The sequence below is a fragment of the Deferribacter abyssi genome (assembly GCF_049472655.1).
In the GTDB taxonomy this organism is placed as follows: domain Bacteria; phylum Chrysiogenota; class Deferribacteres; order Deferribacterales; family Deferribacteraceae; genus Deferribacter; species Deferribacter abyssi.
In genome coordinates this window covers 1-57,671 of record NZ_JAQNCS010000013.1, presented here as the reverse complement: position 1 = coordinate 57,671, position 57,671 = coordinate 1, and the positions used below count along the sequence as shown (strand labels likewise).

General features: G+C 32.4%; 53 protein-coding genes, 1 other RNA gene and 1 riboswitch (1 of these 55 running past the window's edge). Of the genes, 48 read left to right on the top strand and 6 right to left on the bottom strand.

Annotated features, from left to right (window positions below; all coding sequences use genetic code 11):
* The 7 genes from ligA to OWK30_RS08355 form a co-directional block, all read left to right on the top strand.
* Positions 1–331 carry the 3' portion of an NAD-dependent DNA ligase LigA gene (gene ligA, locus OWK30_RS08385; RefSeq protein WP_423325477.1) on the top strand. It extends 1,643 nt beyond the left edge of the window, so only the last 331 of its 1,974 coding nucleotides appear in the window; its start codon lies beyond the left edge, outside the window; its stop codon occupies positions 329–331.
* 1 nt (position 332) lies between these two features.
* Positions 333–1,184: a pyruvate, water dikinase regulatory protein gene (locus OWK30_RS08380; RefSeq protein ID WP_423325475.1), complete on the top strand. Its 852-nt coding sequence runs from the start codon at positions 333–335 to the stop codon at positions 1,182–1,184.
* A 65-nt stretch (positions 1,185–1,249) separates the two neighbouring features.
* Positions 1,250–2,029, top strand: coding sequence for a helical backbone metal receptor (locus OWK30_RS08375; RefSeq protein WP_423325473.1), 780 nt, complete (start codon positions 1,250–1,252; stop codon positions 2,027–2,029).
* Complete coding sequence (locus OWK30_RS08370) at positions 1,990–2,985, top strand: FecCD family ABC transporter permease (protein ID WP_423325471.1); 996 nt, start codon at positions 1,990–1,992, stop codon at positions 2,983–2,985. Before OWK30_RS08375 ends, OWK30_RS08370 begins: the two co-directional genes overlap by 40 nt.
* Entirely contained in the window at positions 2,972–3,727 is a 756-nt protein-coding gene (locus OWK30_RS08365; RefSeq protein ID WP_423325469.1) for an ABC transporter ATP-binding protein, read from the top strand. Before OWK30_RS08370 ends, OWK30_RS08365 begins: the two co-directional genes overlap by 14 nt.
* A riboswitch (cobalamin riboswitch) is annotated at positions 3,722–3,896 on the top strand. It overlaps the preceding gene by 6 nt.
* Positions 3,897–4,107: 211 nt before the next feature.
* Entirely contained in the window at positions 4,108–5,985 is a 1,878-nt protein-coding gene (locus OWK30_RS08360) for a TonB-dependent receptor (RefSeq protein WP_423325467.1), read from the top strand.
* Between the two features lie 121 nt (positions 5,986–6,106).
* On the top strand, positions 6,107–6,808 hold the full coding sequence (locus OWK30_RS08355; RefSeq protein ID WP_423325465.1) for an energy transducer TonB: 702 nt from the start codon (positions 6,107–6,109) through the stop codon (positions 6,806–6,808).
* Position 6,809: 1 nt separating this feature from the next.
* Here the strand turns inward: OWK30_RS08355 and OWK30_RS08350 are convergent, their stop codons facing one another.
* The 3 genes from OWK30_RS08350 to OWK30_RS08340 are packed head-to-tail and all read right to left on the bottom strand — an operon-like array spanning position 6,810 to position 8,609.
* Positions 6,810–7,577 (bottom strand): pseudouridine synthase family protein, encoded by a 768-nt coding sequence (locus OWK30_RS08350; RefSeq protein WP_423325463.1) that lies wholly within the window; start codon positions 7,575–7,577, stop codon positions 6,810–6,812.
* Positions 7,574–8,275: a CidB/LrgB family autolysis modulator gene (locus OWK30_RS08345; RefSeq protein ID WP_423325461.1), complete on the bottom strand. Its 702-nt coding sequence runs from the start codon at positions 8,273–8,275 to the stop codon at positions 7,574–7,576. The genes OWK30_RS08350 and OWK30_RS08345 overlap by 4 nt, the downstream gene beginning before the upstream one ends.
* The gene (locus OWK30_RS08340) at positions 8,259–8,609 is read right to left on the bottom strand and encodes a CidA/LrgA family protein (RefSeq protein ID WP_423325459.1); all 351 of its coding nucleotides are present in this window, start codon (positions 8,607–8,609) and stop codon (positions 8,259–8,261) included. Before OWK30_RS08340 ends, OWK30_RS08345 begins: the two co-directional genes overlap by 17 nt.
* Positions 8,610–8,791: 182 nt before the next feature.
* Here OWK30_RS08340 and radC point away from each other — a divergent pair, with 182 nt between their 5' ends.
* The 3 genes from radC to OWK30_RS08325 are packed head-to-tail and all read left to right on the top strand — an operon-like array spanning position 8,792 to position 11,711.
* A complete protein-coding gene (gene radC / locus OWK30_RS08335; protein ID WP_423325457.1) occupies positions 8,792–9,457 on the top strand; it encodes a RadC family protein in 666 nt (221 codons plus the stop codon).
* Positions 9,454–10,815, top strand: coding sequence for a DUF4139 domain-containing protein (locus tag OWK30_RS08330; protein ID WP_423325455.1), 1,362 nt, complete (start codon positions 9,454–9,456; stop codon positions 10,813–10,815). Before radC ends, OWK30_RS08330 begins: the two co-directional genes overlap by 4 nt.
* 8 nt (positions 10,816–10,823) lie before the next feature.
* On the top strand, positions 10,824–11,711 hold the full coding sequence (locus OWK30_RS08325; protein ID WP_423325453.1) for a complex I NDUFA9 subunit family protein: 888 nt from the start codon (positions 10,824–10,826) through the stop codon (positions 11,709–11,711).
* A gap of 69 nt (positions 11,712–11,780) precedes the next feature.
* On the opposite strand, the gene recD is transcribed toward OWK30_RS08325, so the two are convergent.
* The 3 genes from recD to OWK30_RS08310 are packed head-to-tail and all read right to left on the bottom strand — an operon-like array spanning position 11,781 to position 19,891.
* Positions 11,781–13,526 (bottom strand): exodeoxyribonuclease V subunit alpha, encoded by a 1,746-nt coding sequence (gene recD, locus OWK30_RS08320; RefSeq protein WP_423325451.1) that lies wholly within the window; start codon positions 13,524–13,526, stop codon positions 11,781–11,783.
* Positions 13,513–16,824, bottom strand: a complete 3,312-nt coding sequence (locus OWK30_RS08315) for a UvrD-helicase domain-containing protein (protein ID WP_423325449.1) — start codon at positions 16,822–16,824, stop codon at positions 13,513–13,515. Before OWK30_RS08315 ends, recD begins: the two co-directional genes overlap by 14 nt.
* A complete protein-coding gene (locus OWK30_RS08310; RefSeq protein WP_423325447.1) occupies positions 16,814–19,891 on the bottom strand; it encodes an exodeoxyribonuclease V subunit gamma in 3,078 nt (1,025 codons plus the stop codon). The genes OWK30_RS08315 and OWK30_RS08310 overlap by 11 nt, the downstream gene beginning before the upstream one ends.
* A gap of 234 nt (positions 19,892–20,125) precedes the next feature.
* On the opposite strand from OWK30_RS08310, the gene hutC reads away from it, so the two are divergent.
* The 38 genes from hutC (at position 20,126) to OWK30_RS08120 (ending at position 57,528) form a co-directional block, all read left to right on the top strand.
* Entirely contained in the window at positions 20,126–20,872 is a 747-nt protein-coding gene (gene hutC, locus OWK30_RS08305; protein WP_423325445.1) for a histidine utilization repressor, read from the top strand.
* Positions 20,873–20,884: 12 nt separating this feature from the next.
* Positions 20,885–22,450: a histidine ammonia-lyase gene (gene hutH, locus OWK30_RS08300; protein ID WP_423325443.1), complete on the top strand. Its 1,566-nt coding sequence runs from the start codon at positions 20,885–20,887 to the stop codon at positions 22,448–22,450.
* Positions 22,428–24,110, top strand: coding sequence for a urocanate hydratase (gene hutU / locus OWK30_RS08295; RefSeq protein WP_423325441.1), 1,683 nt, complete (start codon positions 22,428–22,430; stop codon positions 24,108–24,110). The genes hutH and hutU overlap by 23 nt, the downstream gene beginning before the upstream one ends.
* Before the next feature lie 183 nt (positions 24,111–24,293).
* The gene (gene hutG / locus OWK30_RS08290; RefSeq protein WP_423325439.1) at positions 24,294–25,244 is read left to right on the top strand and encodes a formimidoylglutamase; all 951 of its coding nucleotides are present in this window, start codon (positions 24,294–24,296) and stop codon (positions 25,242–25,244) included.
* Positions 25,241–26,473, top strand: coding sequence for an imidazolonepropionase (gene hutI / locus OWK30_RS08285; RefSeq protein ID WP_423325437.1), 1,233 nt, complete (start codon positions 25,241–25,243; stop codon positions 26,471–26,473). Before hutG ends, hutI begins: the two co-directional genes overlap by 4 nt.
* A gap of 98 nt (positions 26,474–26,571) precedes the next feature.
* Positions 26,572–28,494: a threonine--tRNA ligase gene (gene thrS, locus OWK30_RS08280; protein ID WP_423325435.1), complete on the top strand. Its 1,923-nt coding sequence runs from the start codon at positions 26,572–26,574 to the stop codon at positions 28,492–28,494.
* 3 nt (positions 28,495–28,497) lie between these two features.
* On the top strand, positions 28,498–29,022 hold the full coding sequence (infC, locus tag OWK30_RS08275) for a translation initiation factor IF-3 (RefSeq protein WP_423325503.1): 525 nt from the start codon (positions 28,498–28,500) through the stop codon (positions 29,020–29,022).
* Positions 29,023–29,037: 15 nt separating this feature from the next.
* Positions 29,038–29,235, top strand: coding sequence for a 50S ribosomal protein L35 (gene rpmI / locus OWK30_RS08270; protein ID WP_423325433.1), 198 nt, complete (start codon positions 29,038–29,040; stop codon positions 29,233–29,235).
* Between the two features lie 15 nt (positions 29,236–29,250).
* Positions 29,251–29,598, top strand: a complete 348-nt coding sequence (rplT, locus tag OWK30_RS08265; protein WP_423325431.1) for a 50S ribosomal protein L20 — start codon at positions 29,251–29,253, stop codon at positions 29,596–29,598.
* A gap of 153 nt (positions 29,599–29,751) precedes the next feature.
* The gene (pheS, locus tag OWK30_RS08260; protein WP_423325429.1) at positions 29,752–30,765 is read left to right on the top strand and encodes a phenylalanine--tRNA ligase subunit alpha; all 1,014 of its coding nucleotides are present in this window, start codon (positions 29,752–29,754) and stop codon (positions 30,763–30,765) included.
* A 12-nt stretch (positions 30,766–30,777) separates the two neighbouring features.
* Positions 30,778–33,162 carry a phenylalanine--tRNA ligase subunit beta gene (pheT, locus tag OWK30_RS08255; RefSeq protein WP_423325427.1) on the top strand — a complete coding sequence of 795 codons (2,385 nt, stop codon included), beginning with the start codon at positions 30,778–30,780 and terminating at the stop codon, positions 33,160–33,162.
* A 286-nt stretch (positions 33,163–33,448) separates the two neighbouring features.
* Positions 33,449–33,643 carry a hypothetical protein gene (locus OWK30_RS08250; RefSeq protein ID WP_423325425.1) on the top strand — a complete coding sequence of 65 codons (195 nt, stop codon included), beginning with the start codon at positions 33,449–33,451 and terminating at the stop codon, positions 33,641–33,643.
* 16 nt (positions 33,644–33,659) lie between these two features.
* Positions 33,660–33,926, top strand: coding sequence for a cell division protein ZapA (locus OWK30_RS08245; RefSeq protein WP_423325423.1), 267 nt, complete (start codon positions 33,660–33,662; stop codon positions 33,924–33,926).
* A 3-nt stretch (positions 33,927–33,929) separates the two neighbouring features.
* A non-coding RNA gene (gene ssrS / locus OWK30_RS08240) (6S RNA) lies at positions 33,930–34,112 on the top strand.
* A 17-nt stretch (positions 34,113–34,129) separates the two neighbouring features.
* A complete protein-coding gene (locus OWK30_RS08235; protein WP_423325421.1) occupies positions 34,130–35,350 on the top strand; it encodes an AAA family ATPase in 1,221 nt (406 codons plus the stop codon).
* Complete coding sequence (locus OWK30_RS08230; protein ID WP_423325419.1) at positions 35,337–35,879, top strand: 5-formyltetrahydrofolate cyclo-ligase; 543 nt, start codon at positions 35,337–35,339, stop codon at positions 35,877–35,879. Before OWK30_RS08235 ends, OWK30_RS08230 begins: the two co-directional genes overlap by 14 nt.
* Positions 35,879–37,438 carry a ribonuclease Y gene (gene rny, locus OWK30_RS08225; protein ID WP_423325417.1) on the top strand — a complete coding sequence of 520 codons (1,560 nt, stop codon included), beginning with the start codon at positions 35,879–35,881 and terminating at the stop codon, positions 37,436–37,438. Before OWK30_RS08230 ends, rny begins: the two co-directional genes overlap by 1 nt.
* An 82-nt stretch (positions 37,439–37,520) precedes the next feature.
* Positions 37,521–38,300: a TIGR00282 family metallophosphoesterase gene (locus OWK30_RS08220; protein ID WP_423325415.1), complete on the top strand. Its 780-nt coding sequence runs from the start codon at positions 37,521–37,523 to the stop codon at positions 38,298–38,300.
* 4 nt (positions 38,301–38,304) lie between these two features.
* Positions 38,305–39,213 carry a quinolinate synthase NadA gene (nadA, locus tag OWK30_RS08215; protein ID WP_423325413.1) on the top strand — a complete coding sequence of 303 codons (909 nt, stop codon included), beginning with the start codon at positions 38,305–38,307 and terminating at the stop codon, positions 39,211–39,213.
* Between the two features lie 110 nt (positions 39,214–39,323).
* Positions 39,324–39,803, top strand: coding sequence for a ribose 5-phosphate isomerase B (gene rpiB, locus OWK30_RS08210; RefSeq protein ID WP_423325411.1), 480 nt, complete (start codon positions 39,324–39,326; stop codon positions 39,801–39,803).
* On the top strand, positions 39,800–41,056 hold the full coding sequence (locus OWK30_RS08205; RefSeq protein WP_423325409.1) for a serine hydroxymethyltransferase: 1,257 nt from the start codon (positions 39,800–39,802) through the stop codon (positions 41,054–41,056). Before rpiB ends, OWK30_RS08205 begins: the two co-directional genes overlap by 4 nt.
* Positions 41,053–41,502 carry a deoxycytidylate deaminase gene (locus OWK30_RS08200; RefSeq protein ID WP_423325407.1) on the top strand — a complete coding sequence of 150 codons (450 nt, stop codon included), beginning with the start codon at positions 41,053–41,055 and terminating at the stop codon, positions 41,500–41,502. Before OWK30_RS08205 ends, OWK30_RS08200 begins: the two co-directional genes overlap by 4 nt.
* A gap of 8 nt (positions 41,503–41,510) precedes the next feature.
* Entirely contained in the window at positions 41,511–42,818 is a 1,308-nt protein-coding gene (rsxC, locus tag OWK30_RS08195) for an electron transport complex subunit RsxC (protein WP_423325405.1), read from the top strand.
* Positions 42,805–43,800: an RnfABCDGE type electron transport complex subunit D gene (locus OWK30_RS08190; RefSeq protein ID WP_423325403.1), complete on the top strand. Its 996-nt coding sequence runs from the start codon at positions 42,805–42,807 to the stop codon at positions 43,798–43,800. Before rsxC ends, OWK30_RS08190 begins: the two co-directional genes overlap by 14 nt.
* Positions 43,793–44,350 carry an RnfABCDGE type electron transport complex subunit G gene (locus OWK30_RS08185; RefSeq protein ID WP_423325401.1) on the top strand — a complete coding sequence of 186 codons (558 nt, stop codon included), beginning with the start codon at positions 43,793–43,795 and terminating at the stop codon, positions 44,348–44,350. The genes OWK30_RS08190 and OWK30_RS08185 overlap by 8 nt, the downstream gene beginning before the upstream one ends.
* Positions 44,347–44,952 carry an electron transport complex subunit RsxE gene (rsxE, locus tag OWK30_RS08180; protein ID WP_423325399.1) on the top strand — a complete coding sequence of 202 codons (606 nt, stop codon included), beginning with the start codon at positions 44,347–44,349 and terminating at the stop codon, positions 44,950–44,952. The genes OWK30_RS08185 and rsxE overlap by 4 nt, the downstream gene beginning before the upstream one ends.
* A 49-nt stretch (positions 44,953–45,001) precedes the next feature.
* Positions 45,002–45,583 (top strand): electron transport complex subunit RsxA, encoded by a 582-nt coding sequence (gene rsxA, locus OWK30_RS08175; RefSeq protein WP_423325397.1) that lies wholly within the window; start codon positions 45,002–45,004, stop codon positions 45,581–45,583.
* Between the two features lie 17 nt (positions 45,584–45,600).
* Entirely contained in the window at positions 45,601–46,383 is a 783-nt protein-coding gene (locus OWK30_RS08170; protein ID WP_423325396.1) for an RnfABCDGE type electron transport complex subunit B, read from the top strand.
* A 321-nt stretch (positions 46,384–46,704) separates the two neighbouring features.
* Positions 46,705–47,703: a histone deacetylase family protein gene (locus OWK30_RS08165; RefSeq protein WP_423325394.1), complete on the top strand. Its 999-nt coding sequence runs from the start codon at positions 46,705–46,707 to the stop codon at positions 47,701–47,703.
* 14 nt (positions 47,704–47,717) lie between these two features.
* On the top strand, positions 47,718–48,353 hold the full coding sequence (locus tag OWK30_RS08160) for a CBS domain-containing protein (protein ID WP_423325392.1): 636 nt from the start codon (positions 47,718–47,720) through the stop codon (positions 48,351–48,353).
* Between the two features lie 137 nt (positions 48,354–48,490).
* Positions 48,491–49,399 carry a GntR family transcriptional regulator gene (locus tag OWK30_RS08155; RefSeq protein WP_423325390.1) on the top strand — a complete coding sequence of 303 codons (909 nt, stop codon included), beginning with the start codon at positions 48,491–48,493 and terminating at the stop codon, positions 49,397–49,399.
* Positions 49,399–51,366: a hydantoinase/oxoprolinase family protein gene (locus OWK30_RS08150; RefSeq protein ID WP_423325388.1), complete on the top strand. Its 1,968-nt coding sequence runs from the start codon at positions 49,399–49,401 to the stop codon at positions 51,364–51,366. Before OWK30_RS08155 ends, OWK30_RS08150 begins: the two co-directional genes overlap by 1 nt.
* 9 nt (positions 51,367–51,375) lie before the next feature.
* The gene (locus tag OWK30_RS08145; protein ID WP_423325386.1) at positions 51,376–52,944 is read left to right on the top strand and encodes a hydantoinase B/oxoprolinase family protein; all 1,569 of its coding nucleotides are present in this window, start codon (positions 51,376–51,378) and stop codon (positions 52,942–52,944) included.
* 1 nt (position 52,945) lies between these two features.
* Positions 52,946–53,722 (top strand): putative hydro-lyase, encoded by a 777-nt coding sequence (locus OWK30_RS08140; protein WP_423325384.1) that lies wholly within the window; start codon positions 52,946–52,948, stop codon positions 53,720–53,722.
* 39 nt (positions 53,723–53,761) lie between these two features.
* Positions 53,762–54,814, top strand: a complete 1,053-nt coding sequence (locus tag OWK30_RS08135) for a TRAP transporter substrate-binding protein (RefSeq protein WP_423325382.1) — start codon at positions 53,762–53,764, stop codon at positions 54,812–54,814.
* A gap of 52 nt (positions 54,815–54,866) precedes the next feature.
* Complete coding sequence (locus OWK30_RS08130) at positions 54,867–55,454, top strand: TRAP transporter small permease subunit (protein WP_423325380.1); 588 nt, start codon at positions 54,867–54,869, stop codon at positions 55,452–55,454.
* A 10-nt stretch (positions 55,455–55,464) separates the two neighbouring features.
* Positions 55,465–56,754 (top strand): TRAP transporter large permease, encoded by a 1,290-nt coding sequence (locus OWK30_RS08125; RefSeq protein WP_423325378.1) that lies wholly within the window; start codon positions 55,465–55,467, stop codon positions 56,752–56,754.
* 75 nt (positions 56,755–56,829) lie between these two features.
* Positions 56,830–57,528, top strand: coding sequence for a DUF2848 family protein (locus OWK30_RS08120; protein ID WP_423325376.1), 699 nt, complete (start codon positions 56,830–56,832; stop codon positions 57,526–57,528).
* Positions 57,529–57,671: the final 143 nt, after the last annotated feature.

Genomic DNA, 57,671 nt, shown 5'->3' with positions numbered 1-57,671 from the left:
ATCAATATATCACACAGTTCGAAATGAAAAATTTATAAATTTGATCTATAGATTGAAAAGTTATGGTTTAAAGTTTAATTTAGATGAATCAGAAGAAAAACATGAACTTTTATCTGGGAAGAAGTTTGTTATTACTGGAGTTTTGAGTAAACCTAGAGGATATTTTGTTAAATTAATAGAGGAATTAGGTGGAGAAGTTCTAAATTCAGTCTCAAAAAAAATAGATTTTCTTTTAGTGGGTGAAAAACCAGGCAGCAAACTTGATAAAGCAAAAAGTTTGGGTGTAAAGATCATAAACGAAGATGAGTTTAATAAACTAGTTGGTAGGTAATATGAAAAATATCGATGTTTTTATAGGAAAGAGTAATGATAATGTAAAAAGAATTTTTATTATTTCTGATGGTACAGGGCAAAGTGCAATAAACCTGATGAGAGCTTGTTTAATTCAATTTGAGGAACACAATATAAGGTTTACCATTTATCCTAAGGTAAATACAATTGAACAGATAGACAAAGTATTAAAAAGTGCTAAAGAACATAAAGGGTTTGTTGCCTTTACTCTTGTAAAAAAAGAATTAAGAAAATATATGCATGAGCTTTGTCATAAGTATGATATTATGCATTTTGATATATTAGGGCCTCCAGTAGAAAAACTTTCTAGGTTTTTGAATGCAAAACCGCTAGAGAATCCAAACCTTTTAAGACGGGTAGACGATAAATATTTTAAAAGAATCGAAGCTATTGAGTTTACTATTAATCATGATGATGGTAAAAATTTAAAAGGCTTAGATGATGCTGATATTGTTATTTTGGGACTTTCAAGAGTATCTAAAACTCCCACTTCGTTTTATTTGGCTCAACTTGGTTATAAGGTAGTTAATATTCCAATTGTACCGGAGATTCCTTTACCTCAGGAAATCTTCAAAATAGATCAGAGAAAGATTGTTTGTCTTGTGATGGATCCTGAGGTTTTACAGAAAGTACGTCAAGAAAGGATGAAACATTATAAAAGAAGTGATAACTATACGGATTTAAAAAGGATTTTTGAGGAGTTAGAATTTGTTTATGATTTAGTCAAGAAAAATAGACAGTGGCTTATTGTGGATACAACAAATAAGTCTGTGGAGGAAACTGCAAGGGAAATAATAAGTGGTATTTATGGAAGAGAACAGGAATTTTTTTAAAAGTATTTTTTAGATTAAGTACAATACTTGCAGAAGACCAAACAATTATAGCATGTGGAGTTTTTATGCGTTTATTTTGTATTCTTTTGTTTGTCTTTTATGCATTTTTTGATGCATATGGATTGAGAATAGTTTCTTTATCTCCAAGTATTACCGAAGTAATTTTTGCTCTTGATGCTGGCAAAATGCTTGTAGGTAATACGACATTTTGCAATTATCCTGAAGAAGCAAAATATGTTACGAAAATTGGTGGGTATGTGAATCCAAGTATTGAGAAAATACTGTCTTTAAAACCTGATATAGTATTAGGAATGAAAGAGGGGATGGATAAAACAATCAAGGTTAAGTTAGATGAATTACATATAAAAAGTAAATTTTATTCTGCAAGTAGTGTAAGTGATATAAAGTTTATAATTAGGGATATTGCGAAAATTACAGGCAAAACCTCCGATAAGTTAATTGAAAAGATAGATAAATATTATAGTGATAATTTTCCTATCCCAAAATACACAGGAATTTTCTTAGTTAGTGTAACTCCTTATATAGTTGCCGGGAAGAAAACTTTTGTAGATGAAATATTGAAGTGTGCAGGGGTTAGAAATCTTGTTGGTAATCTTTATGGGTATTCACAAATAAACGAAGAGTTTATATTGGAGAAACAACCTGAAGTCATAATGTTAGCTTTTATGAGCAACAAGATAAATAAGTTAGTTAAAGAGGTAATAAAAAGGTTTTCCCTAAATTCTAAGTTGCTAATTGTGGATTCTGATCTTTACAATAGGCCCTCCTATCGGATAGTTGATGCATGTATAGATTTGAGAAAGAAACTAAAAAGTTTAAAATAAGTGTTTACTTTTTTCTGTTTATTTTAATAACGTTACTAAATATATCAGTATCGTTAAAATATGGTGGCAATTTACTTAAAATAAAAGAGATTTTTAGACCAGAAAATAAACTTTTAATTTTTCATCTTCGTTTACCAAGAATTTTAGCCGATTTTATGGTGGGTACAGGTTTATCGGTAGTGGGCTTTAGTTTTCAAACGATCGTAAGAAACCCTCTTGCTGATCCTTATCTGTTTGGGGTATCAGGTGCTGCTGCTTTCGGATATATTTTTGGTGTAATTTTTTTTAGTAATTTTATTTTTGGTTCATACTTATTGAGTATTATAGCTTCTGTAATAACAGTCTTTTTTGTACTTTACATTGGCACAAAACAATATGAGATTGGTATTTCGAATTTAATACTTACTGGTGTAGCTGTAAGTTTTTTTTATAGTGCTGTAATTGCTATAATGAGCGTTTTTTTGAGTGATAGATTTGTAAAAAACATTTTACTCTGGTATATGGGAAATACCGGTGGAATTACTTTAAATGAATCAATTGTTTCTTTGTTAATTGTTGTTGTTTTATCATTTATTATTTTTTTGGATATGGATAGGTTAAATATTTGTAGAATAGGTGAGTCATTTGCACAGACTACAGGGGTAAATGTTAAAAATTTGGTTTTACGTCAGTATATTTTAGGGTCTATGATAACCGTTGTCATTGTTTCTAAGTGTGGAGCCATTGGTTTTGTTGGACTTGTCATTCCTCATATAGTAAGGCTGATTATTAAGGCTGATTATAAGATTCAATATCTAATGACATTTTTTATAGGAGGAAATATATTGGTATTTTTAGATACTGCAGTTAAAACTGTTTTTTATCCCATAGAAATCCCTGTTGGAGTCATTACTGCTTTGTTAGGGAGTCCTTTTTTAATAATACTTTTAAGGAAGTATAAACGTGATATTAATTGATAACTTATCTTTTTCTTATAACAATGGATTTAGTTTAAAAATTCCCAAACTCACCATTGAAGATAATTATTTGCACGTTTTAATCGGTCCAAATGGAAGTGGTAAAAGTACTTTTGCAAAAATTTTAACAGGTATGATAAAAACCTATTCGGGAACAGTCTTTATTGATGGTGTAGATGTAACAAAAATAAAATTCGATGCTTTGAGTAAAAAAATCACTTATATGAATAAAAGGTTTTTAAGGGATTACAATATTTCTGTGTATGAGTTTGTTTCTTTTGGAAGATTTCCTCATAAAAGAAATATTTTCTTTGAACTTGATAGTGAAGATAAAGAAAAAATTTCTTATGCTTTGAAAAAAGTAGATTTGGAAAATAAGCAGGGAAAAATGCTATATGAGCTTTCTGATGGAGAAGTTCAGCGAGCATATTTGGCCAAGGTTTTATGCCAGGAAACAAAATATGCAATTCTAGATGAACCTACATCCAATTTGGATTTAAAACATATAAAGGATTTCTTAAATTTGCTCATAGAGTTAAAAGAAAAGGTAACTTTCTTTGTAATTTTGCACAATATAAATGAAGCACTTGCTGTTTTTGATAAATTGATAGCTTTTAAAGAGGGTAAAATTTATTTTAGCTGGGATGGAATAAGAGATTTTAATTTACAAAAGTTAAGAAATTTATATAATGTCCAGTTGAGCAGTTTTTGTGATAAAGATAAGTATGTTGTATATTTTTAAGTCGATGCTTCTGGTGTAGGGGAAGTCCGGTGAGAATCCGGCGCTGTCCCGCAACTGTGAGCCTGACGAAAGCCCATTAAGCCACTGCCGAGCACTTAGAACTCGGTGGGAAGGCGGGCGAGTAGGATGAAGGCAAGCCAGGAGACCCAGCCAGAAGTCTTCGGCACTAACCTTACGAGGATAAGGAGGTGCATGATGGTCATCATCAGTGATCCCTAAAATTCAAAATTCAATAGTTCGGATTTTCATTCTGAGCTAAGCGAAGAATCTTGTATTTTAAGGGTTCTTCGAATTTTAAATTTGGAGCAATAAATTTAGTAACAGTTAAAGTTGTTTTTGTAAGAGGACTTTTATAATTCAGAAAATTATAGGAGGTTTTGATGAGATTGTTATGGTTATTAATATGTTTTTTGTCTTTTGCAAAAAGTGTAATGGCAATTGAATTAGAAGAGATCAAAGTTTTTGATACTTATCTGGATAGTGGTCTTAATGATGCTTATGCAAATGTGGAAGTGATAGATTATGAAACTATAAAAAAATTAAAACCTACTGATACTATAGACTTATTAAATTATATTAATGGTGTAGATATAAGAATGTACGATAAAAAACATGTTAGTATTGATATGGGAGGTTTTGGTGCTGAAAATGGTGGATTGAATAATGTTATTATGGTCAATGGGGTTCGGTTAAATTTGTCTGATATGTCAAATCCTGATTTGACAATGATTCCTGTTGAAAATATTGAACGAATAGAAGTGTATCATGGGGGAAATTCTGTATTATTCGGTGATAGAGCTGTTGGTGGTGTAATTAATATTGTTACTAAGAAACCTTTAAAGTCAGGTTTTTATACTAAAGCAGAAGCAGGTTCTTATGATATGAGTAGGTTTTATGCAAATGGCAGTTATGCAACTGAAAGTATGTTTTTTACTTTGAGTGGCGATAAGTTTTATACGGATAGTTATCGTAATAATTCAGAGCTAAAGATAGGATCTTCATCTTTTGAAACTGGTTATTTTGGAGAAAAATTTGAAATTAATATATTTGGTATTTATACCGACTCTACCTATGGTTTGCCAGGAGGATTGTCCTTAGATGATATTGATAAATATGGCAGAGAGTATTCAAGATTTCCAAATGATGGTGGCCATGATTTTGAATATATTTATGGTGGGAAATTAAAAATTTATTTGCCATTTGGTGAATTTACAATCAAGACTGACTACAGAGATAGACATAGAGATTACACTTTTTGGTCTAGCGATTATACTGATGATTTAAAATATTTTGACTTCAGACCAATGTTAAATATAAATGTTAATAAGGGGGATTATAAAAACCAATTAAAAATCGGATTTGATTATGATAATTATTTGGTTAAAAATCAGAGTAGTTGGAATAATTCAACGCTCAGAAGAAGGATGTTTGGTTATTATTTTTATGATGTTGTAGAAATTTTGAATTTTAGATTAGAAGGTGGTTATAGATATCAAAGATTGAAAGATAATAATAAGATATTGGGTTTAAAGCAAACTTATAATGTTGAAGCTTTTGATATTGTGTTAAGTTATTTGTTTAACAAAAAACACAGATTTTATATAAAATACGACAAAAGTTTTAGATTTCCAACAACTGATGAGAAATTTGAATGGAGTGGATATAATTCTTTAGTAGAGCCTCAAATTAATAAGACATATGAATTGGGTATAAAAGGTAATTTTTCTAAAAGAATTTATTATGGTTTGAGAGGGTGTTATCAAAATTCAGGAGATCAGATTTTGTATGATGATACCATTTGGCATAATATTAATATGGATACGAAGCGTCAAGGGGTTACAGCTAACTTAGGATATAATGATAAAAAGTTTATTTTGGATATTAAATATAGCTATACAAAGGCTGAAATAGATGAAGGTGATAATAAAGGAAATGAATTACCTTTACTTCCTAAGTATCAATTAAAGTCAATCATAGGTTATAAATTTGATCTTGGAGTGGGGATTTATTTTATGTCTAAATATTATAGTAAAATGTACATGGGAAGTGATTTTGATAATAGCAATGATAGACTGGATGATTATTGGATACATGATTTAAAAGTTGATTATACACAAACATTTAAAATAGGTGAGATAAGTGTTTACGGGAAAATTAACAATATTTTTAACAAAAAATACTATGATTTTGCATACGTAGGATCTTATTATCCAGCACCAGAAAGAAATTATATGGTAGGATTATCCTATAAGTTCTAAAAATTTTAGGGGGGTTGCCCCCTTCTTCCTTATTTCAATTTTTATTCATTTTGTTATTATACTGTATTTAAGTAATGTTAATTTTAATTTTTTACAGGGCAAAAAAAGTGATTCTTATGTTTTGGTTACGATAACTGAAGTTGGATTAAATAAAAAAACTAAAAAGTCTATAAGTAGTCAAAACCCAGAAAGTGATATTCAAGAGGAATCCGTAAAGATTCAAAAAAAACTAAAGAACAAAGAAAAAATGAAAACTAACATTAAAAAGAAAAAAATTAAATCTAAAAAGGAAGAAAAAAATGTTTTTAGACAAAAATTGATTGAAAATAATTCAAAAAACATAAAAAACACTGAAAGTCCTGAAAGCAAATTTGCCAATAAAGATGAAAAGAACGATAAAGATAATATTGCCAGAAGCCAATCAAATACAGTTGGTGATTCTTATAAAGAGTTAGTAGGAGATGTTCAATTAGCAAATAATAATTCAAATAAAAATGTTAAGCAAATAAGTGTCAATCCTAAAAAATCCATTTCAAATAATGATAATTGGATTATGGAGTATAGCAATTATGTTAGGAAGTATATTTGTGAAAAAATAAAATATCCTGGTATTGCGAGAAGAAGAGGTATTGAGGGGAAAATTGTAGTTGAATTTTATATTAATACAACAGGAAGTGTTATAAATATCAACTTGTTGGAATCTAGTGGTTTTAGTATTTTAGATAACGCTGTATTGTCTTTTTTGGAGAAGACAAAATTTGAGAAAAAACCGAAAAAACAGTTGTATTTCAAATTGCCGATACAATTTTCTTTGAAAAATTAATTTAAGTGTTTTTGGGAATAAAATTATAGTAGTTATCTATAAAATCTTTTATTTTTGGTGAATAGGCTTCAAATTCATTGATTTTTGTGTAAATACATGAAAGCATCATCCGTTCAAATTGTTGTCCGCCGTAAAGTTTGTCTCCTAAAATTGGATGGCCAAGATAAGAAAGGTATGCTCTAATCTGATGTCTTTTAGCTTTTTCGAGAATTATTTCTACGAGACTAAAACCGTTATTAAAATTTAATGGTCTTATAATCGTTTCGTTTTCATCATCTTCATCTAACACTTTTACTTTTTTACGTTTTTTATAATCGATTTTTTTGCTCAATTTTACTTCTTTTTGAAAGTTTCCTTTCACAACTGCATAATATTTTTTTTGCATTATTTCAATAATATAATCTTTTTTTATTGCACCAATGACTCCATCTGTTTCAAAGTCAAGTCTTGAAATAAGGATGTATTCAGGAAATTCTTTGCTTACTATATCAGAAATTGTTAGATCATCTTCAATTCTCAAACGTTCTGTATGCATGAAAGGGGGTTTGTATAAAAAAAGAATATTATCATATTTTCTTATTAAATAGTTATTGATATTATAGGTAAATGTTTTTTGGTTTACATTGAGTATAATTTTTGAGTTGTTTGAAATTTCGAAGTCTTTCTTGATAATTTTTTGATCAACAAAGACAAACCCTTCTTTAATATATTTTTTAGCAAGTCTTTTGGAGATGTTGTATTTATTAGCCAAGTAATCAGAAATTTTCATAGTAATTTATAAATTATGTAAAAGATAATTGGTGTAAAGATGGCTGTAGCTATACCGTTTAGGCAGATTGCTAGAGAGCTAGATGCTCCTTCTAATTCTCCTTCTTCAAAAGCTCTGGCTGTACCAATACCATGGGAAGCACTTCCTATAGCAAGTCCAATAGCTATTTTGTTTTTGATTCCTGTAAGTTTTAGAAATGCTGGGCCTATGACAGCTCCAAGTACTCCTGTAGCAATTACAATGGCTGCAGTTAGAGAAGGGATTCCTCCGATTTTTTCGGAGATTCCCATTGCTATTGGAGTAGTAACAGATTTTGGAGCTATGGAAGCCACAACTGTTTTAGATGCGCCAAGTAGTTTTGCAGTCAGAGAGGCCGATAAAATACCGATAATACTACCAAGTGTTATAGAAAAAAGTATTGGTATTCCTCTTTTTTTTATTTCTTCAAATTGTAAATATAAAGGAACTCCAAGCGCTACAACCGATGGTCCAAGAAAGAAACTGATGATTTTGGCTCCTTTAAAATAGGTTTGGTAATCAAGATTTATCGTTTTTAAAATAACTATTAATGAACTGATTGAAATAAGTACTGGGTTAAAAAGTATAAAACGATATTTATTATAAAGTTTTGTTGCAAGAAAAAATACAATGAATGTTATCGTTACTGCAAAAACAGGTGTTTCAATGAAACTTTTCATTTTTTTTATCCAATACTTGTTGTATTTTTCCCACTACAAACAGTACAGCTAAAGTGCTAAAAAAATATGAGATTATTATTGGTATAAATTCTTTTTTTATGAGATCAAAATAAATCATAATTCCAACACCAGGTGGGATAAAAAGAAAAGCCATATTTCTGACAAGGATATCTGCTGTAGGTTTTACTGTTTTTAGTTTTATTATTTCGAATTTTAAAGCTCCGGTTAATAATAACATACCTATAACATTTCCAGGGATAGGTATTTTTAAAAGATTTGAAATTGTGTCACCTATAAAGAGAAAAAGGAAAATTATTGTAAGTCCCTCAATCATAATTTTATTTTAGCATAGAAATTCAAAATTTCAAATTTTGATTGTATAACAAATTGGTGAGTACTTTATAATCGTACCTATAAAAAAGTTTTTATATATTCAAGTTATTTAGATAATTTCATTCTAAAAAAATAGAATAACTCAAGTTTTGATTTAGGATGAAATTATGTTATAATTTATCCATGAATGAAAAAAAACATTATCTTGGGCATCGCAAAAGATTGAAAGAGAGGTTTAAAGAGCATCCAGAGTCATTGCAAGATTATGAAATTATTGAGTTAATATTGGGGTATGTTATTAGGGGAAAAGATGTGAAACCTTTGGCTAAAAAGATTTTGGACGAAATAAAAGGTATGGCAGATATTTTTAATATAACCGAGAATATTGATGGGGTTGGTAGAGAAACAGTATTAATGTTTAAATTATTACAAGAATTTTATCGAAGGGTGGAAAGCTCAAAGGTTTTGAAAGAGGATATTTTCGATAATCCTGAGAAGGTTTTTAAATTTATAAAGTATAAAATAGCTTTTGAAGATATTGAAAAAATTGCTGTGCTTTACCTTGACTCAAAAAATGGATTGATTTCTTGCAAAATAGAAGGTGCGGGTACGGTCAATGAATCTTATATCCCTCCTAGAGAAATTGTAAAAAAAGCTTTACTAGAAAATGCTGTATCAGTAATTCTTGTGCATAATCATCCATCTGGTAATCTTACACCATCAAATGGAGATAAGGTATTTACAGAAACTGTGAAAAATGCTTTAACAACTGTTGGTATAAGATTATTGGATCATATTATAGTTTATAAAAACAGGTATTTATCATTTAAGAAGGAGGAAATTTTATGAAAAAGCTACTGATAACTTTGTGTTTACTATTTGCTGCAAATCTAGGTTTTGCTTCTACAGTGGAAATATATAAAGATATAGTGATTTATCATACAAGACTTTCAGATAGTTTTGTAGGTTTTAATGAAAATATCAAAGTATTGTGTGATGGGGATGAATATTTAGTTTATCCAGGTAGTGAGGTAAGAAACAGTTGTTATCTATGTAATCTATTCAAAAAGAAGAAATTATTGGATGAGCAGCTTATTTATTTAAATTATAAAGAAAACGTCTTAAGTTCTGTGGCTAAAAATTACAATATTAATGATGATAATAGTTTTGTATTATTAGATAAAATTTCAAAAGAATTTGCAAAGATTAAAATAAATAAAGATGAATTAATGCAACAGATTGATAAATTAAATAGAAAATTTAAAATGGGTGCAAAGAGTAAAACTCCTTTTTTTGCGGAAATATCTGATTGTAAAAATACAGTTTTGGAGTTTTATGGTGTTTCCTTTGATGTGGTTAATGAACTAGTGGTAGATCAGCTTGCTGGTAATAAAGCTAAAATTACAGTTTATAAAAAGATTAATCTTCAAAATAAAAGTGGGATTGATATTAATGCGGATGCAGCAAATCTTTATTTTAAAGAAAGCGGCGGTTATCAGAAAGAATTTACCTTTACACCTTTAGTTATCAGACCCAAAGAAAAGTCTAAGATGCTTTTTAGATCAGCAACTAAGAGTTCAAACAGATTGATGTCTGAACAAAAAATGGAGAAAAAGAACAGAGTTTATACTTTGAATAGTTTATTCTTACCATCGGATGGGTTAAAAAAGACTTTTATTGTTAACAGTGCAGTTAAAATTGCCGATTTTAACCTAATAACTTACCCTTATTTGAGTAAAGATGTTTTTAGAGAAATAACTTTTGATACTCCTTATGATATTGAAAATAATAAATGGAGAGTGATAATTGATGGTGAGGTTTTCAGCAATGTTTATGGTAAGTTTGATAACGGTAAATATAAGGTTTTTGCTGGGAAAATGTACGATATTAAGATAACAAAAGAGAAGAATATTGATTATCAAGAAAGTTCTGGGTTTTTTGGAAACAAAAAAAAGATTTCTGATGGTTACAAGATAGTGTTAACAAATGTTGGGAATAAGAGTTATAATTTAATTGTAATAGATAGAGTGCCAGTTTCAGCTGATGATAGAGTTGAAGTGAAAGATGTGAAGATTGATAATCCTTCATGCAGAGTAGATGAACAAGGTAAAGTTACCTGCAATATAGAAATTTTACCAAACAATAATGTAGAAATTAATGTAAACTACACTATATTGTATGATAAAGATATAGAAATTACATATTGAGGAGCTTAATGAAAGTTTTTTTGACAGGGAGTACAGGTTTTGTTGGCACTGAAATTTTAAGAGAGTTACTTAAATGTGGTTATGATCCTGTAGTTTTAATAAGAGATTCAGCTAGATTAAAGGTAAAGGATGAAAAAATTCAAATTATTGAGGGTGATATATTAAAACCGGAAAGTTATTCAAATGCTTTAAAAAATGTTGATGTAGTTATACATCTTGTAGGAATAATAAGAGAATTCCCATCAAAAAGAATTACATTTGAGAGAATGCACTATGAAGCAACTAAGTTGTTGGTTAATGAAACTAAAAAGGCAAATGTTAAGCGTTTTTTACATATGTCAGCAAATGGTGCAAGAGAAGATAGTGTAACTGTTTATCACAAGACAAAATTTAAAGCCGAAGAATATGTAAGAAATTCGGGCTTAATTTATACAATTTTTAAACCTTCTGTAATTTATGGACCAGAAGATTCTTTCATAAATATGTTAAACAATTTCATGAAAAAAATGCCTGTTTTTTCTTATTTTGGTGACGGTTCATATCCTATGCAGCCGGTGAGTGTCTATGAAGTAGCAGAGATATTTGTTAAATCGATAGAAAATGAAAAGACTTTTAACAAAACATTTACTGTATGCGGTAATAGGATATTAAGTTATAAGGAAATCTTAAGGCTTATAATGGAAGTTACGGGTAGAAAGAGAGTTTTAATTTCAGTGCCCGAGTTTATAATTGATTTTGCAATAAAACTTTTTGGTAAATTTTCCTGGTTTCCCATAGCTAGAGATCAATTTGAAATGCTCAAAGAAGGGAATACCTGTGAAAATAATGAGATTTTTCAATTATTGGGTGTTTTTCAAAGAGATATTGAAAATACTTTATACGATTATTTAATATAACTTAATTTTTATGAAAAAAATTTTTTAATACTCAGAGATCTTAAATTTATGTTTTACTTTTAATAGAAACTATCCATAAAGCATGTCAGATAAAGCAGATTTACGGGTGGTTTTTTTCATTAAGCTGTTAAATAGTAGTTCTTTACTACCTATAAGAATAATTTTTTTTCTGGCTCTTGTAATAGCTGTATAGATTAGTTCTCTATTTAGGAGGTCAGATTCTTTTTGACCTATGAAAAAATAAACTTTATCAAACTCTGAACCCTGACTTTTGTGCACAGTCATGGCAAAGGCAAGATCGTAGGCAGGTAAAAGGGATGGGTGCAGATATTTATAATTTTCATCACCTGTTCTTAAAAAGGCTATATACTCTTTATTATCTTTTTTCATACAAATACCTATATCTCCATTGAATAGTTCGTTCTGGTAGTCATTTACGGTTATGATAACTTGCCTGCCTGTATACCATGTTTGGGATGTAAGAAATTTTTTTCTGAGTTTTTTATCTATAATTTCATTTAATTTTTCGCTTCCAAAGGGTGTGATTCTGTATGGTGTCAATATTTTTACAGCAGTTAATGTGGATAAGAGATCATCCTTGAGATTGTTGTAATAATCATCGACAATCTCATCAAAAAGTGTATTTGACGGTTTTTCGATTAAGATGAGATCGTCAAAAGAAATCTTTTTACTTATTATATTTTCAATAAGAGTAAAGTTGTTATTTTTTATAGCATTGGATAGGAGACCGATACCGCTATCTTCTTTAAATCTATAATTTTTTGTAAATTCTATAGTGCAATCGATAAGCGGATTATCAATATTTACAAGGTTTTCATCAGGAATATATAGTTTTTTACCATATTCTTTGGAAAAAGAATTTATAGTATTTATTTGAGGGTAAATTTCAGGAAAACTACAGATTTCTCCCATAATTGCTCCGGCCTCCACTGATGAGAGCTGGTCTTTATCTCCCAATAAAATCAATTTTGCATCATCTTTTATTGATATTAAAAGCTGGTGCATCAGTTCAAGATTTACCATTGATACTTCATCCACGATTATTACATCGTAGGGCAGTTTATTTTTATCGTTGTAATAAAAGCGAGTGAGGGTGTAGTTTGCACCAAGTAGTTTGTGGATGGTTACAGGTGGATTGATTTTTTCAGATATTTCATCATCTTTTAGTGATTCCTGAAGTCTTGAGACAGCCTTTCCTGTAGGAGCTGAGAGAATAATATTTAATTTTTCATTTTCCATTAAAAGATTTTTAATAATTTTTTTTACTGTGGTGGTTTTCCCTGTACCCGGGCCACCAGAGATGACAAGAAGCTGATTAATTTTTGCCATCTGTATGGCCACATATTGCCAATCTTTTTCCGGGGCTTGCTTTGTGTTTGAATTATTAAAAAAAGTTTTAATTGATGCTAATTGTTTTAATTTATTTGCTACATTTTTTTCATAGCTATATATTCTTTTAAAAAAAAGCCTATTTTTTTCGTCAAGATGACAAAGAGAATTTGCGTTGCCTATCAAACCTGATTTTGCAAGCTCATCAACTATTTTTTGTTTATCTGGCAACTTTAAATCGAGAGATGATTCATAAAATAGTATTTCGGCTAAATCTTTTTTTTCAATTTCATCAATTAAGAGACAACTATCCCCATTGCGAAGTTTATAGTTTACTAACAATGCTATTAAAGCTGTAATATTAGAAGAATACAGTTTGTAAATCCATTTATAAATTTCATAATCGGCAAAGGTTATAATGTTTTCATCAATTAATTTTTCAAGAAAATTATCATTCAATTGCATCTAATTCTTCCTCGCTAAAACGGTATCTAAATATCCCAAGATTTTTGCTGGGGTCAAAACCTCTTGTAAATATGTAAAAAACTTCACCTAGCTTAAAATTTTTGTTATTTAATTGTTTTAGATACTTATAGAGAGCAAGTTGATAGAGAAGAATTTGCAGATAATAATGATTTTTAGCAATTTCATCTTTTATATTTTCCAAAGAATAATCAGATAGATTATCCCCTAAATAGTTGGTCTTCCAGTCAATGATATAAAATTTACCATTATATTCAAATACAAGGTCTATAAATCCTCTAAGATAGTGCTTGAAATCAAATTTACCGTTTATTAGGGTCTTAATTTGCTCTGCAAAATCCTTTTCACCTTTTGACAAGAATAAATTATGCACAGATGATAGAAAATCGTTCAGATTTTTAATTGGGATATAAAACTCGAATTCGTTTATTTTGTTTATTGAACTTAGGTCTTTTAAATAAAATTGCTTTCGGTCAATGATTATCGATTTATTTAAAAGACTTTTAATCATATTAAAAGTATAGTTATATGCATTGTTGTCAAATCCATAATTTCGAATAAATTCTTCTATTACATACTTTAATTCTTTATCAGAAATATCATAGGGTATTGTTTCAAGGATTTGATGTATCATATTACCTGTTTTAGCACCTGGAGGTAATTCAGTTTTTGATTTTATATCAAGCTCATTGAAAAGCACCTCTTCAAGATATTCATCATCAAAGAAATCTGTCAATTCATCAGTTTTACCATGTGTTATAGCCGAATAACTTGATAACTGATAATCCCTTTTTATTTCACCTTGAAACTCATTAAATTTTAAATCCAAACTTTCTTGATAGATAGTGTGAAAAGCTATCTCTTTACTTTCATCCTGGATAACTTTTATTATCGCAGTATCTTGTAACAAATTGGTAAGGCTTGAAATTTTTGTTTCAAAATTTAGTTTTTCCCCGATAGCAGCACCATAAAGAAATGTGTCTAAATATTTATAACCTTTTGTCTTGTAGTCAAATAGATAACATTTCCCTTTAGCCCTTGTTAATGACACATAAAAAAGCCTTGCTTTTTCTGCTATGTCTTCTTCTAAGCTGGCAAAGGTTGACGCTAATGATTTAGACGTTATTACATGTTGTCCTTTTGTGGCATCAAATTCGGTAAAGAAAAAGTCTTCGTATTTTTCGCTGTAAGAATAATTGAAAAAAAGTAAAAATACCACAGGGTATTCTAGGCCTTTACTTTTATGGATGGTTGTGATTTTTACAGCATTCTGATCCGATTCAAGCCTCAATTCGTAATCTTCACTTTCTTTTACACTGCCGGTCATTCGTGCAGAAAGCCATTTTTTGATATTTTCTATGGTGAGATTTTCGTATCTGGATGCGTTTTGAAGTAGTTCCAAAATGTGCATATAGTTTGTAAAAATTCTTTCGCCGCCTGTTTCTTTTAAAATGTTGATTTTTGTCTTCTCTTCTTTAAAGAGATGCAGGAAAAGAGGGATAATCCCTTTTTTTGTTAGCAGTTTTGAATATTTGCTAAATTTTTCTTTGTAATGTGAGATTGTCTCTTCAGAAAGTTCGTTGATTTTTTTATTAAAAATCTTTGTGAGAAGAGCCGTTTGAACTTTTACATTGTTTGAATAGTTTTCAAGGGCATCGAATAATAAGTATAGCTCTTTTGCTTCGTCTGTTTCAAACACTGATTTTGTAGAATTTAGTACAGTCTTAATGCCATATTTGCTGAAATGTGCTCTGATATCTTCCGCATCCATATTGCTTGGGACGATTATGGCAATGTCCGAAGGTGTTATCTTTCTTACGGTTTCACAGCCAGTTACAATCTCTTTTATTTGAGCGTTTTTCAGCAGGTAGTTAATTTCTGAAATAACATCATCCAGAATGCCAGATTTATTTGTAACATCTTTCAAATAGATACAAAGATCTTTTGTCTTATCGCCCGTTACAATATGTAGTTTTTGAAGGGATGGAACATTGATTTTTTCATAAGAGATTTTTGAATCTTGAAAAAAATTATTTTGAGAAAAAATTTTATTAAAGTTGTCTATTAAGTTTTTAGTGGAACGGTAACAGGTGGTAAGCCTGAATCTGTTTTTCTTTTCTACTTTATCTGTTGCGTAAAAATATGCATTTAAATCAGCGCCTCTAAATCTGTAAATGGATTGCTTGGGATCACCTATAAAAAAGGCGGTTTTGTCTTCAAATATTTTTTCAAATATGAAAACCTGCAAGAAATCTGTATCCTGAAACTCATCTATTAAAAGAGCCTGAAGTTCACCATATTTTTTAGGATTGAGAGTATGTTTTTTTATTGCAAGGTAGACATTTCTTATTATATCTGTGAATGTGAGCAGATTTTTTTTCATCTTTTGGATGTTCAGTTGTTTTTCTAGTTCTTCAAGAGAGTTGAAGATATTGTTTTCTATGTGTTGCTCGATTTTGCTGCATAAAAGCTGATATTTTTCGGTAAAATCTGGGTAGGCTTCCATTATTTTATTACTTACTTTGAAATTTCCAAAATCGTTGATAAGAGTGTTTTCTTGAGCAAAAAATTCATCTTTGTATTTTGCCGGTTTATTATAATTGTTTTTTAATTGATAAAAAGAGTCTATAACTTCAGTGTGAAGATCTTTGATTTCATCAATAATGACATCTTTTGGAGGGATAATAATAGAATTAATGGAGAAAAAGTAGCTGTTAATGAGATTAATCAATTTTTGGTCTGTATATTTTTTTAAGAAATAAGAGATAATTATGAAATCTTCCTTATAGAGCCACTGTCTGTAAAGGTGATATAAAGTATCGATAAGAAAATCTTTGTCATCTGATGAGAAATTCTGTTCAAAGGTGGCGTTTGTGTCAATAGGATTTTCAGATAAAACTCGTTTGCAAAACTTGTGAATTGTGTAAATGGAAGCTTCGTCGAAAAGAAGCATGGCTTCTTTTAATCTTAACAGTGATTCGTTTTTTGGGATTGATTCTAGGTACTGTTTAAGGCTGCTATCTGTGAGTTCAGTTTCATTAATTTCACCCATGAGAAATTTATATGATGTAATTATGATTTTTCTGATTCGCTCTTTTAGCTCTTCGGCAGCATCTATTGTGAAAGTTACGGCTAAAATATTTGCAGGATTTAATTTCTTTTCGATTAATAACCTGAGATAGATGGCAGCTATACTGTATGTTTTGCCTGTGCCAGCTGAAGCTTCTATTAAGTTTTTTCCATTAAAATCAAATTTCGCCGTAAAAGGATTAAAGTTCATTTATTGCCTCATTTATTGAAAAAAGTTCTCTATTTATCTCGAAAAGTTTATCTATGTATTCATCAGAAAAAGTAAAATGTTCGAGATAAAATTTTAGATATCTGTTTTCTTCACCACTGACAAAGCTTTTCACTTTTTTGGATAAATGTTCTTTAAAATTGGTAATATCTATTTTTTTATTTTTAAGCAATTTTTTATCAAAGTATAGTGGGATTTTCAGGCCTATTTCATAAATTTCCAAAATCTTTTTCAGATAATTATTATCCGTGGTAAATGTGATTTTTTTTGTTTCATTGAGATTGATAAAATAGCTTTCGTTGAAATTTCCCATTAATGTGTAAATAAGAATCTGAGGAAGTAGAAAATCTCTTTTATCAAGCCCTTGCTTGCCGAAATCAATCATAATAAACGAGTTAGAATATACATATTCTATTTTTCCTTCAATGAGGTAGCTGTTAATTTCTTTTTGGATATTTAAAGAGTTAAGGGGGTATAACTCAATGTCTTTATGGACTTTTTTTAATGCTTTTTTAATGATTTCCACTTCACTAGTTATTAGGTTAGTAAAAAGTTTTCCTATATTAGCGTGAGGTAGCAATCCGGTGTAGGGGATTGTATCAACGTGAAGTTTTTCATTTATTAAAGAGTTTCTCAATTTATACTGCTGAAGGTTGTGGGGTGATAAATCTTCCCTGGTTTGTATTTCGTTTAGCTTTATTTCAAGATATACTCCGTTTTCTTTGAAGAAGGTTTTGAGGGGATCTTTTATAAAATCAATCAATTTTTTCAATGGTAGCTGTTTTGGCAATTCCTTTTGTATTAGAGGGGAATCGTCCAGTAAAATGATATTTGATGCTTCATTGATATCCAGCAAAGATTTTGCGGCTTCAAAATCTTCAGGATTGTAGTTTACAAGCTCATCCCTATTCTCTGAAAAGTAAAGAGGGCTGAATGAGTGTAAAGGGTGTTCAATGGGGTTGAAAGAGAGGAAATCCAATAGCTCTGAAACAACAATACTCGGATTTATCTGCTTATTTTTTTTCATATCTTTTCCAATAAAGCTGATGTATAGGTATTTTTTTGCTGAGAGGATTGACTCTAAAAAGAGGAGTCTGTCATTCAGTTTGCTTGATCTGTCACCTCTTTTTGGTTTCAGCTCCATTTCATTGAAAAGAAGTTTACTTGTTTTTCTTGGAAAGTTTTCGTCATTCATCCCTATAAGACATATTACTTTGAAAGGGATACTTCTAAGTGGTACGAGTTCGCAAAAAGTGATGCCTCCCCTCATAAAATTTAAGCTGTTTTTAGTTTTTGTTGTAATGTTTTTTATCAGTTCTAAAAAGGCAGGAAAAAATATTTCTATTGTTTCATCATTAAACTGCTCCAATTCTTTTAAAAAACTTAAAAAAGATGCTGTTTCCGTATATTTTTTGGCAATAAAAGTATTAATGATATCTATTAATAGGTTTTTAAAATATTTTAAGTCCCGTTTATCTTTTAAGAGGTTTATAAAATGTGTTATTTTGTCGATAATATATAAAAACTTCCCAGCTGTCTCACCATTTGATACGGTTTGCTCCGTGTAGGGTAGCGAGTCGAATATAATTTTGTTTTCATTAGTGAGATAGCCAAGCAGAATTCTTTTGACATTATATTCGAAGGTGTTGAAGATGTCAGTATGAGGATAAGAAGATTTTACAAAATTTTCTGTAAGCCCCCATCTGATGTTGAGCTCGTTTATCCATTCTCTAATAATCTCCTGTTCTGTTTGGTTGATTTGAAATTTTTCCTTTATTGCGTCATATTCTAAAAGAGAAACAAACTCCTTTACCGTTAAATCTTTTTTCAGACAATCAAGTATAGAGAAAAGGGCTTTAATCCCGTTATCCTGTTTAAGAATTCTGCTGTCTGAAATATTATATGGAATATTTTTATTTTCAAAAACACCTTCAATATAAGGTGCATATTCGTCAATATCAGGACACATTACAACAATATCTTCAAGATATATATCTGGATTGTCTTGAATAATTTTTAAAATATAATTGTAAATTCCTTCTATTTCTCTGAATCTGCTGTGAAATGAATGAATCTGTATGGTTTCATCATTTAGTTGAAAAGGTATTGGATCATTGTTTAAGATTTTTTGTTTTAAAGTATTTAATGCTGTTTCATTGTTGAAATCGTTATAATTTTCTATTTCATGTGGTGTAGGATCGGTATCGTAAAGAATTGAGAAAAAGTCTTGTACTAGTTTTCCGTTGTTTATAAGCAATGGGTTTGATTTGGTGAAATAAAATTCATCTTCGCTGAAGAAAGCTTTTTTGAAAAAGCGTATTTTTGCTTTTTCGCTTAAATCGTCAAACCAATATTCCTGTGAAGGATTGATGCTGTATAGGTTTATGGTTTTGTATGTTGAGAGTTTTTTTATAAAATTGATATAAATAGGTGGGAGTATGGATATGGCAAAAAGATTTATTGTATCTGGGATTGCTTCTAATTTGTTGTGGAGAAAATTGCCTTGTAAAAATTCATTAATAGCTTTTGCTACACATTTATAACCGTTATTTATGATTTTTCTGAAAAGATCTTGTTGCCAAAAAGTACTGATTTTTCCTGGATAGAGAATATATTCTAGCCTGTAGGTGAGATACTGATCAAAAATATCAGCCATACGGATGGCAAACTGGCCGAGTTTTTTCCCATCATCATCACTGAGATAATGCTCTAATTCTTTATAATGCTGATGTTGTAAAATTTTGATAATTTCCAATGTCAGATTTTTTTTATCAAAATAATTTATGTCCTCATCCGTAAGCAAGTTTAGTTGTTTTAAAGTATTGAGAATGAAATTTCTCGGAAAAAGAAATTCAAAGTTGCAACAAATTCCGAATTTTTCAGCAATGTTCAAAGAGATCCATTTTACCATTCCATCAGTTTGTACTACAATTGTTTGTTTTTCAGTGAGTGGATTATTTATTTGATGATTTTTGATGTTATTTAACAGCTCTTGAAGTAGAATTACCAGATCATTTGAAAGGTACAGTTTAAAATAAGAATTATTCATGAAAACTATTTTAGCATTAATATTAACATTTTCAATATAATAAAAGTAAAAGCTGTCTCTAAAAGAAAAGTTTTTAATTATGAGCTGTAAAGGTTGTAGAGATAATAATACTGTACGAGTTGTACTTAATTTTATTTCCTTTTTTACTACCCATACATCCTATTTAAATGGTGTTATTTATTGACAATTAATTATAACTTGTATATACATGTATAATCAAAATAGGAGCAACATATGGAGATATCACCGGCTTATGTAAAGATTAAAAAATTTATAGTTAATATGATTCACAAGGGGGAGTGGAAGCCTGGTTTTAAAATTCCTTCTGAAAATGTATTATCCAAATTGTTTGGTGTTAGCAGAATGACTGTAAATAGGGCACTAAGGGAATTAACATCTGAAGGTGTTTTGTTTCGTTTGCAAGGAAAAGGGACTTTTGTGGCAGAGGAGTGTAATGTCTCTGAAATGCTTGAAATAAAAAATATTGTTGATGAGATTGAACGACTTGGGAAAAAACATAAGTTGAAAACAGTACTGATGGAGGAAACACTAGTTAACAGTGAGGCTATGAAATGGATGGCGTTAAATGATGGTGAGATAGTTTATCGCACAATTTTTGTCCACTTTGCAGACAATGAACCGTTTCAACTTGAAGATAGATATGTAAATAGAAAAATCGTGCCGGAATATCTTGATGCAAACTTTGAAAATGAGACAGCACATCAGTATTTAATGCGCACCACCCCTTTAACTGAAGCAGAACACATTGTTGAAGCTATTTTACCTGATAAGACAGTTTCAGAGTTGTTGCAGATAGATATGGCTACACCTTGTTTGCAACTTAGAAGGCGAACATGGCTTGGGAATGATGTTGTTACCTATGTGAAATTTATTTCTCCTGGAAACAAATACAGGATAGGAACAAGATTTAAGTACACAAGAGAAGGGGCTGCCGTAAGAGAAATGGCTACTATTTTTTAAATGGGAGGGGAAATGAAAGAGTTTTTTCTCGGCAAAGATAAACTAACTGTTGGAATTGTATTTGATATTTTAAAAGGACTCACAAAACCAATTATTTCAGGTGATGTTAAAGAGAAAATAATAAAATCGTATGAAACGACGCAAAAAGTTGCCAGTAGAGATTTACCTGTTTATGGTGTAAACACCGGATTTGGGCCTCTTTGCTCCACCAAAATTAGTGCTGATGATACAATCGAACTACAATACAATTTATTGAAGAGTCATAGCGCTGGTGTTGGTGATTATTTACCCGATGATATTGTAAAAATTATGCTTATATTAAAAACCCATTCACTTTCGTTCGGCTTTTCCGGAGTAAATTTAAACACTATTAAGCGTATCCTATGGTTTTTGGAAAATGATGTAATACCGCAAGTACCTTCTCAAGGTTCTGTGGGAGCTTCAGGAGATCTTGCTCCTTTAGCTCATCTGTTTTTACCTTTGATCGGATATGGGAAAGTAAAATTCAATGGTGAAATACTGGATACTGCCAAAGTTTACGAAAAGTTGAAAATTTCCCCAATTACATTAGGAGCAAAAGAAGGGTTGGCTTTGATAAATGGCACACAGTTTATGGCTGCCTTTGCTGTAAGCGCATTATATAGGATGAAAAACTTGCTGGAAAATGCTGATATTATAGGTGCCATGACTTTGGAATCTTTAATGGGTTCCGTAAAGCCTTTTGATGAAAGATTGCATAATTTGAGAAATTATAAAGGGTGTGTTTATGTTGCTCATAAGTTTAGAGAGATGCTTAAAGGCTCTGAGATTTTAAAATCGCATGAAACCTGCGACAGAGTTCAAGACCCGTATTCTTTAAGATGCATACCTCAGGTGCATGGTGCAGTGTGGAATACTTTTTTGCACTTCAAGGAGGTTGTGTCGGTAGAAATCAACTCAGTAACCGATAATCCTATTGTTTTAAGTGAAGAAGAAATAATAAGCGGTGGCAATTTTCACGGAGAACCTATTGCTTTGCCGATGGATTATGCAGCATTTTCTATGAGCGAAATTGGAAATATTTCAGATAGAAGAACCTATCTTTTACTTGAGGGAAAAGTTGGCTTACCAAAATTACTTATGAAAGATACTGGAGTAAATTCTGGATTTATGATTCCTCAATACACATCTGCTGCACTTGTAACTGAGAATAAAACGCTCTGTTTCCCGGCAAGTGCTGACAGTGTACCCACATCAATGGGGCAAGAAGATCATGTCAGTATGGGATCAGTAAGTGGACGAAAATTGAATAAGGTGCTTGATAATCTTGAAAATATTTTGGCGGTTGAGTTAGTTTGTGCTGCTCAGGCATTTGATTTCAGGCGCCCATTGAGATCGAGCCTGATATTAGAAGCCTGCCATCATGTGGTGAGAGAAGAGATCGATCATGCCGATGAGGATAGAATATTTGCAAATGATTTGTGGAAAGCAAGAAGGCTCATTGCCGATGGAAGCCTTGTATCTGCTGCAAGAAAAACAGCAGAACAAAAAGGGATAAATTTATATGGAGGTTATAATGAATTATTCGGAATTTATTAAAAGATACGCCAATCATCCAGAGTATAAATCACCAAGAGGAAATATTCTTCATGCAAAAAGCTGGCAGACAGAAGCTCCTTTAAGAATGCTTTTAAATAATCTTGATAAAGAAGTAGCTGAAGATCCCGCAAATCTAATCGTATATGGTGGTACAGGGCAAGCTGCAAGGAATCAAGAGGCTGTGAAAAAAATAATCAAAATACTACTTGAACTTGATAACAACCATAGCCTTTTAGTGCAATCAGGAAAACCTGTCGGGGTAGTAAGAACTCATGAAGAAGCCCCAAGGGTTTTAATTGCAAACAGTAATTTAGTGCCAAAATGGGCTGATTGGGAATATTTTAACAAACTTAAAGAGCGTGGTTTGATTATGTATGGTCAAATGACTGCAGGTAGCTGGATTTATATAGGCTCACAAGGGATTTTACAGGGAACTTATGAAACATTTGTGGCATGTGGTAAAAAGTACTTTAATGGAGATTTAAGCGGTAAGCTTCTCATTACAGGTGGACTTGGTGGTATGGGTGGTGCTCAACCCCTTGCTGCTACTCTTGCAGGTGCAACTTTTTTAGGTATAGATGTAGATCCAGAGCGTATTAAAAAAAGACTTGATACAAAGTACATTGATATCATGACTGAATCTTATGAAGAAGCAATTACTATCGTTTTGAAAGCCAAAGAGGAAAAAAAAGCTGTTTCTGTAGGGCTTGTGGGCAATGCTGCTGATGTACTTGAAAAGCTTCTTGCTGATGGTATTATTCCCGATATTGTTACTGATCAGACATCAGCACATGATCCGGTAAATGGGTACGTGCCATCCGGTATGAGTTTAGAGGAAGCATTTGATTTGAGAAAGAATGATCCAAAAAAATACAGAGAACTTGCTATAAAAACTATTGTAAGACATGTGAGAGCGATGCTTGAGATGCAGAAACGTGGCAGTATTGTATTTGATTACGGAAATAACATAAGGGAGTTTGCAAAAGAGGGTGGTGTGGAAAATGCTTTTGATTTCAATGGATTTGTTCCTGAATTTATTAGACCACTTTTTTGTGAAGGTAAGGGGCCTTTTAGATGGGTCGCTTTGTCTGGGGACCCTGAGGATATTTTTGAAACTGATAGGGCATTAATGGAGGCTTTTCCTGAAAACAAGCATATGGTTCGTTGGTTGCAAGAAGCGCAGAAAAAAGTGGTTTTTCAGGGATTACCCAGTAGGATATGCTGGTTGGGGCTTGGAGAGCGTGAAAAAGCTGGATTAATATTTAATGATCTAGTGAAAAGTGGGAAAGTGAAAGCACCAATAGTGATAGGTAGAGATCATCTTGATTGTGGTTCTGTTGCATCTCCAAACAGAGAAACCGAAGGTATGAAAGATGGTAGTGATGCTATTTCTGATTGGCCTTTATTGAATTTAATGTCGAATACGGCAGGTGGAGCTACATGGGTATCTTTTCATCATGGTGGCGGTGTAGGTATAGGATACTCACAACATGCTGGGATGGTAATCCTTGTGGATGGTACGGAGAGAGCGGAGCGCTGCATAAAAAGGGTTTTATTTAATGATCCTGCACTGGGGATTTATAGACACGCTGATGCTGGTTATGAAGAGGCAATTGAAGTTGGAAAGAAATTTGGAGTTTTAAAAGATATTTTAGAGTAAGTAGTGTAATGGAGAGATAGGAAAGTTTGATGTTCAAAGTTCAACTCGTGGAATACGGTATTTTAAAATTTTACTTACCAAGCATGAAATTTGTACCTATTCTTCCAGAACATGTAAGTATATGCCTTATTCCACAGGTTCAAGGTTTGGAATAGGATAGGTTATGATTGAGGTGAAGAGGATATGTGCGAATATAAATACGATAATTTTAAATGGTCTGGAAGAGTTGACTCTATAAATGATTATGCGACTTTTAGATGGCATCAAGTTATTAAGCAAATAAACCTTGATAAAACTGAGAAAGTTCAAAAACCGTCTATAGTTTTATTAGGATTTTGTTGTGATGAAGGTGTAAAAAGGAATATGGGTAGAGTAGGGGCGAAGGATGCCCCTGTTGTTATCAGAAAATATCTAGCATCTCTTCCATGGCATTGGGAAGATTTAAATTTGCTTGATGCCGGTGATATTCTTGTGGATGATGGACAGCTTGAAGATGGACAATTGATGCTTTCACAAAAAGTGGATAAAATAAGGTCAATGGGAGCTTTTCCCATAGTATTAGGTGGTGGTCATGAAGTGGCTTACGGGACATTTAGTGGAGTAAAAGATGTAAAACCTGTAATAGTAAATTTTGATGCCCATTTTGATAATAGGCCTTATGAAAATGGGGCATCATCAGGGACTATGTTTGCTCAAATTGCCGATGAAATGAAAGAATTTTATAAGTATTTATGTGTAGGGATACAAAAAAGTGGTAATACAAAACTTCTTTTTGATAGAAATAAAAAATTCGGTGGAAAATGTGTTTTTGCTGAAGAATTATTTAACGATTTGCAAAGTGTAATTAATGGGATTAAAAAATTTATTGAAAATACTTCTGCAGTCTATATGACTGTTTGTATGGATGTTTTTTCTTCATCTATTGCTTGTGGCGTGAGTGCTCCTATCCCTTTCGGTATCTTTCCTAATCATTTCTTAGCTTGTTTTAAGGAAATTGCAAAAACCGGGAAATTGGTAGCTTTTGATATTGCAGAAGTGAATCCATCTTTTGATACTGATGGTAGAACAGCAAGATTAGCTGCTCATATAATTTTTCATGTGGTGGAAAATGTTGCAGAATGGGGTTATCTATGAGAAAGGTTATTAAAAATATAAAACAGCTTGTGACACCGAAAAATCATGATTTTGCTGCCGGAGATAATGCTAAAAAGCTGCAGATTTATGAGGATGTGAATCTTGTTATAGAGGATGGGGTTATTGCGGATATTACGAAAAAAGATGTGGATTGCAATGACATAATTGATGCAAGTGGTAAATGTGTGTTGCCGGCGTTTGTGGATCCTCATACGCATATCCCTTTTATCGGTTCAAGAGAAGATGAGTTTAACAAAAGAATTATGGGTAAATCGTATATGGAAATTGCAAGGGAAGGTGGCGGTATAAATTCAACGGTTAGAGCAGTGAGAAATGCAACTTTTGAAGAGCTTTACAAGGCGGCTAAAAAGGATTTAGAATTAATGATTAAGCATGGTGTGGCTTCCATAGAGATGAAAAGTGGTTACGGTCTTGACTTGGAAAATGAATTGAAGCAGTTGCGTGTTATAAAAAAATTGCAAGAAGAATATCCACTTGATATAAAAGCTACTTTCCTTGGTGCCCATGAAATTCCACTTGAATATAGGGATGATAAAGAAAAATATATTAGAGTAATTACCGATGAGATGCTTCCTGTAGTTAAAAAAGAAGGTTTAGCTGACTATGTGGACATCTTTTGTGAAAAGGGTGTTTTTGAGCTTGATGATACAAGAAGGATACTTTCTGCTGCAAAAAGATTAGGATTTAAAATTAGGATTCATGCTGATGAGATTTACCCTCTTGGGGGTGCGGGTCTTGCCGCTGAATTTGAGGCTGTGAGTGCTGAACATCTTGTTAAGGTTAGCGATGAAAATATTGAAAAAATGATAGATACAGGTGTTGTTTTTAACTTGTTACCTGGGACTACTTTTTTTCTTATGTCCGATGATTTTGCTCCTGCAAGGAAAATTTTGGACAGAGGCGGGATTGTGGCTTTATCGACAGACTTGAATCCTGGGAGTTCATATACCCATTCATTACCTCTTATTATGGCCATTGCTTGTTTAAAGATGGGGATGACAATGGAAGAAGTGATAAACGCAGTAACCATTAATGGAGCATATTCATTGGAGCTTTCATATATAACAGGTTCTATTCATTTGGGTAAACAAGCCGATTTAATATTGTTAAATGTACCTGATTACAGATACATTGTTTATAATTTTGGTGTCAATCGAATTGAAAAGGTATTTAAAAAGGGAGTTGAAATCTCTAGTTGTTTTAAATAAAGGCAAAAATTGCAGTGATTCCAGGATGATAAAGTGCTTGATTATTTGTTTACATTGTGACATATTCAGAACCCAAAAATGCTAAATGGAGTAGTACTATGAAGGTTGTTTTACCTGATGATTCAGAGATAGAAGTAAAAGATAATGCCAGTGTGAAAGATGTTGCAGAAGCAATAAGTCGAGGTCTTGCAAAACAGGCTGTGGCTGGGATTATAAATGGAGAGATGGTGGATATTTATTGTAAAGTAAATGATGGAGATAAAGTAAAGATTATTACCGAAAGGGATAAAAATGGACTTGAAGTTCTAAGACATTCTACAGCTCATTTAATGGCTCAAGCTGTAAAGCGACTTTTTAAGAATGTGAAAGTTACCATTGGTCCAACCATTGAAGATGGTTTTTATTATGATTTTGATATTGATACCCCTTTTACAGAGGATGATCTTGAAAAAATTGAAGCTGAGATGTCGAGAATTGCTAAAGAGAATTTACCTATTAGAAGGAAAGAGGTTACTAAAAAAGAAGCTATAGAGTTGTTTAAAAAATTGGGTGAAGATTATAAAGTTGAGATAATAAACGAACTGGAAGAAGATATTGTTTCTGTTTATGAGCAGGGAGAGTTTGTTGATCTTTGTAGAGGACCTCACCTTGAATCTACTGGAAAAATAAAATATTTTAAGCTTCTTAGTGTTGCTGGTGCATACTGGAGAGGCGATGAAAACAATAAAATGCTTCAAAGAATTTATGGAACTGCTTGGTTCAAGAAAAGTGAACTTGATGAATACCTGCACAGACTTGAAGAAGCAAAGAAAAGGGATCATAGAAAATTAGGGAAAGATTTGGAGTTGTTTTCAACTTTCGATGAAATTGGAGCTGGACTTATTTGTTGGTTTCCAAAGGGTGCAAGGATTAGGTCGGTTATTGAATCCTTTTGGAAAGAAGAACATTTTAAAAACGGTTATGAAATGCTTTATACACCTCATATAGGGAAATCTTCTCTTTGGGAAACTTCTGGTCATCTCAAATTTTATCAAGAAAATATGTATTCCCCTATGGATATTGATGGGAATGATTACTATATAAAACCCATGAATTGCCCATTTCATATTATGGTGTATAAATCAAAAGTTCGTTCATATAGAGATTTACCGTTGCGTTTAGCTGAACTTGGTACCGTGTATAGGTTTGAACGATCTGGAGTTTTACATGGGTTGTTAAGGGTAAGAGGTTTTACTCAGGACGATGCACATATAATTTGTACTCAAGAGCAGATTGTTGACGAAATAAAAGAAGTTTTAAATTTTTCTTTGAAAATGTGGAAAGATTTCGGTTTTGACCAGATTAAAGGGTATATTGCCACACGTCCTGAGAAAAGTGTAGGTGATGATGAAATGTGGGAAAAGGCCACACATTCTCTTGAGAATGCTATTAAAGATTCTGGTATAGAGTTTGAATTGGATGAAGGTGGAGGTGCATTTTACGGCCCTAAAATAGATCTTAAGATTAGGGATGCTATAGGAAGAGAATGGCAAATGACGACTATTCAATTTGATTTTAATCTTCCTGAACGTTTTGATATGACATATGTGGATAGAGATGGTAAAGAAAAAAGACCTTTTATGGTGCATAGAGCGCTACTTGGATCTCTTGAAAGATTTTTTGGTGTATTAATAGAACATTATGCTGGAGCTTTTCCATTTTGGCTTGCTCCTGTTCAAATAAGAATAATCAATGTTTCCGATGCCCAATATGATTACTGTAGAGAAATAGAAAGTAAGTTGAGAAAAGAAGGCTTTAGGGTTGAGTTTGATAATAGGAATGAAAAAATAGGTTATAAAATTAGAGAAGCACAACTTCAAAAGGTCCCACATATGATTATTATTGGAAATAATGAAGTTGAAAAATCAACTGTTTCTGTGAGATTGAGAACAGGGGAAAATAAAAATAATCTTGATTTTTTTGATTATATTAGTGTAATAAAAGAGCTGGATAATTATCGTAGTAATAAGTTGTGGAGGTGATTTATAAAAAAGGAAGACAAAGACAGAGTAAACGAGGAGATTACTGCTCCTGAGGTAAGGTTGATATTGGAAGATGGAAGTCAGTACGGAATAGTTAGTATCGATGAGGCGTTAAAGGTTGCAGAAGATAGTGGGCTTGATCTTGTAGAAGTAGCACCAAGTGCTAAACCGCCGGTTTGTAAAATAATGGATTATGGTAAGTATAAGTTTGAGAAAAACAAAAAAGAGCGTGAAGCCCGTAAAAAGCTACGTCAACATCAAATTGAAGTAAAAGAAATGAAATTTAGACCTAAAATTGAAGAGCATGACTATCAGGTAAAACTGAAGCATGTAAAGAGATTCTTAGAAGATGGCGATAAAGTTAAGATTGTGATGAGATATCGTGGTAGAGAAATGATGTTCCAGGATCAAGGTCTTGAAATTTTAAATAGAGTTGTAAAAGATCTGGAAGATCTCTGTGTTGTTGAAAAACACCCAGAGATGCAGGGTCGTCAGCAGATAATGGTGCTTGCACCGAAACACAATTAAGTTTAGGAGGTATGAATGCCAAAGGTAAAAACCCACAGAGGGGCTGCCAAAAGATTTAAGGTGACTGGCAGCGGAAAAGTTAAGTACAAAAAGAGTGGCTTGAGGCACCTCCTTTCCTCAAAAGCCACAAAGAGAAAGCGCGCTTTGCGCCACCCTGGCATCCTGGAAGGAGCTGATGCCCAGAATGTCAAAAAATTAGTACCGTATCTTTAAAAAAAGGAGGAGAATGTGCCAAGAGCTAAAGGTGGATTTAAGACAAGAAGGCGTAGGAAAAAATGGTTAAAACTTACTAAAGGGTTTCGTGGTGCAGCGAATAACGTTTACAGAAAAAGCCGTGAAGCTGCAGAACGTGCTTTAGTATATGCTTATAGGGACAGAAAGCAGAGAAAAAGAGAATTTAGAAAGCTTTGGATTATTCGTATTAACGCGGCAGTCAGGCAGTATGGTTTAAGTTACAGTAAGTTTATGGGGTTGTTGAAAAAAAATAATATTGAGATTAATCGTAAAGTTCTTTCTGAGATGGCGATTCACAATCCCGAAGAGTTTGAAAAACTGGTCAAAAAAGTTACTGGATAACCTATTTCATAAACCGGGGGTTTCCCCGGTTTTTTTTATATTTTTATTAAACATTTTGGTTGATTTATGTTTTATACAGAAACTTTATGTTTTTCAGATTATGATAAATCAACCGAAGTGTTTGATAAAACTTAGAGTATTGTGGGGTGTTTTATGGAGCTTGATTTAAGCAGTGTAAAAGGTTTTGAAGAAGAGATAGAAGCAAGTGCTACCATTGATGAGTTGTATAAAATAAAAGTAAAATATCTTGGTAAAAAAGGTAGTATTTCTCTGTTAAATAAACAAATGAAAAATTTTCCACCTGAGCAGAGACCAGAAATTGGTAAAAAGATTAATGAGCTCAGAATAAAATTTGAAGAATTATACAATGCCAAGTATTACAGATTAAAAGAAGAAGAGAAGAAAAAAAGACTTGAACTGGAATCTATTGATATCACTATCCCAGGATTCCCTTTTGTGCCTGGGGCATTACATCCTATTACAAAAACTTACTATGAAATTGTGGATATTTTTACAGCTATGGGTTTCGAAGTAGCTACTGGTCCTGAAGTAGAATATGATTATTACAATTTTGAAGCTTTAAATATACCAAAGGAGCACCCTGCAAGAGATATGCAAGACACTTTTTATATCACAGATGATATTTTGTTAAGAACACATACATCACCTGTGCAAATTAGAGTAATGGAAGCAAATACTCCTCCCATCAAAATTATTGCTCCTGGTAAAGTTTATAGATGTGATCATGATGTTACTCACTCTCCAATGTTTCATCAGGTGGAAGGGTTGTTGGTAGATGAAAAAGTAACATTTGCTGATTTAAAAGGAACGCTAACTCTTTTTATAAAAAGAATGTTTGGTGAAGATATTCCAGTTAGGTTTAGACCGAGTTTTTTCCCTTTTACAGAGCCAAGTGCTGAAGTAGATATGGGTTGTGTGATTTGTGGTGGTAAAGGTTGTAGAGTTTGCGGTTACACAGGATGGTTAGAGATTTTAGGGTGTGGGATGGTAGATCCTGAAGTTTTCAGATCGGTTAAGTATGATACTAATAAATATCAGGGATATGCATTTGGGATGGGGATTGAGCGTATTGCCATGCTAAAATATGGCATTGATGATTTGAGATTGTTCTATGATAATAAATTAAGGTTTTTGAAACAATTTTAAGGAGATTAGGTGATGAAGGTATCTTATAGCTGGTTATCCGATTTTTTAGATATAAAAGGTATTGATCCTAAAGATTTAGTTGATAAGCTTACCATGAGTGGACTTGAAGTTGAAGAGTTAGTAATTAAAGAAAAAGTCGATAATGTTGTTTTTGGGAAGGTATTAGAAAAAGTAAAGCATCCAGATGCTGATAAATTATCCATATGTAAAGTATACGATGGTTTGGAGACATATCAGGTCATTTGTGGTGCGGCTAATGTTGATTCTGGTCAAATCGTTCCTTTTGCTAGGATAGGTGCTAAATTACCTGTTGGATTAAAAATTAAGAAGGCTAAAATTAGAGGAATTGAATCTTATGGTATGATTTGTTCTGCATCTGAACTTGGTTTAGAAGATAAAAGTGATGGAATTATGGTTTTGAATGTATCTGAGGAGAAGTTAGGTGAAAATGTTAGTGAATATCTTGGTTTAGAAGATGTAATTCTTGATATTTCTATTACACCAAACAGGGCTGATTGTCTTAGTATTTATGGAATAGCAAGAGAAATTTCAGCATTATTCAATTTACCGTTGAAGAATAAAACTTATAGTCTTACTGAAGTGGATGAAAATGCGGCTGATTACAAGAAAGTAGAAGTGAAAGATAAAGATAAATGTCCTATTTATCTAGGTAGGATTATCAAAGATGTGAAAATACAAGAGTCTCCTGTTTGGATGCAAAATAGATTACGTTCGGTAGGGGTAAGGCCTATAAATAATGTGGTTGACATAACAAATTATGTTCTTTTTGAGTATGGGCAACCTTTACATACGTTTGATATGTCAAAACTAAAAGGAAATGTGATTATTAGGACTGCAAAACCTGGTGAAAAAATTATAACCCTAGATGGTAAAGAGAGGGAATTAAAAGATTATATGTTGGTAATTGCTGATGAAGAGAAGGTTATAGCTGTTGCTGGGATTATGGGGGGAGAGCATTCTGGTATATGTGATAAGACAAAAGATGTTTTTTTAGAATGTGCTTATTTTAAACCTGAAAGTATCAGGGTAACAGCAAGAAGATTAGGTATGCAAACAGATTCATCGTACAGGTTTGAAAGGGGGATAGATAAAGGTAATGTATTTAACATGGTTGATTATGCAGCATGTTTATTGCAAGAATATGCTGATGGAAAGGTGCTAAAAGGGGTACTATCAAATGATTATGATAAGGTGAAACCTGTTAAAGTTACTTTTAGTTTATCAAAAGTCAATAAGTTGCTTGGTACTGATATTAAAACTGAAGAAGCCAAGGATATTCTGGAGAGATTACAATTTAAAGTTTATTCTCATAGTAATAATGATTATGAAGTTGAAGTACCTACACATAGGGTTGATATAGAAAGATGGGTGGATATTGCAGAAGAGATTGCTAGAGTTTATGGATATGATAAGATTGATACCACAATACCTGAAATAAAAGCTGATAGCAAACAAGCACCATTATTTTTAAAGATTCAAAAAGAAGTTAGAGAAAGCTTGAAAACGCTTGGTTTTTATGAGGCTATTAATTTTTCTTTTATGAATGACGATTATCTTGCTAAATTTGATGAAAAAGAGAAATTTGTGTATTTAAAAAATCCTTTAAGTGAAGATATGAATGCTCTTAGAACTTATGTGTTTCCAGGGCTCATAACAAATATTGTTGGAAATCTTAGACAAGGGTTTGTTCATGGTAGATTTTTTGAGTTTGCAAATGTTTTTGTTAAAACTTCTGAAGATAAACTGCCTGAACAGAAATTACATTTAGCTCTTTCGATTACAAGCGAGTTTTGGCCTTTATCTTGGTTAGTAAAAGATGCGGTTGAGCCTTTTTATTATCTTAAGGGCATTGTAGAAAATATTTTTTTGAATTATAAGTTGAAGTACTCTTTTGAAAGAAGTGATAAAAGGTTTTTGCATCCTGGTAAAAGCGCATATTTAATTTGTAATGGTAAGAGAGTGGGGTTTATGGGAGAGCTTCATCCTGATATTATTGAATATTTAGATGTTGATAAAAATATATTCATAGCAGAAATTTTCTTTGATGAAATTGTTAAGCTAATTGAGTCAAATAAAATTAAATATAAAAAGTTTTCAGTATTTCCTTCAGTAACTAAAGATTTATCTGTAGTTGTCGATAAAGATGTTTTTGTTTACGATATGATTAAATCTATTGAAAAGATGAGCAATCTTATAGATGCAGTAATCCTTTATGATGTTTATAAAGGTGATAAAATTGGTAATGAAAAAATAAGCATTACTTTTAGAATCTTTTTCAGTTCAATTGAAAGAACTTTGACTGATGAAGAAACAAATAATTTGCTTGAGAAAATCATTAGTGATTTAAGAGAAAAATTTGGTGCAGAGTTAAGATAGAAAATTTGGTTTGTAATTGGGTTATCTAAATAACCCCAAACTGGTTTATATTTCAAATAGATATACGTTATTGTTTGTGGAAAAACGTTTTTTTCATTCTCGCAAAACATCCGGTTTTGCTCTGAGGCAAGTTCCTCTAAAACCGCCGTCCATGGCGGTTTTATGGGAACTTGGACTTAGAAAATGTTTTTCCATAAACAATTTCAAGCAAAGTTGTACAAAAAATGGGGTGACTCCAGTGTAAGTAGTCGTTGACAGGATAATAAGTTTATAGTAAATTTTTAATATGGATGGATTAAGAGAAAAACTTGAAGCATTAGAAAATAAAATTGACAAACTGTTAAAAAATTACAAAGAGTTACAACTTGAAAATACTGAATTAAAAGAAAAGATTCAACAATTAGAGTTAAAAATTGAGGAGTATGAAAAGGAAAAATTTTTAATAGTTGAAAAAATTGAGAACCTGGTTAATAGGATTTAATAAGAGGTGTGGCGGTTTGAAGGTTTCAGAAGTATCTATATATGGCAATAAATATAGAATAAGATCGGAGTTAGATGAGGGGTTTTTGAAAGAAGCTGCAAAACTGGTTGAAAATGGGATGAGAGATATAGAAAAAAATTATAAAATTTTGACAACTTCTAAGATTGCCATAATGGCAGCATTTAACTTGGCTGCTGAGTATTTAAAGTTAAGAAATGAAATAACTTTTTTAGAAGTTAAACTTGGTGAAATAGAAAAAAAAATTAATTTGGCAGAGGGTTAAGAAAAGCCCCTGCGGTGTGCGATTCAGTGTAGAAAATTTGGAGCCAACACCTCTTAAATGAGGGATGATACTGGCTGTGGTGTGCAGGCCCACCTTGTAGTGGGAAGCCTAAAGCAGCCGTGATTCCCTCAACCTGGTTAGCCAGGGCTGCAAATGGACTACACGGTCGGCACTCGCGGGGGCTTTTTTTTTTATGTGGTGATATGAAAATATTAGATGCTTTAAAGCCTAAAAAATTTGAAGATATTATAGGGCAGGATCATCTTACAGGAAATAATACCCTTTTTAGAAAACTAGTAGAAAGGGGAGATTTTACATCTTTAATATTAATTGGTCCACCTGGTAGTGGAAAAACGAGTATTGCCTCAATTATTGGTAAGTTTCATTCTTTAAGTTTTTACAGGCTACATGCAGCAAACAGTAACGCTGCTGATATAAGAAGAATTGCAGAAGAAACAAAAGGGTTTGGCCGACAGTCAATTGTTTTCATTGACGAGATTCACCATTATAGTAAGTCTCATCAGAATTTACTGTTAAATTTAATTGATGAACAGTACATTAAATTGATTGGGGCATCTACTGAAAATCCATATTACAACTTAATTCCACCATTGAGGTCTAGGAGTTTATTATTCAATTTAATAAAGCCAGACAAAGCAGTGCTTAAGAAGATTTTTCAAAAAGGGATTTTATGGGTTAAAAAAGAATTTGCTGTTAAAGAAGTAAAAGTTGAAGATGAATTTATAGAACTTTTGCTTCAAATTGCTGATGGTGATATTAGAAGGTTATTAATTTCTATTGAAAATTCAGCACTGATAGCTGAAAGAAAGGATGGGACTTTAATCTTTGATAAAAAAATACTTGATAAGCTCCCGTATGATTTCAGATACTCGAAGGATGAGCATTATCATGTGTTATCAGCAATGATTAAAAGCATAAGGGGTAGTGATCCTGATGCTGCATTACTTTGGTGTTTTAAGCTTTTGAAAAGTGGGGTGGATCCAAAGATAATTTTTAGAAGGCTTCTTATTTCTGCCTCGGAAGATGTGGGAAATGCAATGCCAGATGCTCTAGTTTTTGCAAATGCCGCATATGAAGCTTTTGAAAAAGTTGGTTTGCCTGAGGGTAAAATTATTATGTCTCAGCTTGTTACATATTTGGCATCATGTCCAAAAAGTAATTGTTCTTATGTTGCTTTGAAAGAGTGTGAAAAGTTTTTAAAAGAAAAAAATCCTATACCTCCGGATCATTTAATAGCTGGGAGTAGAAAGTATAAGTATCCTTTTGATTATGGTGGTTTTGTAAAACAGGCTTACTGTAATGAAGACATTTTGTTTTATAAACCTTCAAAAATGGGGTTTGAGTCAAAATTTTTGGAAAGACTTAAACGACTTTGGGGATCTGAAAAGTATGAACAAAAGTGAATTACGCAAAAATGTTAGAATGTTAAGAAATAACATGAAAGAATCTCTGGTTAGAAAAAAGAGTAAAGTAATTGTAGATAAGTTCTTATCTATGTGTGGAGATTATGAGAGTTACCTTCTTTATTATAGTTTTGATAATGAGGTGAGAACTATTGAATTGATTAGTTGTCTTTATAAGAAAAGTAAGAAAGTTTATTTACCAATTTTAGATAATAAAAAGTTTTATGTTGGTGAATTTATAGGTTTTAATAAAATGAATAAGAATGTATATGGGATTTTTGAACCAACTGAAAAATTAGATTTAAATAAGTTTGATGTAATTGTAGTGCCGGGTGTGGCTTTTGATGAAGAGTGTTTTAGACTTGGTTTTGGTAAAGGTTATTATGATCAGTTTTTAAAGTTTTCGAAAAGAAAGATATGTGTGGGGTTTGCCTACGACTTCCAGGTAGTTAAAAAGCTACCTGTGGATGATCATGATGAAAAACTAGACCTGATTATTACTGAAAAAAGAATAATAGGAGGCGAATAATGATTTGGTTGTATGTGTTACTAGCTGTTGTTGGTTTAATTATTGGATTTTTGCTTGGAATAATTATTCAGAAGAAAAAGAATGAAAATGAGAATATTAGGCTGAATAAAACAGCAGAAGAGATTATTAGCAGAGCAAAAAGAGAAGCGGATGAAATAGTTAAGGAAGCAAAACTTGAAGCCAAAGAAATAATTTTCAAAGGTAAGCAAGAGCTTGATAAAGAGGTTAAAGAGAAAAGAAAAGAGCTTCAACTGCAAGAAAAAAGACTTATCTCAAAAGAAGAAACAATTGATAAGAAACTAGAACTTGTTGATAAGAAAGAAGAATTGATTTCAAAAAGGGAGCAAGAATTAGAAAACAAACTTTTGCAGATTAAAGAAAAAATGGAAGAGGCTGAGAATCTAAGGAGTCAATTATTAAATGAGATAGAAAAGGTTGCTGGGTTGACTCGTGATGAAGCAAAAGAAATGCTTATTAATGAAATGGTAGCAGAAGCTAAAAAGGAAGCTGCAAGAACTTTGAAAGAAGTTGAAGAAGAAACAAAATTAATGGCGGAGAAGAAAGCTCAAAGCATAATTGCTACAGCTATTCAGAGATGTGCTCCTGAATATGTTGGAGAAGTAGTTGTTTCTGTTGTAAGTTTGCCAAATGATGAGATGAAGGGGAGAATCATTGGGCGTGAAGGTAGAAATATTAGGACATTTGAAAGTATTACTGGTGTTGATATCATTGTTGATGATACACCAGAAGCGGTTATATTGTCGTCTTACGATCCGTTTAGAAGAGAAATTGCTAAAATGACGTTGGAAAAATTAATTGCTGACGGCAGAATACATCCAGCTAGAATTGAAGAAGTTTATGAAAAAAGTAAAGCTGAATTAGAAAAATATATTCTTGAGATAGGAGAAGAAACAGCATTTAATCTTGGTTTACATAATATTCATCCTGATTTGTTAAAATTAATTGGTAGATTAAAGTATAGAACTAGTTATGGCCAAAATGTTCTTGCACACTCAATTGAGGTTGCAAAAATTGCAGGAATTATGGCTGCTGAGTTAGGTTTAGATGAAAAATTAGCTAAAAGGGCGGGACTTTTGCATGATATTGGTAAAGCCATTGATCAAGAAAGTGAAGGTTCACATACAGAGATAGGTGTAGAGATAGCTAAGAAATATAATGAACATCCAATGGTGATAAATGCTATTTTGTCTCACCATGGTGAAGAGGAGTTTAAATTTGTAGAGTCAGTACTTATACAAGCTGCTGATGCCATTTCTGCTTCTAGACCTGGGGCTAGAAGAGAAGTTCTTGAATCTTATATTAAACGTTTAGAAAAATTGGAGGAAATTGCTGGTTCTTTTGAAGGTGTTAATAAAAGTTTTGCTATTCAGGCGGGTCGTGAAGTTAGAATTATTGTAGAACCAGATAAAATTGGAGATGATGAGATAATTACACTTTCAAGAGATATTTCTAAAAGAATTGAGGAGGAGCTTACTTATCCAGGACAGATAAAAGTGGTAGTGATTAGAGAATCAAGAGCTGTAGAGTATGCTAAATAGGTGAATAACTGTATGTTTTTGTTTTATAAAATAAAAAGTTTAAATGGTTGCTTTGAATCAGTAAAGATAGGATGATTCTGATATGAATATACTTTTTATAGGTGACCTAATAGGGAGAGCAGGTAGGAAGGTAGTATCTGCTCTTCTTGATTCAATAAAATATGAGTATGGAATTGATTTGGTTATAGCCAATGGTGAGAATTCTGCAGGTGGTTTTGGTATAAATGAGAAAATTTATAAGGAGTTGAGAAATAAAGGGATCGATATCATCACAACCGGTAATCATATTTGGGATAAAAAAGAAACAGTAAATCAATTTGATAAGATGGACTATCTTATAAGACCAGCAAATTATCCAGAAGGAGTGCCAGGTAATGGTTTTATTTCTGTAGCAGTAGGAGATATGGAAGTTACAATTATCAATTTAATGGGTAGAGTTTTTATGTCTTTGGCTGATTGTCCATTTAGAGCTTTTGATAACATCTATGAAAAAGTATCAAGAAATGTAGTATTGGTAGACTTCCATGCTGAAGCAACAAGTGAGAAAAATGCTTTTGGCCTTTATGTTGATGGAAGAGCAACAGCAGTAATTGGAACTCATACCCATGTTCAAACTAATGATGATAGGCTACTTCCAAAAGGAACATTTTATATTTCAGATGTTGGTATGTGTGGAGCACTTGATTCTGTAATAGGGATGGAAAAAAGTGCTCCTATAAACAGGTTTCTTACAGGGATACCTTTAAAATTTGATGTTGAAAAGAAAGGAAAAATGGTATTTAATGCCGTAGTTTTATCTATAGACAAAGATACAATGAAGGTAAAAAAATTTAATAAAATTTTTAAAGTAATTGAGGGGTAATTCTATGGATATTAAAAAAGAAATTAGAAAATTGTTAGAAGAGAAAGATGCTGTATTATTAGCTCATAATTACCAAATTGATGATATTCAAGAAATAGCAGATTTTACAGGTGATTCTTTAGGTTTAAGTATTGAAGCATCAAAGGTAAAACAAAAGACAATTGTTTTTTGTGGTGTTCATTTTATGGCAGAAACTGCATATATTCTTTCTCCTAATAAAAAGGTGTTGTTACCTGAAATTGATGCAGGGTGTCCAATGGCTGATATGGTGACAGCAGAAGGTGTTAGAGAATTAAAAAATAAATATCCTGGAGTCCCTGTTGTCTGTTATGTAAACTCATCAGCAGAAGTTAAAGCAGAATGTGACATTTGTTGTACATCTGCGAATGCAATTAATGTAGTAAATTCCCTTAAATCAGATAAAGTTATTTTTGTTCCTGATAAGAATCTTGGCCATTATGTTTCTCGGTTTGTTGATAAGGAAGTAATTCTTTGGGATGGTTTTTGTCCAATACATCATAAAGTTAGAAAAGAGCAAGTGTTGAAACTTAAGAAAAAATATCCTGATGCTGTTTTTATAGCACACCCTGAGTGTCCACCTGATGTAATCGATATTGCTGACCATGTTTGTTCTACATCAGGGGTTTACAAATATGTCAAAGAAAGTAACAAAAAGCGTTTTATTATAGGTACTGAGCAAGGGGTGGGATATAGATTGAGGAAAGAAAATCCAGATAAAGAATTTATATTTGCTTATGAGAATTTTGTTTGTAAAAATATGAAGAAAACAAACCTACGTAAAGTTTATGATGCTCTTATAAAAGAACGATATGTTATAACTGTTGATGAGGAAATCAGAGAAAAAGCTTTAAAATCTATTCAAAGAATGTTAGATATTCCTAGAAACTATTGATAATGTGATATGAGAGAAGTTTTTAGTAATACTATTTTGTTTGTGTTGACATATTAAGTGTTTTAGATTATAGAACAGTGACTCATTAAAAATAAAACGCAGGGATTGTTATGAGTAAAGAAGTTATTGCTTTAGGCTCTGATCACGGTGGTTTTTATCTTAAGTCTATCATATCAAAATACCTGGAAAATTTAGGATATATTGTTAAAGATTTTGGTACATATGATGATAAATCTGTGGATTATCCTGATTATGCTTATAAAGTTGCAGCATCTATTTCGAGGGGAGAAATAGAAAGAGGGGTTATTATTTGTGGGACAGGTATTGGAATATCAATTGCAGCAAACAAGTTTCCTGGTGTGAGAGCAGCTCTGTGTTGGGATTCTTATACTGCTAAAATGAGTAGACTTCATAATAATGCTAATTTACTGGCTCTTGGGGGAAGGATTATTGGAATTGAGCTTGCAAAAGATATTTTGAATACCTGGTTAAATACAGAATTTGAAGGTGGAAGACACTTAAGAAGAGTCAACAAAATAGATGAATTGGCAGCTAAATTTTGGTTAGAATATTTGGAGGCAAATAAATGAGTTTATATGAAAATGTAAAAAAAATTGACAATGAAGTTTATAATGCATTGATTAAAGAGATTGAAAGGCAGGAAACTCATATAGAGTTAATAGCAAGTGAAAACTTTGTTTCTTCAGCAGTATTAGAGGCTCAGGGTTCAATAATGACAAATAAATATGCTGAAGGGTATCCTGGTAAAAGATATTATGGTGGTTGTGAATTTGTGGATATTGCAGAGCAGGTTGCGATTGATAGAGCAAAAGAACTTTTTGGTGCAGAGCATGCCAATGTACAGCCTCATTCTGGCAGTCAGGCAAATATGGCAGTGTATTTCTCTGTATTGCAACCAGGTGATACAATTTTAGGTATGAATTTAAGTCATGGTGGTCATCTTACTCATGGTAGTCCAGTGAATTTTTCAGGTAGATATTTTAATGTGGTCTCATATGGGGTAGATAAAGAAACTGAGACCATAAACTATGAAGATGTAGAACGTCTTGCACTAGAACACAAACCTAAAATGATAGTAGTAGGTGCAAGTGCATATCCTAGAGTCATAGATTTTGAGGCATTTAGGAAAATTGCTGATAAAATTGGTGCCTATGTGATGGTAGATATGGCTCATATTGCGGGGCTTGTGGCTGCTGGTGTTCACCCCTCTCCAGTTCCATATGCCGATTTTGTTACAACAACAACTCATAAAACATTAAGAGGGCCTAGGGGTGGTCTTATACTTTGTAAAGAAGAATATGCAAAGAAAATAAATTCTCAAATTTTTCCTGGCATTCAAGGTGGTCCCCTTATGCATATAATTGCAGCAAAGGCAGTGGCCTTGAAAGAGGCTATGAGCGATGATTTTAAAGAGTATCAGAGGCAAATTGTTGCAAATGCTAAAGTACTTGCGGAAACTCTAAAAAATAGAGGTTTTAGACTTGTTTCTGGTGGTACTGATAATCATTTAATGCTTATAGATTTAACAGATAAAGGTATTACAGGTAAGGATGCTGAAGAGGCGCTTGGTAAAGCAAATATTACTGTTAATAAAAATACTATACCGTTTGAAACAAGAAGTCCATTTGTTACCAGTGGCGTAAGGATAGGAACACCTGCAGTAACTACAAGAGGAATGAAAGAGGATGCTATGGAAGCTATTGGTAACTTAATTGCTGATGTATTGTTGAATATTAATGATGAAGGAGTTATCAAAAATATACAAAAAGAGGTTTTGGTCCTTTGTGAAAAATATCCATTATATAAAGGTGTACTGTATTGAGACCAGATTGGGATGAATATTTTTTAGAAATTGTGAATATTGTAAAAAAGCGTTCTACCTGTTTAAGGAGACAAGTAGGAGCAGTAATTGTTAAGGATAGTCAGATTCTTTCTACAGGATATAATGGTGTTCCTAAAAATATTACACATTGCGAAATTGTGGGGTGTTTGAGGGTGAAATTGAATGTTCCTTCGGGTGAAAGACATGAGTTGTGTAGGGGTTTACATGCTGAACAAAATGCAATAATACAGGCGGCATATCACGGTGTTTCTATCAAAGGAGGAACAATATATACAAATACAAAACCATGCACCATATGTACAAAGATGATTATAAATGCTGGGATAAAAAGAATTGTATATGAAGAAGATTATAATGATTCTTTTGCTGATGAGCTTTTAAGCGAAACAGAAATCATTGTTGAACAAAAAAAAATACAGAAGTAAGGTGAAGTATGCCGTATTTTGGTTTTAAAGGTGGTATCCATCCTAAGTACAACAAAGAGAAAACCTGTGGTAAGAAAATTGAAAAATTAGAATTAAATGTTGGAGATGAAGTTGCAATTCCACTTATTCAACATATAGGAGCGCCAGCTAAAGCGGTAGTTAAAAGGAAGGATGTTGTAAAGAGAGGGCAGCTTATTGGTAGATCAAGTGGGTTTGTCAGTGCTAATATTCATTCTTCTGTTACAGGGGAAGTGTTAAAGATTGAAAATGTTTCTCATCCAATAATGGGTAGTGTACCTTCTGTGAAAATTAGAGTTACAGATATTGATAATGATTTTGTTCTTGTTGAGGATACTGATAAATTCCAGGATAAAGTTCTTGCTGCGGGGATTGTAGGTCTTGGTGGCGCAACTTTTCCATCTCATGTGAAACTGGCTCCACCAAAAAAAATAGATTACCTTATAATTAATGGTGCTGAATGCGAGCCATATCTTACTTGTGATCATAGACTAATGGTTGAAAATACAGTTGAAATAATAAAGGGTGCAAAGTTAATACAGAGCGAACTTGGAATAGAAAAATTGATTGTCGGTATAGAAAAAAATAAGCCTGATGCTATTAATGCCTTTGAGAAATTGATTGTCAAGTATGAGTTTGAAGTAATTCCACTGGATGTAAAATATCCTCAAGGTGGTGAGAAGCAACTCATTAAAGCAACAGTTAATAGGGTTGTACCTGAAGGGAAATTGCCTTTGGAAGTGGGTGTTATTGTTCACAATGTGGGGACATGTCTTGCTATATATGAAGCTTTTGAGAGGGGAAAACCTCTTATAGAAAGAGTGGTTACCATAACCGGAGCGGTGAAAGAGCCTAAAAATCTTATTGTACCAATTGGTGTACCGGTAAGAAAATTAATAGAATCTTGTGGTGGACCTGTTGGAGATATAAAAAAAATTGTAATGGGTGGGCCTATGATGGGGTTTTCCATTTTTGATTTAGATACTCCTGTAATGAAAGGAACTAGTGGCATTATTTTGTATAGAGATACTGATTTACCTGATTTATCAATGAATAATTGTATTAGATGTGGTAAATGTGTAGAAGCATGTCCTATGGGACTTGTACCAGCTATAATGGAGCAATTTTCTGTTAATGAAATGTATGAAACATTGAAAGATTGGCATGTTTTAAATTGCATTGAATGTGGTTGTTGCAGTTATGTATGCCTTTCAAGAAGACCTCTTGTGGGATACTTTAAAACAGCAAAGAGAGAAATAATGAATATGATGAGGCAGAAGAAAGATGCAGCAAAATAAGTTATTAGTTACCTTTTCCCCTCATGAGAGGGACGAATTGAAAACAGACAAAATAATGCTTTATGTTGTTTATGCTTTAATTCCTGCTATGGGTGTTTCAATTTACTATTTTGGTTATTATGCTGTAAAAACATATCTTTTAACAATTATTTTTACTCTTTTTTTTGAAGCAGCTTTTCAGAAAATCAGTAAAAGAAAGATAACCTTACATGATAATTCTGCACTAGTGACAGCCATTTTACTTGCTATGAATTTGCCTCCATCAAGTCCATGGTGGTTAATATTTGTGGGTAGTTTTATTGCTATTATTGTGGGAAAACAGGTTTTTGGTGGTCTTGGGCAAAATCCATTTAATCCTGCCTTAGTGGCAAGAGTGTTTTTACTTATTTCTTGGCCAGCTCAGATGACAAATTGGATAAAGCCTGTACCTATTACGCAAAAGTTTATGATTGATGCGGTTAGTGTAGCAACACCACTTGGGCAGTCAAAAACAGAAGTGCTTACCTATGGAAAAATTGTATCAAGTGAAATTGCCAATGTAAGTAATCTGTTCTTAGGTAATGTGGGTGGTTCACTGGGTGAAATTTCTGCCATTGCAATAATTTTGGGTGGTTTGTTCTTACTCTATAAAAGAATAATTTCATGGCACATACCTGTAAGTTATATTACTGCTTTTTTGGTTGTTATAATTCCTTATTGGATATTTAGTCCTGAAAAGACCTTGAATCCGTTGTTACATCTCTTTTCAGGAGGTTTAATGCTTGGTGCTTTTTTTATGGCTACAGATATGGTTACCAGCCCTGTTACGAAAAAAGGGCAGGTTATTTTTGGTATTGGTTGTGGTATATTAACTGCAGTGATTAGATTGTTTGGTGGCTATCCTGAAGGAGTTTCTTTTGCTATTCTTATTATGAATGCTTTTGTTCCGTTGATAGATTATTATTTAAGACCAAAAAGTTTTGGTGAGGTTACCAGTGCGTGATAATGGATTTAAAATGGTATTTGTTTTGACTGTGATTGGTGTAATTGCTGCTACAGCTCTTGCTATTGTCAATTCTATGACCAAAGAGAAGATTGAGTATCAATATAGACTGGAGTTACTGAAAGCATTAAAAGTAGTGTTGCCAGAATATGATAATTCACCAGATAAAGATTTAAAAGTTATAGGTGGTAAAACTGTTTATGTGGCTAAAAAAGGTGGGAAAATAGTTGGTTATGCTGTGAAGTCAATTTCTGAAAAAGGATATGGTGGTAGTATTGTAGTACTTATAGGTGTAGATATTAATGGAAAAATTTCAGGTATTGAAATTTTAAAGCATGCTGAAACTCCTGGTCTTGGTTCAAAAATAGAAGAGAAATGGTTTAAAGATGAATTTAAAGGGCTTACTCTAAAAGATAATATTGCTGTGAAGAAGGATGGTGGTATAATTGATCAGTTTAGTGGTGCCACGATCAGTCCTCGTGCTGTTAGTGAAGCTGTTAAGAATGGATTAAAGTTTATAGTGAAGGATGTGTTGGAGGGCTCAAAATGAAAATGAGAATTTTTTTTGAAGGGCTTTGGAAAAACAATGCTGTTTTTAAACAAGTATTGGGAATGTGTCCTACTCTTGCTGTAACTACTTCTGCAAAAAATGGTATAGGAATGGGGCTTGCAACAACTGCTGTGCTTGTATGTTCGAATATTGTTGTTTCTTTGATAAAAGATTTTATCCCTTCTAAAGTGAGGATTCCTGCTTATATTGTAGTGATTGCAAGTTTTGTTACAATGATAGATTTGCTGATGAATGCTTATGCTCATAGTTTGCATAAGAGTTTGGGATTATTTATCCCTTTGATTGTTGTAAACTGTGTAATTCTTGGTAGAGCAGAGAGTTTTGCATCTAAAAATAATGCAATAGATTCTTTAATAGATGGATTTGGTATAGGTTTAGGCTTTACATTAGCTCTTTTTATTTTGGGATGTGTTAGAGAATTGTTTGGTAATGGCTCTATTCTTGGTATAAATTTATTTGGAGAAAGTTTTAGCCCAGCTATTGTTATGATTTTACCTCCAGGAGCATTTATAGCATTAGGATTTTTACTTTTTATTATAAATTACTTAGATGAGAAAAATAATAAAAAGTCTTTAACTTAATTGCTTGCTAATGAAAAGTAGTAGATAATTTGTCAAAAAAAGGTGGGGTATGAAAGAGTTAATACTTATTTTTATAAGTGCTGTTCTTGTGAACAACTTTGTTTTAAGTAGATTTTTAGGTATTTGTCCTTTTTTCGGAGTATCTAAAAAGCTTGATACTGCCATAGGGATGTCTTTTGCTGTTACCTTTGTTATGACTATAGCAGGTGTTATTACATGGATAATACAATATACAGTTCTTAATCCACTAAACCTTGCTTATTTGCAAACTATTGTATTTATTCTTGTAATAGCATCTTTAGTTCAGTTTGTTGAGATGGTTATAGAAAAAACGTCTCCGGCCCTTTATAAGAGCCTTGGGATCTTTTTACCGTTGATAACTACAAATTGTGCAATACTTGGAGCTGCTTTATTAAATATTCAATTTAAATTTGATTTTCTTCAGATGCTTGTATTTACAATTGGTTCATCATTGGGGTTTGGCCTTGCCCTAGTACTTTTTGCAGGAATAAGAGAACGTATTGAATTATCAGATGTTCCTTTTTATTTTAGAGGGTTGCCAATAGCTTTTATTACAGCAGGTATTCTTGCTCTTGCTTTTATGGGTTTTTCCGGATTGGTAAAAATATGATACAAAGAGGTAAGTAGATGATTGAAGCTATAATTGTTGTTGGTGCATCTGGTTTTGCAGCAGGTTTTGGACTACTATTGGCATCTAAAAAGTTTAGTGTAGAAAAAGATCCAAGAATTGAAGATGTCAATGAACTTTTGCCTGGTGCAAATTGTGGTGGATGTGGATACCCTGGCTGTTCAGCTTTAGCAGAGGCTATTGTTTCTGGAGATACACCACCAACTGCCTGTCCAGTGGGCGGTGCAGAGTTAGCTGAAAAAATTGGAGAGCTATTAGGATTAGAAGTCGGTACAACTGTAAAAAAAGTAGCAAAAATAAAGTGTAAGGGTGGTCATAATGAATGCCCTTCAAAGTATGACTATTATGGTCCGTTAGACTGTCATGCCATTGTATTGCTAGGTGGTGGTAATAAAGGTTGTATTTATGGGTGTGTTGGCGGAGGTAGTTGTGTAAAAGCATGTAATTTTGATGCTCTTAAAATGGGAGAAAACGGAATTCCGGTTGTAGATGAAGATAAATGTACAGCCTGTGGATTGTGTGTAAAAGCTTGTCCAAGGAATTTAATTGAACTTATTGATGTTGAAAAAAGGTATCTTGTTACTTGTTCGTCAAAGGATAAGGGTGTAGAAACTAAAAAGGTATGTTCTGTTGGGTGTATTGCATGCAGATTATGTGCAAAGAATTGTCCAGTTGATGCTATAATGGTGGAAAATAATGTAGCATTCATACAACCAGAAAAATGTACAAATTGTGGAAAATGTGAAGAGGTTTGTCCTACAAAGGCAATAGTAAGACTTTGAAGTGAAAGATATAAAAAGGGTATGGTTGTTATACTGTTACAGTAATTCTTACAAAAGTTACTATAATTAAGAATAATTGTGATGCACATAAATTTTTTATTTAGAGTATATTAAAAACATAAAAAGTATTTTTAATTAAATCCAGTGAAGATATCAAAATAACTGCTTGAAAACATCATAAAAAAAGAATAAGCATTTCTCTGGATAGATTGCCATATAAGCAAACATATTCTTACCATTTTGAATTTAGTTGCTAGCAACTTTGGGGTATATTGATAAAGAAAATTTTTGAATAAACGTTGAATTAGGAGAATTATTTAATTGGTAAATCTGGTTTTTGATGAAGTTTTTCTGGAGCATAAAACATTTGTGGGCCACCCTGAAAATCCTGAGCGCCTCAAAAAACTTATTGCTACTCTTAAGAATTCAGAAATTTCAGATTTAATAAATTATTTAATACCTGATTATTGTTATGATTTGGAATTGCTCTCATTAGTTCATACAAAGCCTTATATTGATGAATTTAGAACAGCTTGCAAGAAAAAGGAATATTTTATGCATAAAGATAATTCTATTTGTAGTGATTCTTTTGATGTGGCAGTTAAAAATGTGTTTGCGCACTTTTTTGCAGCTGATTATATTGTGTCAAATGAACCGAAAAAGATATTTGTGGCAGGAAGACCACCAGGACATCATGCAGATACAAACAAGGCTCTTGGGTTTTGCTTTTTCAATAATATTGCTCTAGTTGCAAAGTATTTACAAAAGATACATGGTGTTGGTAAAATACTTATATTTGATTTTGATGTTCATCATGGCAATGGTACGCAAAATATTTTTTATGAGGATGATTCAGTATTTTATCTAAGTATTCATGAGCATCCGACATTTTTATTCCCAGGTACTGGTCGTTTCTTTGAAAAAGGTAAAGGGGCTGGCTCTGGGTTTACACGCAATATTCCATTAAAACCTGAAGCAGATGATAATGATTTTGGTAAGGAATTTGTTGAAAAAGTTGTTCCAGCTTTTTATGAATTTAAACCTGAAATATTACTTGTTTCGGCAGGATTTGATGGACACAAAGATGATATCATTGGTGATTTGAGATATAGTACTTCCTTATACAGAAAAATTGGCTATGCGTTAAAATACTTAAGTGACAAATTTTGTGAAGGACATTTATTTGTTACTCTTGAAGGTGGATATGAACCTGATATATTATCAAGATGTGTTTTAAACTTTCTTGATGCTTTGAGTGATGATAAAATGATAGATGTATATGATTTGTTTGTTACAGATGAAATATTTGGTATTTTTTAATAAAAGGGGTTGCTATGTTTGTTAGAGATTGGATGACAAAAAATGTGATTTCTGTTTTTCCTGATACAAAAATAGAAACTGCAGCATACATTATGAATATAAAAAATGTAAAGCATCTGCCTGTTATAGATAATGATAAGAGACTGATTGGAATAGTTGTTAAAAGCGATATTAGGGAAGTGTTACCAACTTCTAAGATTGATGAAAGAGAAAATTTTGACAAAAAACCTGAGTTGGTTAAAGAGATTATGTCAACAGATGTGGTTTCCATCAATGAAAATGATACATTGGAGGATGCTCTACTTTATATTTATCAGGGTAGAATTGGTGCATTGCCTGTGACAAACGATGAAGAAAAGGTAGTGGGTATAATTTCAAGATATGATGTCCTTAGAGCGATGGTTTCAATTATGGGGCTTGAAGAGCCAGGTAGTAGAGTGGATGTGGTATTAGAAGATAAGCCAGGTATGCTGGAGCATCTTGCAAGAGAATTTAAAGAGCTTGGGATAAACATTATTTCTGTGATAGTTTCAAATACCGGTGATTATAAAAGGATAGTTTCTATCAGATTTGATGGGTTGTTTAAACATAAAGTAGAAAAACATCTTGAATCTAAAGGTTTTGAAATTTTCCATCCCTGGAAAATCTAAGAAAAAGTATATTGTATTATCTTTGATTGATAATTTTATAGATTATTTTATTGCTTATTTTTCGAAAAAAATACCGATAAGTTACTAAAATAGGTTTAAGTGTTGCATTTATTTAAACAGTATTTTATTTTTTGTTTATGAAAGATATCTTAAATAAGACTTCGATTGTTAAAATGAAACTTTTAGAACTTTTTTTTATTGGTGATGAGAACTGTTTTTACCGATTAAATGATGTTGCTGACGAGTTGGATGTCAATATTAATACTGTAAAACTGGTATTTTCTGAGATGAAAAAGATGGGATATTTTGTTTCATTGAGAGGTAAAGGGTTTAAAATAAATAAAGAAATGTTTAATAAGAAGAAAAATTTTCATGTATTTTTAGATGAGATAACTAGAATTGTTAATAAAATGAAAGGGGGCGGTTTTTTTAATGATGAACTTCTTTTTGCCTTTTATAATGCAATAAACAGAGATGTCGAGACCGATATATATTATGTAGATGAAGATTATTTAAATTTATATGTGGGAAGAAGAGAGCTTGAAGAATATCTTGGTGTTGAAATACAACCTATTTTGATTTCTGAAGCGTTAAAAAGGCTAGAGGAAGGGTATCTTGAAGAAGGTTTGCTTATTACTACTTATTATTGTCTAAAACGTCTTGAGAATTATGCTAATAACGTAGTCAAGATATTTCCGTTAAAAATTACACCGCCAATTGATTCTTTGATTAATTTTTCAAAGGTGAGTTTGTTAGACACAATTCTTGTTATTGCAATTAATGAGGAAATGAAAAAAAGATATGAAGATTCTTATTATGCTTTAAAAAGAAAGTATAAGAATTTAATTTTTGTTACTCTAGATGAGATTAGCGAAAAAAAAGAGCTTATTAATAAAGCAAAATATGTATTAACATTAAAGCATCTTTATGAATCAAATCAGAAATTGTTTAGCAAAGTAAAGAACCTGATCGTCTATTCAAGGTTTCATGATGATGAAGGAGTAAATATGCTTATCGATATTGTAAAAGATAGTAGGAGGAGTTAATGATAATAGTTGGGGTAGATACCGGTGGAACGTTTACAGATTTTATTTATAGGAAAGACGGAAAATGGGGAGTCTACAAGATTTTATCAACACCTCACAATCCTGCGGAAGCTGTACTGAAAGGGCTTGAATATATTCTTGAGGGAAAACCTGGAAATATTACTCATGGTTCTACTGTTGCGACAAATGCAATTTTAGAAAAGAAGGGAGCAAATACTGCCCTTATTACCAATAAAGGTTTTGAAGATGTTATTGAGATAGGGAGACAAAATCGAAAAAATTTATATGATTTGTATTTTCAGAAAAACAAGCCGCTTGTACCTTCATCGATGAAATTTGGAATTGATTGCAGAGTAAATGCAAATGGGGAGCTAGTCAAAGATATTAAAATTGAGGATATTGAAAAGGTAATTGATAAGTTAAAAGCTTTTGAAGCAGAGTCTGTGGCAGTTTGCTTTTTATTTTCCTTTTTAAATAGTGAGCATGAAAAGATAGTTGGTGAGTATTTAAAAAAACATGGTTTTCATTATTGTCTTTCCAGTGAAATATTGCCGGAGTTTAGAGAATACGAGAGGCTTTCAACCACAGTAATTAATGCATATGTTTCACCAAAGATGGATAGATATATAAGCCATATAAAGGATAATTTAACGGAAGGAAGCAAATTGAGAATAATGCAGTCAAATGGTGGTATTATTTCTGCAGAAGTTGCAATGACTGAGTCTGTAAGAACCATCTTGTCGGGGCCAGCAGGCGGAGCTGTTGGTGCTTTTGAAATAGGGAAAATGGCAGGTTTTGAAAAACTTATTACTTTTGATATGGGTGGTACTTCCTCTGATGTTGCATTAATAGATGGTAGTCTTCCATTAACAGTTGAATCAGAAATAGATGGATTTCCTGTAAAAGTTCCTATGATTGATATACATACTGTAGGTGCTGGTGGAGGCTCAATAGCATACAAGGATGAAGGTGGTGCTCTGAGAGTTGGACCCATCAGTGCTGGGGCTGATCCTGGACCTATATGTTATGGAAAAGGTGAACAGGTTACTGTTACAGATGCAAATCTTTACCTTGGAAGACTTATTCCTGATCATTTTTTGGGCGGTCGTATGAAGCTTGATAGAGATAGACTTGAAAAATACTTTGATAGTTTAGCTAAAGAGTTTGGGCTTTCAAAAGTTGAGCTTGCTGAAGGGGTTTTGGAAGTAGCTAATACCAATATGGAGCGCGCAATTAGAGTAATTTCGGTGGAAAGAGGATACAATCCTTCAGAATTTACCCTGTTTTCATTTGGCGGAGCAGGTGGTATGCACGCAGCTTTTCTTGCAAAACTTCTGGGTATTCCAAGAGTGTTTGTGCCCAAGAATCCTGGGATATTATCTGCCATTGGAATGATACTATCAGATATTATTAAGGATTATTCAAAGACAATTATGCTGAAAGAAGCATTAAATTTTGATGAGTTGAAAGGTTATTTTGCTGAATTGGAAAAACAGGGTGTTGAAGACTTGTTGAATGAAGGAATTGAAAAAGAAAATATTACGTTAGAATTATATCTTGATATGAGATATTTTGGGCAATCCTATGAAATTATAGTACCATTTACTGAAGATTATGTGAATACATTTCATGAATATCACAAGAGACTGTACGGTTATGCAAACTATGATAAGCGGGTTGAGATTGTAAACTTGAGGTTGAGAGCAAGAGGGAAAATGGAAAAGCCTGAATTTGAGAGGAAAACAAAAAAAGTTGAAAAAATATCAGAGAGGGCTTTGCTTGGCGATACAAAAGTGATTTTCGATGGGAAAGAGGCTACTGCAAAGGTAATTAATAGAGATTTTCTGCAATATGGGAACAAGTTTGAAGGCCCAGCGATAGTAATAGAATATTCATCAACAATAGTTATTCCACCAAATTCATTGGTAGAGGTGGATCCTTTTGAAAATTTAATAATCAATGTATGAGGTGCTGTAATGAAAATAAATCCTATTCTATTGGAAGTTTTCAAAAATAGATTTGTATCCATATCAGAAGAAATGGGGGTTACACTAAACAGGACAGCCTTTTCACCAAATATTAAAGAGAGAAGGGATTTTTCCTGTGCGATTTTTGATGAGAATGGAGATATGATTGCACAAGCAGCTCATATCCCTGTGCATCTTGGCTCAATGCCAATGAGTGTAAAGTCTGCAATTGAAAATGTGGATTTGAAAGATGGTGATATGGTGATTCTTAATGATCCATATAAAGGGGGGACACACCTCCCAGACGTAACTATTGTTGCACCAGTGTTTTTAGGGCAGGAAAAACCACAGTTTTTTGTAGCAAACAGAGCTCATCATGCAGATATAGGGGGTATGACTGCAGGATCAATGCCTCTATCCACTTCGATTTTCCAGGAAGGGTTGATTATTCCACCTTTAAAAATTGTGGAGAGAGGAGAAATAGTTGAACCTCTGATGAAATTTTTACTTAACAATGTGAGAACACCATATGAGAGGGAAGGGGATTTTACTGCCCAAATTATGGCTAATATGACAGGTATTAAAAGAATCGAGGAGTTAGTTGCAGGTTATGGGCTTGATATGATGAAAAATTATGCAACAGCTATAATGGATTATTCTGAGAAAATTTTGAAAAACAGACTGAAAGATATTCCTAATGGAACATATAAATTTGAAGACTACATGGATGATGATGGGATTGATAGAGAAAAGATAAAGATTGCTGTTCAAATTACTGTAGATGAAGATAATGTAGTTGTGGATTTTAGTGAAAGTGATGACCAGGTTAAAGGTAGTGTAAACGCTGTTTATTCCATTACACTTTCGGCTGTTCTTTATGTATTCAGATCGCTTGTTAAAGATGAAATTCCAACAAATGCTGGATTGTTAAGACCAATTATTCTGAAAACTCGTAAAGGGAGTATAGTGGATGCTAAATTTCCAGCCAGTGTAGCGGGAGGAAATGTAGAAACATCGCAGAGGATAGTTGATGTATTGCTAGGTGCTCTTTCCAAGGCTCTACCAGATGAGATTCCTGCAGCAAGTCAGGGGACCATGAATAATATAACAATAGGCGGTATTGATGAGAGAAATGGTCAGCCTTTTACCTATTACGAAACTATTGGTGGTGGTATGGGGGGATGTAGTTTTGCAAATGGTGAATCAGCAGTGCATTCTCATATGACAAACACTCTTAATACACCGGTTGAAGCTCTTGAATTTACCTATCCTATGATGGTGGAAGAATACAGTATCAGGAAAGATTCTGGAGGAAATGGTAGGTTTAAAGGTGGTGATGGAATTGTAAGGCAAATAAAATTGTTAAATGACGCAGAAGTGACAATGCTTACAGAGAGGAGAAGGTTCAGTCCTTATGGTTTGAATGGGGGTGAACCTGGAAAACCTGGAGAAAATATAATTATTTCAAATGGTGAAAAGAAGAAAATGCCTGGTAAGTTTAATATAAATCTTAAAAAAGGTGATATTATTAGGATAGAGACACCTGGTGGTGGTGGCTTTGGAAAAAGCGAGGTGTAACATGAAGGAGTCTGAAAAAATAAGAAGAAAAATTAGAGATGGTGAATTTGTAGGACAGACGTCTGGTGTTGCACCAGGATATGCCCAAGCTAATTTAGTTGTGCTTCCAAAGGAATATGCATTTGACTTTTTGTTGTTCATACAACGAAATCCAAAACCTTGTCCGTTATTAGAAGTGACAGATGTTGGCTCACCATATACAAAACAAGTTGCGGATAATGCTGATTTAAGAACTGATATTCCAAAATATAGAGTGTATGAAAAGGGAAAACTTGTAGATGAGCCAGTTGATATAACTTCATACTGGAATGATGATTTAGTTGCTTTTCTATTAGGGTGTAGTTTTAGCTTTGAGTGGGCATTATTGGAAGCTGGTATACCTGTGAGACATATTGAGGCAAATAGAAATGTTCCTATGTATATAACTAATATTCAGACAAATCCTGCAGGTGTTTTTCATGGCCCCTTAGTTGTAAGTATGCGTTCAATTCCATATGATTTGGTAGTTAAAGCTACAAATATTACAGCTCGATTTCCATCTGTTCATGGAGCGCCAGTACATATAGGTTATCCAGAGTTGATAGGTATATATAATTTGAATAAACCAGATTATGGTGATCCTCCAATAATAGAAGAAAATGATATTCCCGTATTTTGGGCATGTGGAGTTACGCCTCAAGCTGTTGCTGTAAATTCAAAGATCGATTTTATGATTACTCATTCTCCGGGGCATATGTTTATAACAGATCTGAAGAATCAAGATTTTGCATTGTTTTAAAATGCAGTAAAGCAGTTATAAAAAAAAGGGAGGTTGTCCATGAAAGTAAAATCCTTAAAAGTAATTTTGCTAGCTTTATGTTTTCTAAGTATTTCTGTTTTACTTTATGCAGCTCCAAAAAATTTAAGAGTTGTTGGTAGCTGGAGCAGTTTGGCTCTTTATAAGCAATTTGAAAAACCATTTTGGACAGAAATATTGCCTGATGCTTTTGGCGGAAAAACAAAAACAATTATGAGTTCTTTAGGTCAAGTGAAGCTTAAAGGAGCTTCTGTATTAAGAGCTATGAATAATGGAGTATTTGATGTTGTATCAACTGTAGCTGATTATGTTGTTTCAGATGCTCCAGGATTAGCTGGGTTGGATTTGCCTGCATTAGCACCTGATCTTAAATTAGCTAAAAAAGTAGTAGAAGCTTACAGACCTGTTATGGAAGATATTATTGAAAAAAGATTTAATGCAAAATTATTAGCTGTTGTTCCATATCCAGCTCAGGTATTATTTTGTAGAGTAGAAATTGATGGTTTAAAAGATCTTAAAGGTAAAAAAATTAGAGCAAGTGGTTGGACTACTTCAAAATTTATTGATGCTTTGGGTGCAACAGGAGTGACAATTAGCTTTAGTGAAGTGGCTACATCTTTACAAAGGGGAGTAGTTGATTGTGCAGTTACTGGATCTTTGTCAGGATATTCTGCAGGATGGGGTGATGTTACTAATTATTTATATCCATTGCCTATTGGAGGCTGGGATTATGTTATCACAGTAATGAACATGGATGTATGGAACAGTCTTAGCAAATCAGAGCAAGAACTTCTGAGTAAATTAATTAAAGAAAAATTAGAGATTCCTGCTTGGGAAGATGCTGATGAGGAAACTGTACAGGGAATTAATTGTTTAACAGGCATAGGAAAATGCGATTATGGAAAACCTAATAAGTTAAAACTAGTTGATATTAAAAAAGAAGATATGCAGTTGTCGAAAAAAATATTGGTAAATGACGTGTTACCAGCTTGGGCAAAACAAGTGACTCCTGATATTGTAGAAAAATGGAATGATACTATTGGAAAAGTAGTAGGGTTAAAAGCAAACAAATAAACAGACATGAGGTGTGTTTTTCACACCTCATGTTTTTTTATGAGGAGTGGTGATGTTACAGTTCTTAGACACTGTCAGTGAAAAAGGATTATTTATTGTAAAGAAAATTTGTTTTTATGGGATTATAATACAGGGGCTACTTCTATTTTTTATGTCATTTTTTATATGTGCAGATGTTTTAATGAGAAAACTGTTTTCCTATTCTATAAGGGGTTCTATTGAACTTTCAAGTTATACCCTCGCTGTTATGAGTGGATGGATTTTTGCTTATGCTCTTTTAACAAAAGCACATGTTCGTATTGATATTTTATACAACAAATTTTCTTTAAAACTTAGACTTATTTTAGATGTGCTTTCTTATTTGTCATTGTTAATATTTTTTGTACCTTTAACCTATTATTCCTATCACTTTTTTTATACGTCATGGGAGAAAAAATCTGTAGCTAATACACCATTACACACGCCTCTTTGGATTCCTCAGGGCTTATGGATTATAAGTCTCATTTTCTTTGTAGTGGTTATATTTATAATGTTATTAAGGATTTTAATACTAATAGTAAAGAAGGATTATTTCGAAGCTTATAATGTGGGAGGAGCTTCTACTTTAGAAGAGGAAATAGAAAAGGAAAAAGCAGCTTAGGGGTAAAAGTATGAATATTGCAATAGTTTCTTTAATTATTTTGTTAACGTTATTGTTGTTAAGCATACCTGTTGCAGCTACAATGGGAGTTTTAGGGATAATTTTAGAAAAATTATATTCACCATTTCCTCTTATAAGGGCCATAGGTGATGTGGCATGGTCAGAAAATACAAGTTTTGTATTATTTGCGATTCCTCTTTTTATTTTGTTAGGACAAATTTTGTTAAAATCTGGTATCGCTGGAGATACATACAAGGCTATTGATAAATGGTTATCATGGTTACCTGGTGGTCTAATGCATGCTAACATAATGACTTCTGCTCTTTTTGCAGCAACTTCTGGTTCAAGTGTAGCTACTGCTGCAACAATTGGAACATTAGCTTTACCCCAAGCTGAAAAATATGGATATAATGAAAGTTTGTTTGCAGGATCGATAGCAGCAGGAGGTACGTTAGGTATATTAATTCCTCCATCAATTAACTTAATTGTATATGGATTTTTAACAAATACATCTATTCCAAGATTGTTTGTGGCAGGTATTATTCCTGGGATTATGTTAGCGTTTTTATTTATGTTTATGATTTTGATTTTGTGCATAATAAATCCTAAGCTAGGTAAAGTTAAAAAGGGGATAAGTTGGCAAGAGAGAATTAAAACGATTACAAATTTATTACCAATTTTAATTATTTTTTTAGTTGTAGTTGGTTCAATTTATGCTGGATTTGCAACGCCTACAGAATCAGCAGCAATGGGAGTTATAGCGTCTTTAATAATTACGGCAATTAGAGGTAATTTGAATTTAAATCTATTGAAAGAATCTATTGAAGGCACAATGAGATCTACAGGGATGATAATGTTAATTTTACTTGCTGCCACATACTTAAATTTTATTCTGGTTTCATTAGGATTAACTGATATTCTACAGGATTTTATTAGAAATTTAGGTTTTTCACCTTTAAATACATTACTTATTATTATTGCAATGTACATCGTGTTAGGTTTTTTTATCGAAACATTATCGATGATGGTATTAACAATACCAATTGTTTATCCTGTTATTTTAAATTTGGGGTTTGATCCAATTTGGTTTGGCATATTGCTTATTTTGTTAATAGAGATGGCTCTCATTACTCCCCCTGTTGGTTTAAATCTATATGTTGTGCAGGGTGTTAGAGGAAAAGGTTCTATAAAAGAGATTATTATTGGTAGTGTACCATTTGTAATTATGATGATAATAATGATTGCTGTGTTGATAATGTTTCCTGAGATAGTATTGTATTTACCAGCAAAGTTTAATTAGTAAATTATAAAATATTTTTTTAACAAGTTAACTATTATAGTTTATGAATTGTTGTTTAACAAAAAGGAGTTTTAAATGTTAAAAGCTAAAGTAGTGAATAGAGATAATGTGACAGCAGAAATTAATTTAGATTGGGAATTTGCTGTTGCTTTAGGTTATACTGGGAGAGATCAAGAATCTGTTAATAGACATATTGAAGAATTAAAAAAGTTAAACGTTCCAATACCTCAGTCAATACCTGCGGTTTATTGGTTTGATCCTGAACGCATCTCTACCACAGATACACTTTATGTAATAGGTGATAAAACTTCAGGAGAAATTGAATTTTTTGCTGCATTTAATGCCAGTGATGAACTGTTTATAACAGTAGCAAGTGATCATACAGACAGGGAATTAGAATCAATTTCAGTTTCAAAATCAAAACAGATTTGCACTAAAATTATTTCAAATATTTTTTGGCGCTATGATGATATAAAAAATCATTTTGATGAAATAATACTTCAATGTTTTGTAAAATTTGAGGATAGTGAAGAATATATTCTATACCAAGAAGGAAAGCTCAATAATATTTTACAGATAACAGAATTAATCAAACACATAAAATCAGATTATTTTTATAATAATGAGAAATTTTGTTTTTTTAGTGGTACTATTCCAATCTTAAGTAGTGAGACTTTGTTTGCAAAGAAATATAAACTTCTAATGATTGATCCTGTCCTAAAAAGAGAAATTACCCATACATACAAAGTTATAGCGTTGCCTGATCGTTTATGATGTAAACATTATAGCTTATTAGGAGTTTGTTATAAAAAAATTTTTTATATTAAGCATAAAAAAATGATTTAGAGGCAAGTTAGTAAATATAATATAATATCTTAAAGAGAATTAAAAGTACTTTAATTTGTAATATTATGATA

Coding starts and splice junctions, on each gene's coding strand:
- OWK30_RS08380 (WP_423325475.1), top strand. CDS start 333: ATGAAAAATATCGATGTTTTTATAGGAAAGAGTAATGATAATGTAAAA.
- OWK30_RS08375 (WP_423325473.1), top strand. CDS start 1,250: ATGCGTTTATTTTGTATTCTTTTGTTTGTCTTTTATGCATTTTTTGAT.
- OWK30_RS08370 (WP_423325471.1), top strand. CDS start 1,990: ATGTATAGATTTGAGAAAGAAACTAAAAAGTTTAAAATAAGTGTTTAC.
- OWK30_RS08360 (WP_423325467.1), top strand. CDS start 4,108: ATGAGATTGTTATGGTTATTAATATGTTTTTTGTCTTTTGCAAAAAGT.
- OWK30_RS08350 (WP_423325463.1), bottom strand. CDS start 7,577: ATGAAAATTTCTGATTACTTGGCTAATAAATACAACATCTCCAAAAGA.
- OWK30_RS08345 (WP_423325461.1), bottom strand. CDS start 8,275: ATGAAAAGTTTCATTGAAACACCTGTTTTTGCAGTAACGATAACATTC.
- OWK30_RS08340 (WP_423325459.1), bottom strand. CDS start 8,609: ATGATTGAGGGACTTACAATAATTTTCCTTTTTCTCTTTATAGGTGAC.
- radC (WP_423325457.1), top strand. CDS start 8,792: ATGAATGAAAAAAAACATTATCTTGGGCATCGCAAAAGATTGAAAGAG.
- OWK30_RS08330 (WP_423325455.1), top strand. CDS start 9,454: ATGAAAAAGCTACTGATAACTTTGTGTTTACTATTTGCTGCAAATCTA.
- OWK30_RS08325 (WP_423325453.1), top strand. CDS start 10,824: ATGAAAGTTTTTTTGACAGGGAGTACAGGTTTTGTTGGCACTGAAATT.
- recD (WP_423325451.1), bottom strand. CDS start 13,526: ATGCAATTGAATGATAATTTTCTTGAAAAATTAATTGATGAAAACATT.
- OWK30_RS08315 (WP_423325449.1), bottom strand. CDS start 16,824: ATGAACTTTAATCCTTTTACGGCGAAATTTGATTTTAATGGAAAAAAC.
- OWK30_RS08310 (WP_423325447.1), bottom strand. CDS start 19,891: ATGAATAATTCTTATTTTAAACTGTACCTTTCAAATGATCTGGTAATT.
- hutC (WP_423325445.1), top strand. CDS start 20,126: ATGGAGATATCACCGGCTTATGTAAAGATTAAAAAATTTATAGTTAAT.
- hutH (WP_423325443.1), top strand. CDS start 20,885: ATGAAAGAGTTTTTTCTCGGCAAAGATAAACTAACTGTTGGAATTGTA.
- hutU (WP_423325441.1), top strand. CDS start 22,428: ATGAATTATTCGGAATTTATTAAAAGATACGCCAATCATCCAGAGTAT.
- hutG (WP_423325439.1), top strand. CDS start 24,294: ATGTGCGAATATAAATACGATAATTTTAAATGGTCTGGAAGAGTTGAC.
- hutI (WP_423325437.1), top strand. CDS start 25,241: ATGAGAAAGGTTATTAAAAATATAAAACAGCTTGTGACACCGAAAAAT.
- thrS (WP_423325435.1), top strand. CDS start 26,572: ATGAAGGTTGTTTTACCTGATGATTCAGAGATAGAAGTAAAAGATAAT.
- rpmI (WP_423325433.1), top strand. CDS start 29,038: ATGCCAAAGGTAAAAACCCACAGAGGGGCTGCCAAAAGATTTAAGGTG.
- pheS (WP_423325429.1), top strand. CDS start 29,752: ATGGAGCTTGATTTAAGCAGTGTAAAAGGTTTTGAAGAAGAGATAGAA.
- pheT (WP_423325427.1), top strand. CDS start 30,778: ATGAAGGTATCTTATAGCTGGTTATCCGATTTTTTAGATATAAAAGGT.
- OWK30_RS08250 (WP_423325425.1), top strand. CDS start 33,449: ATGGATGGATTAAGAGAAAAACTTGAAGCATTAGAAAATAAAATTGAC.
- OWK30_RS08235 (WP_423325421.1), top strand. CDS start 34,130: ATGAAAATATTAGATGCTTTAAAGCCTAAAAAATTTGAAGATATTATA.
- OWK30_RS08230 (WP_423325419.1), top strand. CDS start 35,337: ATGAACAAAAGTGAATTACGCAAAAATGTTAGAATGTTAAGAAATAAC.
- rny (WP_423325417.1), top strand. CDS start 35,879: ATGATTTGGTTGTATGTGTTACTAGCTGTTGTTGGTTTAATTATTGGA.
- OWK30_RS08220 (WP_423325415.1), top strand. CDS start 37,521: ATGAATATACTTTTTATAGGTGACCTAATAGGGAGAGCAGGTAGGAAG.
- nadA (WP_423325413.1), top strand. CDS start 38,305: ATGGATATTAAAAAAGAAATTAGAAAATTGTTAGAAGAGAAAGATGCT.
- rpiB (WP_423325411.1), top strand. CDS start 39,324: ATGAGTAAAGAAGTTATTGCTTTAGGCTCTGATCACGGTGGTTTTTAT.
- OWK30_RS08205 (WP_423325409.1), top strand. CDS start 39,800: ATGAGTTTATATGAAAATGTAAAAAAAATTGACAATGAAGTTTATAAT.
- rsxC (WP_423325405.1), top strand. CDS start 41,511: ATGCCGTATTTTGGTTTTAAAGGTGGTATCCATCCTAAGTACAACAAA.
- OWK30_RS08190 (WP_423325403.1), top strand. CDS start 42,805: ATGCAGCAAAATAAGTTATTAGTTACCTTTTCCCCTCATGAGAGGGAC.
- rsxE (WP_423325399.1), top strand. CDS start 44,347: ATGAAAATGAGAATTTTTTTTGAAGGGCTTTGGAAAAACAATGCTGTT.
- rsxA (WP_423325397.1), top strand. CDS start 45,002: ATGAAAGAGTTAATACTTATTTTTATAAGTGCTGTTCTTGTGAACAAC.
- OWK30_RS08170 (WP_423325396.1), top strand. CDS start 45,601: ATGATTGAAGCTATAATTGTTGTTGGTGCATCTGGTTTTGCAGCAGGT.
- OWK30_RS08160 (WP_423325392.1), top strand. CDS start 47,718: ATGTTTGTTAGAGATTGGATGACAAAAAATGTGATTTCTGTTTTTCCT.
- OWK30_RS08155 (WP_423325390.1), top strand. CDS start 48,491: ATGAAAGATATCTTAAATAAGACTTCGATTGTTAAAATGAAACTTTTA.
- OWK30_RS08150 (WP_423325388.1), top strand. CDS start 49,399: ATGATAATAGTTGGGGTAGATACCGGTGGAACGTTTACAGATTTTATT.
- OWK30_RS08145 (WP_423325386.1), top strand. CDS start 51,376: ATGAAAATAAATCCTATTCTATTGGAAGTTTTCAAAAATAGATTTGTA.
- OWK30_RS08140 (WP_423325384.1), top strand. CDS start 52,946: ATGAAGGAGTCTGAAAAAATAAGAAGAAAAATTAGAGATGGTGAATTT.
- OWK30_RS08135 (WP_423325382.1), top strand. CDS start 53,762: ATGAAAGTAAAATCCTTAAAAGTAATTTTGCTAGCTTTATGTTTTCTA.
- OWK30_RS08130 (WP_423325380.1), top strand. CDS start 54,867: ATGTTACAGTTCTTAGACACTGTCAGTGAAAAAGGATTATTTATTGTA.
- OWK30_RS08125 (WP_423325378.1), top strand. CDS start 55,465: ATGAATATTGCAATAGTTTCTTTAATTATTTTGTTAACGTTATTGTTG.
- OWK30_RS08120 (WP_423325376.1), top strand. CDS start 56,830: ATGTTAAAAGCTAAAGTAGTGAATAGAGATAATGTGACAGCAGAAATT.